This is a genomic window from Humidesulfovibrio idahonensis, assembly GCF_054657715.1.
Genome location: NZ_BAAHYE010000003.1, coordinates 2,017,501 through 2,073,491, shown reverse-complemented (window position 1 = coordinate 2,073,491; position 55,991 = coordinate 2,017,501). Strand labels below are relative to the sequence as shown.

Here is a 55,991-nt window from a genome sequence, read left to right as displayed (position 1 = left end):
GTTGTCCGCCGTGGACGCAACGGGGAGGGTGCGCCCGGTGCTGGCACAGTACCGCTACTTGGTCGCCTTGACCACGTCCGTGGCGGCGTCCTGAAGAATGTACTGCAGCGTGGAGGCCAAAACCTTCTGGGCGGCGTCCACGTAGGTCAGGCCCAGGTTCTCGCGCTCGCCGGAGTAGATCTGCTCGACCACGAACTGGCCGTCCTTCTCCACCTTCACGCGCACGCGCAGCTTGGCCTTGGCCATCATGGCCGTGCCGGTGTTCACGCTCACGGTGTCGAACGAGCCGGAAACCACATAGCCCTTGAGGGCGGAGGTATCGGCCTTTTCGCGGAACTTCACGTCGCAGCCGCGGGCCTTGAGTTCCTCGAACATGGCCCAGCCGACCCACTCGGCCACGTCGTTCTCGGCGTAGAAATTCTTGCCTTCGCCCAGGGAGCCGATGGTGATGGTGTCCGTGCGCTTGTCGGCAAAGGGCAGCAGGGTGATGGTCTGGGTGCAGACCTGGGCGCCAGCCGAGGTGGAGGGCTGGTAGCGCAGCGGCACAACCGAGTTGGCGGAGCAGCCGGCCAAAATGGCCGCAAGGCCCATGACGAGAATGAGTTTTCGAAGCGTGCCGATGGCAGTCATGAGTAGTCCCTCCAGAATGCGGTGCTAGGCGCAGCATGTGTTGCATGCGCAGGGCCGGACGATAGGCCAAAACATCCTGACGCGCAAGCGCGGGACCGCCTGGCGGCAATGTTATAAAAAATCTAGACGAGCCCCGCCATTTGTGCTTGTGTGACGGCAAACCCGCCCGGCGGCGGGCTTTTGTCCGCGTCCGGCACGCGGCCTTTGGCCGCGCCGGGCCATAGCCTGCACAAGGAGCCTTCATGCGCGCCATGCCGCAAGCCCGCCTTTGCGCCACAGCCCCAACAGGCCCCATCCGTCCCGTTCCGGGGCGCGGCCTGCGCCGGGCATTGCGCCGCGTCCTCTGTCTCGCGGCGTTTCTCGCCGCCCTGGCCTGCTCCGCGCAGCCGGGCCTGGCCCAAAAAGCCGCGGCCGAGTCCGAACCCCAGGGCGAGGCGGTGGAGATCTCCGGGCGCGTCGTGGCCGGGCTGGACAAAGTGTTCATAAAGGACGCCGAGGGCTTCTGCCTGGTGCAGGGCATAGACCTCACGCCGTACTCGGGCAGGAACATCCAGGCGAAAGCGCTTGTCATTCGCAAAGACCAGGAGTACCGCACTGTCCGGTTGCTGCATTACCGCATTCAGAGCCCGGACGACGACTCTCCCGGCGCGGATGACACGGTGCGGCAGACCACAGGCCCAGGCAAGAAAAAGAAGTGACCGAACAACCACTAAGCAGGTAGACCACCATGGACACAGCCATTCTGGACGCGGGCGAAACGGAACCTCCGGACTGCGGCTTCAGCGGCCGCGAAAACGGCCAGGACCCCGAAGAGCCCCCCTCACCAGCCAAAGACCTCTCCCCCGCATATTTCGCGGCTCCCGCCGCCGAACACCATCCCCAGCCCCTGCGCCAGTTTCTGCACCGGCATTTTCCCGGCGCGACCAAGCACGACTGGCTCGACTGGCACTGGCAGCTCGCCCACCGCATCACCACCCTTGAGGACGCCGCGCGCCTGCTCGAGCTCTGCGAGACCGAGAAAAGCGCCATCGGCCTGACCAAGGCCTCGCTGCCCCTGGCCGTGACGCCCTATTACGCGCGCCTGCTCGACCCGCGCGACCCGCAGCAGGCCCTGCGGCGCATGGTGCTGCCCTCCTGCTGGGAGGCCGCCCGCGCCCCGGGCGAGGCCGACGACCCCCTGGGCGAGGACCGCCACTCTCCCGTGCCGGGCCTGGTGCACCGCTACCCCAACCGCGTGCTGTTTTTGGCCACGGACTTCTGCTCCACCTACTGCCGCTACTGCACGCGCTCCCGCGGGATGGGCGGCACAGGCCGCCTGGAGGCCCTGCGCCAGCGCTGGGAGCTGGGGCTCGACTACATCCGCCGCACCCCGCAGGTGCAGGACGTGCTGCTCTCCGGCGGCGACCCGCTGACCATGCCCGACGAGGCGCTGGACTGGCTGCTCACGCGGCTTAGAGCCATCGAGCACGTGCAGATCATCCGCATAGGCACCAAGGTGCCCGCGGTGCTGCCCATGCGCATAACCCCGGCGCTGACGAGAATGCTCAAGAAGCACCACCCGTTGTGGATGAGCCTGCACTTCGCCCACCCGCAGGAGCTGACCGAGGAGACGAGGCTCGCCTGCGCCCGTTTGGCCGACGCGGGCATCCCCCTTGGCAGCCAGACCGTGCTGCTCTCCGGCGTCAACGACGACGCGGCCGTCATGGGGCGGCTGTTCCAAGGCCTGCTGGCGTTCCGCGTGCGGCCCTACTACCTCTACCAGTGCGACCCCATCAGCGGCTCGGCCCACTTCCGCACCCCGGCGGCGCGCGGGGTGGAGATTCTGCGCGCCCTGCGCGGGCGGCTCACGGGCTACGCCATGCCCACCTTCGTCATCGACGCCCCCGGCGGCGGCGGCAAGATACCGCTGGCGCCGGACTACACCGTGGGCTATTCCGGGAATGACCTGGTGCTCCAGAACTACGCGGGCGGCCTGTACCGCTATCCGGACCCCTCCGGGGCCGCCGCCGCGAACAAAGCCGCCGCAGGCAAGAGGACAGCATGAACGTCGGACTCGTGTATGACCTGCGCTCCGAATACCTGGCCGAAGGGTACAGCGAGGAGGAGACCGCGGAATTCGACAAGGAGGACACCATCGAGGCCCTGCGCGAGGGCCTGGCCGCCCTCGGCTTCGAGGTGGAGCCCATCGGCTCGGCCAAGAGCCTGGTGGCCGCGCTGGCCGCTGGCAAGCGCTGGGACCTGGTGTTCAACATAGCCGAGGGCCTGCGCGGCCCCGGACGCGAAGCCCTGGTGCCCGCCCTGCTCGACGCCTACGGCATCCCCTACACCTTCTCCGACCCGCTGGTGATGGCCCTGTGCCTGGACAAGGCCGCCTGCAAGCGCGTGGTGCGCGACCTGGGCCTGCCCACGCCGGACTTCGCCCTGGTGCGCGCGGAGAAAGACGTCGCCGACGTGAACCTGCCCTACCCCCTGTTCGCCAAGCCCGTGGCCGAGGGCACCGGCAAGGGCATTTGCGCCGCCTCCCGCGCGGCGGACCGCAAGGAGCTTGCCGCCGTTTGCCGGGTGCTCTTGAAGCGTTTCCATCAGCCGGTGCTGGTGGAGGAATACCTGCCCGGCCGGGAGTTCACCGTGGGCATCGCGGGCACGGGCGAATTGGCGCGGCCCCTGGGCGTCATGGAGGTGTGCCTGGGCGGCGAGGCCGAACCCGGCGCGTATTCCTACAGCAACAAGGCCAACTTCGAGACCCTGGTGCAGTACCTGCCCGTGGACGGGCCGGCCGCGGCCGAGGCCATGGACCTGGCCCTGGCCGTGTGGCGGGGCCTGGGCTGCCGCGACGGCGGCCGGGTGGACATCCGCATGGACGCGGCCGGACGGGCCAGCTTTCTGGAAGTGAACCCGCTGGCGGGCCTCAACCCCGTCATCTCGGACCTGCCCATTTTGTGCAACATGAACGGCGTCTCCTATCAGGACCTTTTGCGCATGATCGTGCAGTCGGCCCTGGAGCGGCTGCCCCTTGATCCCGACAAGGAGAGAAAGGTGCGCCGATGAACGCGGGCGCGCGCGGCGGGAGTGCGCCGGGCGAAGTGTCGGGCGGCGCGGCGGCGGGAGATTCCGAGCCTGACCGTGCCGAGCCTGACCGGACGGAACCGGAGCTGACGGAATCGGACCGAACCGGGCATGACCATGCAACGTCTGACTCGACGGAGCCCGATTCCAAAGCGCCCGTGCGCGCACATCCGGCCAGCGTAAAATCCGGCAGCCCAGCGCCGGACGATTTTGAGCACAGCGGCGCGCCCTTTGCCGGGCTTGATGTCGTCATTCTGCACGACCCCGTGCCGCACGACGCCCCGCCCGACCGCCAGGACACCTTGACCCAGGCCCGCGATGTGGCCCGGGCCTTGAAGCGCCTGGGCTGCGCCACGCGGCTGCTGCCCTTCGGTCCGGACCTGGACGCCATGCGCCGGGAGCTTTCCCGCACGCCGCCGCGCCTGGCCGTGAACCTCGTAGAGAGCATGGCCGGACTGGAACGGCTGGCCTTTGCCGCGCCGGCCCTGCTGGCCGCCCTCGGCATCCCCTGCACCGGCAGCGGCGCCCAGGCCCTGCTCGCCGCCTCGGGCAAGAGCGAGGTCAAGCGCCGCCTGCGCCAGGCCGGGCTGGCCACGCCGGACTGGCTTTCGCAATCCCCGCGGCCCGGCGACCCCGCGCCGGACTTTCCGGCCTCGTCGCTGTTCATCCTGAAGCCCGAGCACACCCACGGGTCCGTGGGCATTGGACCGGACGCTGTGGCCCTCGCGCGCGACGCCGCGCACCTGGCCCGGCTGCTGGCGCAGCGCGCCCAGGCTCTGGGCCAGCCCTGCCTGGCCGAGGCCTTTGTGCCCGGCCGGGAGTTCAGCGTGGCCGTCATTGCCGGGCCAAACGGCCCGCAGGCCCTGCCCCCGGCGGAGATGGGCTTTTTCGGCCCCGGCCCGGCGGCGGCAAATGTTTTGACCTATGCCGCCAAGTGGGAGGGGAGCAGCGCCGCCTACGCGGACACGCGCCGCGCCTTTCCGGCAAAGGAGCCGGAGCTTTTGACCCGGCTCGCCGAGGCGGCTCTCGCGGTCTGGCGCGTGTTCGACCTTGCGGGCTACGCGCGCCTGGACTTCCGCGTGGGGCCGGACGGCGCGCCCCAGATCATCGACGTGAACGCCAACCCCTGCCTGGCCGAGGACGCGGGCCTGGCCGCGGCGGCGCGGCAGGCTGGGCTGGACTTCACGGCCCTGGTGGCGCGCATCGCGCTCGCGGCCCTGGGCTGGCCGGGGCAAAGCGCTGCGCCCGGACGGGGCGCGGCTGCGACAAACGGCGCGCAGGACCATCTCTGGCGCACGCGGGTCAGGCCCGGCGACGCCGAGGCCGTGCGGCGGCTGGTGGAGTCCACGGGCTTCTTCAACGCCGAGGAAATCGTCATCGCCGGGGAACTGGTGCAGGAGCATCTTGCCAAGGGCGACGCAAGTGGGTACTTTTATGTCTTCGCCGAAGATTGCGGACCGCTGCGAGGCGAACCCGCCGAACACGGCCAGGACAATGCGAAGGGCACCCGGAAGGACGGCGACGGACAGCGCGGCCTTTCCGGCTATGCCTGCTTCGGGCCGACTCCCGGCACCGCGGACAGCTTCGACCTGTACTGGATAGCGGTGGCCCCGCATGCGCAGGGGCGCGGCCTGGGGGGAGCGCTTCTTGCCCGGGCCGAGGCGGAGATGGCGGCGCGCGGCGCGCGCGGCATCTATGTCGAAACGTCCTCGCGGGGGCAATACCTGCCCACACGCGGGTTCTACGAGAAGCACGGCTACGTCGCCTGCGCCCGGCTCGAAGAGTTCTATCAGGCGGGCGACGACAAGATCATCTACAACAAGCGCCTCTTCTAGGGGGCAAACGGAGCGAAACATGAGCGAAAAGAAAGCCGAAGAATACCAGCTGGTCCTCTCCCAGAACAGCAAGGGCAAGGAAGAAGTCCTCTTCTCCTCGCCCAAGCTGCTGGATGTGCAGCTCAAGCGCGAGCAGCACGTCCGGTCCATCACCACCGGCTTTGTGGAAATCCGCAAGGTCTAGGACGCGCCACCGGCGGGGTTGCAGGCACTGCAGCCCCGCCGGGTGCGGGTTTTGCATACATTTCTGCATCAGCCGATGCGGAGGCGCTTCATGACCCAGGCAAACCACGCAAGCAGGCCCGGAGCAGCGCCACACCAAAAGGCCGGCTGCGGCGGCTTCACGCTCATCGAAGCCATCACCGTCATCATCATCATCGGCGTGCTTTCCGCCTTGGTGCTCACCCGCAAGGCCGACCTGAGCGGCGAACTTTCCGGTCGGCTGGCCGAAATGCGCTCCCAGCTGCGCTTCGTGCAGCTCTCGGCCATGAAGAGCGGCGCGGCGTACATCGCCATGCAGTTCGACGGCACCAGGTACTGGGCGGAATACAGCAACTCCACCAACATGACCCTGCCGGGCGAAAACGCCACCGTGGTCACCTTGAGCGACAAGTCCATGACCATGACGCCCGCCTTCACCCTGCGCTTCGACAGCCTGGGCATTCCCTACGACGGCACGGGCACCAAGCTGAGCAGCGCCCAGGTCATCACCATCACCGCCGGCGGCGGCACGGGCAACTGCACCGTGACGCCGGAAACCGGCTACGTGCAATAGGAGGCCCCATGCGCGCCCACGTCAAACGCTCCCGCGGCTTCACCCTGGTGGAGGTCATCGTCGTCATCCTCATCGCCGGGTTCCTCGGCGTGGTGGTGGTGAAGCTCATGGGCACGCAGCTGCTGAAGAGCGCCACGCCCCTGACCACGACCCAGGATGCGGCCCGGGCCGAGGGCGTCATGGAGCAGGTGGTCTCCTTCTACACCAACCACGTGAACAGCCACACCAGCGGCAGCCTGGACGCCGTGGTGACGGAGTTCGGCGGCAACAACACGGCCGTGCAGCTCACGCGCAACGCCAACACCTTCGGAACGGACGGCCAGGACTCGCTCACCGTGGTGGTCACCGTGGGCAATGTCGCCCTCACCACCCTGCTGACGCAGGAGCGCACCAACGCGACCGACAGCTCCGCCTCATTTTAGGGCCGGGACCATGCGCACGCAGAAAGGCTTCACCCTCATCGAGCTCATCGCGGTCATCGTGATCATGGGCTTCATCTCCATCTTCGCGGGGAGCATGTTCAACATTGGCGCGCGCGGCGTGCTGGCCTCGCGCCAGGCCGAGGAGAACGGCCAGAAAGGGCAGATAGCCCTCACGCGCATCGCCGCGGAACTGCGCGACGTCAACGGCGGCCCGGGCGCAAGCAATGCGCCGACCGTCACCAGCACCGCCATCTCCTACACTTCCTCCAACGCCCTGCTGACCGGCGCGCGCATTCTGGCCTACGACGCCGCGGGCAAGCGCATCACCCTCTCCGTTGCGGGCACCGTCTACACGCTCATCGACGGCGTAAGCTCGTGCGCCATGAGCGCCAACACCACCTACACGCCGACCTTCACCGTGACCTTCGCCCTGACCGACACGAGCGGCAGCTTCAGCATCACCGTGAAGCCGCGCAACATCATCACCACGCCCATCATCAGCTAGGAGGTCCGCCCATGCCACAACGCACACCTCCGGCGGCCGCCTCCGGCCGGCCCGCAAGCAGGCAGCAGGGCAGCATCGCCGTCTATCTGGCCTTGGCCCTGGTGAGCTTCGGCCTTTTGGCCATGGTCGGCGCCACGCGTTTCGGGGCCTCGGTGACGAGCGTGCTTTCGCCCAACTGCTCAACCGCGGCCCGCTACATGGCCGAGGCAGGCCTGCGCTATGCCAGGGCGCGCCTGCGCGCCTGCACCACAGTGGCCCAGTACAACACCGTCAAGGCCGCGCTCAACGGCGCCACCTTCACCGTGGACGCGGCGCGCGGCCTGAGCTTCACCCTGGGCATAACCGAGGACGCCAACTACACCGCCACCGTCACCTCCACGGGCAAGGGCTGCTCGGTCATCGCCCCGGTCACCAACCAGATCGTCGACAGCGCGGTGAACCTGCCGGTGGTGGCCGCCTCCAACACCGTCGATCCCACCACGGTCAGCGTCACCTTCGCCGGCAATCTGAACGAGTTCAGCATCGCGGCCACCGGCACCAGCGGCTCCATCACCAAAGACACCGCCACCGGCGCCATAACCTTCGGCAACAACATATTGAGCGCGCAATCCGCGGCCTGGTTCACGGGCACCAACCCGCTGTGCACAAACGGCGCCTGCACCCTGGGCAACGGCCTGTGCGCCTATTATCGGGTCCAGTTCAACCCGAACGGCTACGACTATACGAAGAATGCGGCCGACAACAACGGCGACTACGGCGACGGCTTCGTCTGGACCATCATGAACGCGGCCACCAACACGGCCGCCAGCTACGGCGGCGGCGGCGAGAACATGGGCTACAGCGGCGCCACAGTGGTCAACGGCACCACCATGAGCATTCTGCCGCCCAAGCTCGGCACGGAATTCGACGTGACCTACAACTGGAAGAACTGCGGCAAGGTCTGTCCGAACACCGTCGACAACATCGCCTGCGACGCCAGCACCGCCGATCACATGGCCTTTCTGTTCTGGGGGCTCAAGACCTTAAGCTGCATATCCACCCGGGACGACCACATCCACGGAGCGGGCGCGGGCACGGACGAGGAGCCTTACAACAGCTATAATTTCGACGGGTCCATGGACGGCTGGGACGGGTATTACGCCCGCAGCTCCAGCGCGTGGCTGTTCGGAAACCGCACCTCGCCCGGCGCGCAGTATCTGGTGCGCTACGAGCTGGACCGCTCCACCACGCCCAACGCCCAGGGCGACTATGTCTACAGGGAGCGCACCTGGGTGGTGACCAGCGGCGACACGTACTCCGCAACCATCAGCAACTGCGGCGCCACCCACGCCGACACCCCGACCATGTCCCGCACCTTTGCCTTGTCTCCCAGCATGCACGCGCAGCTCTCCAAGATCTACTTCGGCTGGACCATGGGCACCGGCGCCTACGCGGACGTCGTCAAGATCGACAAGTTCGCTCTGAACTTCAAGGCCGCGCCAAGCTCCACCGCGCCCACGGTGCCCACGGGCTACGCCGCGGCCTACACCTTTGACGAAGCGGCCAACGCCACCATCCACGACACCAGCGGCAACGGCAACAATGGAACCATGAGCGGCTCGGCCATGTGGGGTCCGGACGTGCGCACGCCCAAAAGCGCCTCCATGTTCTTCACAACCGCCGGAACATACGGGCTCGTCACCGTCAACGACGCCGCAAGCCTCCGGCTCGGCGGCGCGGGCACCATAGCCGCCTGGATCAATGCCCGCAAAACCGGCAGCAGCAACGCGCCGCTGGTCTCAAAGTCCGGCTCGTACATTCTGCGGTTCAACACCGGCAGAACGCTCTCCCTGGTTCTGACCAACGGAGGGACGACCACAGTGACGACAACGGCAACGCTGCCGAGCAATGCCAAGTGGTATCATGTCGCGGCGACATGGAACGGCGCCAGGGCCATCATCTACATCAACGGAACAGCCGCGCAAACCACCACGACAACGCGCACGGCCGCCAACACAACCAACCCGTTGCTCATCGGCGGCAACGGCACCATCAGTTTCGACGGTCTCATCGACGACTTGTACCTGTACAACCGAGCCCTCACCGCTGCGGAAATCTCCGGGCTGGCCGCGGGAACACACTATTAAGAAAGGAACGTCATGAACCTTCGCCACTTGCTTCCGGCCTTGCTGCTTCCCGCCGTTTTGGGTCTTGCTCCGGCGAGCGCCCTCGCGGCCGATCCCATGCAGGGCGTCATGGCCCAAAAGGCGGAGATGGACCAAGCCCAGCGCGAAAAGCTGCTCCAGGCCGCCAAGAACCTTGAGGGCAACTCGGCTGCGGCCGGGGCCAGCGGCATGGGCGCACAGACCGCATCAAGACCTCCGGGAGCGCAGTTCAGCGCCCCGGCGGAGGCCAAAGCCGCCCAGCCGGCCCAAAAACCCGGCGCGGGTCCCAAGAGCACCACGCCCATCTACGGCGACATCATCATCCACAAGTAGCATGACCCTGCCAGCTCCGGAGAATCTCGGCCTGCCCGTGGGCCATGTGAACATCGGCGACTGCGCCTTCGCGCCCAGGTCCATGGTGCTCACCACCGTGCTCGGCAGCTGCGTCTCGGCCACGTTCTTCCACCCGGGACGCAAGGCGGGCGGCATGTTCCACGCCATGCTGCCCGACAAAAGCCTGCGCCGGGCCAGCTCCACGGCCTCGGACTGCACCTACGCGGACCTGGCCGTGGCCGCCCTGGTGGAACGCTTCCGCGCCGCGGGAATGCCCCCGGCCGAGCTGGAGGTGAAGCTCTTCGGCGGGGCCAACACCCTGCAGCAGTCCTACGGCGGCGACCTGCGCGAAATGCTCGACGTGGGACGCAAGAACGTGGAGGTCGCCCTGGCCACCCTGGCCGGTTTCGGCCTGCGGCCAAAGAAGCAGGACGTGCTGGGCGCCCTGGGCCGCAAGCTGTATTTCTGCACCGGCACGGGCGAGGTCTGGCTCAGCTATCTGGACCAGGAGCTGACCCGCAAGGCCATGGCCGCGCGGGGCGTCGCCGCAACGCTTCTGCCCAAGGTCCCGCAGCCGTGAACGCGCCCGCGCGCCGCACAGCCCCTGGCCTGCCGCCCCATTGTCGGCGTGCGCATGGCCAGCGGACTTTTTCCTTTCCGATGCGGCTCTTCCCGCCTCTGCCCTTGCTGGCCCTGTGTCTGTCGACGCTGTGCCTGCTCAGCGCGGCGCTGCCGCAACCCGCTGCCGCTGCATCGCCAAAAAGCCGCGCTCCGGTGGAGCTGGTGCGCGTTCTGGCCAGCCAGCCCCACGACAGCGCGGCCTTCACCCAGGGATTTTTCCTGCGCCATGGCGTGTATTATGAAAGCACCGGCCTCTACGGCCAGTCGTCCGTGCGCCGCGTGGACCCGGCCACGGGCCGGGTGCTGGCCCGGCGCGACCTGCCGGAGCAGCTCTTCGGCGAAGGGCTGGCCCTGTGCGCCGGGGGCGAAGGCGAGCGGCTCGTGCAGCTCACCTGGCGCGAGGGCGTCATTTTGACCTACGACGCGGACACCCTGCGGTCGTTGGAAAGCCACCCCCTGCGCGGCCAAGGCTGGGGCCTGGCCTGCAACGGCGGCGAGGCAGTGGTCAGCGACGGCACGGCCACCCTGCGTTTTCTCGACGCGCGCACCCTGGCCGAGACGGGCAGGACTTTGCGCGTGCACGACGGAGCGCGCCCGGTGGTGCGCATCAACGAATTGGAATGGGTGAACGGCTGGCTTGTGGCCAGCATCTGGCAGGAGGATCTGCTGGCGGTCATCCGCCCGGTGGACGGCCAGGTGGCGCTGTGGCTCGACCTGGCGCCCCTGCGGCGCGCGCTGGCCAAAAGCGTGAGGGACGCGCAAGACCCCGGCAACCCCGAGACCGCCAACGGCGTGGGCTTCGACCGGGCGGGCGACGGCGGGCGCGGCGCGCTGCTGCTCACGGGCAAGCGTTGGGACCGCGTGTTCACGGTCGCCCTGCCCAAGCTGCTGCGCCGCCCGCCCGAGGCCGCGCCGAAGCGCGTGCGCTAGCCTAGGCCTTGGCCGCCTGGGCCGCAGCCGGAATCTTGCGCCACATCAGGTACGCGCCAAGGGCGATCATGGGCACACACAACAGCTGCCCCATGCTGAAGAAATCAAGCGCCACAAAGCCCAGCTGGGCGTCCGGCTGGCGAAAGAACTCCACAAAGAAGCGGAACGAGCCGTAGCCCAGCAAGAACAGCCCGCCCACGGCCCCGCGCTGGCGCGGCTTTGCGGAATAGGCCCAGATGATGAGGAACAGGAGCAGACCTTCCAGCCCGGCCTCGTAAAGCTGCGAGGGATGGCGCGGCAGCGGCCCGCCCGTGGGGAAGACCATGGCCCAGGGCACGTCCGTCACCCGGCCCCACAGCTCGCCGTTGATGAAGTTGCCGATGCGCCCGGCCAAAAGTCCCGGCGGCACCAGCGGGCCGACCATGTCGCCCACCTCGAGCAGGTTCTTGCCGATGCTGCGGCCGTACAGCCAGCTCACCAGCACCACGCCGATGACCCCGCCGTGGAAGCTCATGCCCCCGCGCCAGATGGACAGCATCTCGATGGGATTGGCCAGATAGTACGGGAGGTCGTAGAACAGCACGTAGCCGATGCGCCCGCCCAGCACCACGCCCACCACCAGCCAGGTGATGAGGTCGTCCACCTGCAGGGCCGTCCAGCCGGAGCCGGGCCGGGCCGCGCGGCGGCGGGCCAGCCACCAGCCCGCGCCAAAGCCCACGGCGTACATGAGCCCGTACCAGCGGGCGGCCAGCGGTCCGATCTGCAAGGCCACGGGGTCGATGACCGGATAGGTGAGCATGCTCTCTCCTGGACGGGGCTCTGGGCCCTGTTTGTTTCCTGTTTAAAATTGCGCTAGGGTTGGTGCCGGGGCCGCATGAAGGCCCGGCGCGCGCCAGAAATCGGTCTTTTTGCCGCCCGCGTCAACCCCCACCGCCCCCAAGGACCGAGGAGCCGCAGTATGGACCAGAAGGGCCACAAGAGCCAGAAAAACGGCGCGGACCAGCCGGGCGCGCAGGACGAGCTGGATATTCTGGAGATGCCGGTGGAGGCCCTGGCCGCCTACTGGCTGTCCATCAAGAAGCTGCTCGACACCAAGCGCGACAAGACCCTGCTGGCGGCGGAGCTGGAGAACACCAGCGAGCGCTTCATCCGCCATCTGCTCGACGCCGCCGTCTCCGGCCTGGACCAGGAGCTCATCCGCAGGCTCTCCCGCGCCAAGGCCCAGGGGCTGCTGGCCGAGTCGCGCCGGCGCTTCGAGATGATCCGCGTGGCCCTGTGCGGCATCGCCCAGGGCGAAAACCCGCGCCTCACCTTCATCCGCCTGTCCGGGCTCATGGGCGGCTCGCCGGTGACGGAGAAGCGCGCCTTCGAGCTGGCCTACGGGCTCATGTCCACCGTGGGCGAAAAGGACGCGGACCTGCCGGTGCTGCTCTGCGTGGACCACAAGCAGAAGGACGACCGCCTGGCCATAAAGATGCTGTTCTACGCCCTCTCCGCCCGCAGAAACGGCAAGCAGACCCTGAACGAGTACCTGCCGCACCTGCGCCCCGGCTATTTCACGGAGGGGCTCTCCCTCGCGGCGGACGGCTTCGACACCGCCTTCATCACCCTGCACCTGGCGGCCCTGCGCGACGCCGCCCTCTCCCAGGCGCGCCGCAAAATGGACATGGCCACGGAGATGTGCCTGGCCATCCGCGCGCAGCTCACCTACGACGACGTGTTCCGCGTGGCCCGCGCCTTCATGGCCTAGCGGCCGCGCCCCGCGCCGCCTGCCGCCTCTCCGGCGACGGGCAGCCGCGTGCTGGCCTTGACCTCGCGCAGGGACAGGCTGGAGCGGATGGACGTGACGCCGGGCAGCTTGCGCAGCACATCGGACACGAAACGGCCGTAGGCCTCCAGATCCTGCGCCACCACCTGCAGAAAATAATCCGCCTCGCCCGTGACGTTGTGGCACGAGAGGACCTCCGGGATGTGCTGCACGGCCGCCTCGAAGTTGCTCGGCGCGTCGTCCGAATGGTTGCCGAAGCACAGCTGCACCAGGGCCAGCACCCCATAGCCCAGGCGGCGGCGGTTCAGGTTGGCTTGGTAGCCGTCGATGACGCCCTCGGCCTCAAGGCGCTTGAGCCTGCGCCAGCAGGGCGTCTCGCTGAGCGAAAGCGCCTCGGCCAATTTGGCGTTGGACATGCGCCCGTCCTGCTGCACCAGGACCAGCAAGGCGCGGTCCGTGTCGTCCAGCCCGCTTGCCGGCCCGCTTGCTGTCGCGTTCGCCGCTGCGCCTGCCGCAACGTTCCGGCAGCCGCCGCCCGCCACACCGCCCGACGTTTTGTCAGAAGCCCTGGCCGAAGCCTTTCCCGAAGCATCCTTTCGCATAACGCCCTCCAAACGGCAGAGTCTTGCTCAACCCTCCGAATTATCGCGAGAAAAAGCAAGGTAATTTCCTTTCAGCCAAGGTATTCTGCCCACAATCCGGTCAACGGGCCACACCGTCCGCCGAAGGCTGACCGCCAGGAGGAAACCATGTTCGAGCCCACGCTGATGTCCCTGTATCTTGCCGCGCTGGTGGCGGTGTTTCTGGCTCCGGGGCCGGACATGGCCCTGATCATGGCCACGGCCGCAAGCCATGGCGCGCGCGCGGGCCTGCGCACGGCCCTGGGCATCGCCGCCGCGCGCTACCTGCACGTGCTGGCCGCCGGATTGGGGCTGGCCGCGCTGCTCGCCGGGCACCCGCCGCTGCTCGCCGCCGTGCGCGGCATTGGCGCGGCCTATCTGCTGTGGCTGGCGTGGAAGATTTTGCGGCCCAGGCCCGCGACGGGAAGCACGGCAGAAGAAACGACAGGCCAAGCCGCCGCCCAGGCGGACGGGACAAAGGCCAAGGCCTTGCTGGCGGACATGCTGTGGGGCTTTTTGACCAATCTGCTGAACCCCAAGGCGCTTTTGTTCTGCGGCCTGCTGCTGCCGCAGTTTGTGGCGCCGGAGCGCGGGCCGCTTTTGCCGCAGTTCTTGTGGCTCGGCGGCATGCTTGTGGCGGTTGGGCTCGTGTTCGACGCGGCCTATTCCCTGCTGGCCAGCGGGCTGGTGCGCCGCCTGCGGCAAGGCGCGGCCACTGGCTCCAGGCTGGAGCGGGCGCGGCGCTGGCTCATGGGCTCGACCTTCGCGGCCCTTGCGGCGCGGCTGGCCCTGGGCTGACTCCCGACGCTGGCGGCGATGGGCTAAACGATCTCCACCCCCACGGGGCAATGGTCGCTGCCCTGCACCTCCGGGGCTATCCACGCGGCCTTCACGCGATCCCTCAGCTCCGCGGAGACGAAGAAGTAGTCGATGCGCCAGCCCACGTTCTTGGTCCGCGCGTTAGCCCGGAAGCTCCACCAGGAATAGTGCCCCGGCCCAGGCTCAAAGAGCCGGAAGGTGTCCACGTAGCCGCGCGCGATGAAGGTGTCGATCCAGGCGCGCTCGATGGGCAGAAAGCCGCTGGTCTTCTCGTTGGCCTTGGCGTTCTTCAGGTCTATCTCGGTGTGCGCGGTGTTGAAGTCGCCGCCGACCACGATGGGCTTGGTCTTGCGCAGCGCCTCGGCCTGAGCCAGAAAGGCGTCGTAAAAACCCAGCTTGTAGGCCAGGCGCTCCTCGTCCTTCTGCCCGTTGGGAAAGTAGATGTTGAAGAGGTGGAAGTCCGGGTACTCCATGTGGATGACCCGGCCCTCGCCCCGGTAGCGCGGATCCTCCAGGCCGAAGGAATGGGCCAGGGGCGGCGTTTTGGCGAAGCAGGCCGTGCCGGAGTAGCCCTTCTTGCCCTTGGACCAGTTCCACAAGCCCACGCGCCCGGCCGGATTGCGCTCGGCATCGGCCAGCTGCTCCGGCTCCACCTTGGTCTCCTGCAGCATCACCACGTCCGCGTCCGAGGCCGCGAGCCAGTCGAGAAAGCCCTTGCCCAGGGCGGCGCGGTAGCCGTTGACGTTCCAGGAAACAATGCGCATGGGCGGCCTCCGGCGGGTGCGGATGAAGGTGGCGGAAAGGGATGGCGGAGCGCCCAGCGCCCCGGCCGAGCCTTCTGTGTACAGGCAGCCGCCCCGGCGAGGCAAGCCCCTGGGCACGCTCGGCAGGGCACGCCGCGAAACGTCGCACGTTGGGAGCCGCGAGCCGGGCGCCGGGCGCAAAAAAACCCGCCGGGGCGGGTTGAAGCGGGCAGGAAAAGCAGCGGTCCCGCCGCTTCCCTACTCACGCATGGCCCACATGGCACGCATGGATAGAGAAGCGGCGGACGGCCTCAAAAGCGCCGGCGGCGAAAAACCGTCAGGCTAGTGCTGGTTCGGGCTGGTCGTCTTGATGACCAGCAGGCCAGCGATGGTGCAGATCAAACCGGCGAAGAAAAAGAAGAAATCCATGGCCCACCCCTTGTGCTAATTTCGCGTGAAGATACGGGACCGCGCGGACAACACGCCGCGCCCCAGACGCGAGAGCTAGCATAATCCCGGCCGGATGGGAAGAGCCCGACGCCACTTTGCGCGCCCGGCAAAACGCCAGGCAAAGCGGCGGACGCAGCGGCAGGCAACAGCGGGGCGGGCATTCGGCGACATGCTTTCGGCGACAAGCTTTCGGGCACGGAACGCGGGGCGGCCCGGCTTGTGTTCCCCGCCCGCATCCCCTACACTTGTGTAATGTCCGCACATACCGCAACACAGCAAGATGCCGAAATTTTGATCCTGGGCGCAGGCCCCGCCGGACTGCTCTGCGCGCTTTTCGCCGCGCGCCGCGGCAAACAGGTGCTCGTCGTGGACCAGAGCCGCGAGGTGGCGCGCAAGCTGCGGGCCTCCGGCGGCGGGCGCTCCAACTGCACCAACCTGAACGCCGCGCCCGCGCACTACCTTTCCAAGAATCCGCGCTTCACCACCCAGGCCCTTGCCCGCTTTACGCCGGAGCGCTTTTTCGAGCTGCTCTCCGACCTGGGCCTGCGCGCCCACGAGGAGGATCAGGGCAAGGTCTTCTGCGACCAGGGGGCCGAGGCCCTGTGCGGCGCGCTGGAAAAGGCCTGCCGCAAGGCCAAGTGCCGCATCCTGCTGGGGCACACGATCACGGCCCTCGCGCCCCCGGCCATGTCCGGCGGCTTGTTCCAGGCAGAGACCGAACACGGCCCGCTGCGCGCCCCGCGCGTGGTGCTGGCCCTGGGCAGCCCGGCCTGGCCCGCCCTGGGCGGCACGGACATCATCGCCCGCCTGGCCGGGCAGCTGAACCTGCCGCATGTACCCGCGCGCCCGGCCCTGACGCCCCTGGAGCTTTCCGGCCCGGAGGCGGGGCTCTGCCGCGAGCTTTCCGGCCTCTCCGTCACCGCGCGCCTGAGCCTGGGACCGGAGAGCGCCTGCGGCGGCGCGGCCTATGCCGACGGCCTGCTCTTCACGCACCAGGGCCTCTCCGGTCCGGCGGCGCTGCAAATCTCCTCCCACTGGCGCCGCGGCGAGGCCATCCGCGTGGACCTTGTCCCGCACGCCGACGTGCCCGCCCTGCTGCGTGAGCCCGGCCGGTCCAAATCCCTGGCGCGCACGGTCATGGGCGAGCTGTTGCCGCGCAGGCTGGCCGAGGCGCGCCTTGCGGCGCTGCCCGCCGGCGTGGCCGACCGCCGCCTGGCCGAGCTTGGCCGCGCGGACCTGGAAGCCATTGCGCGGGTGCTCACGGACTGGCGCATCACCCCCAAGGGCACGGCGGGCATGGCCCGGGCGGAGGCCGCCACGGGCGGGCTCGACACGGACGCGTTCTCTCCCAAAACCATGCAGAGCAAGGCCCTGCCCGGCCTTTTCGCCATCGGCGAGGCCCTGGACATCGCCGGGGAACTGGGCGGCTACAACCTGCACTGGGCCTGGGCCTCGGCCTTTGCGGCGGGGCAGGCGCTGTGATGTTCAACCTGAAGGAACGCTGGCAGGGTCCCTGCGGCTGCCGCGAGGTGCTGACCGTCGGCGCGCCGCTCATGATCAGCATGGGCAGCGCCACGCTCATGCAGTTCACCGACCGCGTGTTTCTGGGCCGCCACAGCGTGACCGAACTGGCCGCGGCCGTGCCCGGAGGCATCGTCAACTTTCTGGCCGTTTCGTTCTTCATGGGCGTGGCCACCTGCGTGGGCGTGCTGGTGGCCCAGTACCACGGGGCCTGCCGGCCCGAGCGCGTGGGCGCGGCCCTGTGGCAGGGCGTGTGGTTCAGCGTGCTCTCCTCCCTGGTGCTGGCGGGCATGGCCGGGCTCTCGGGCCCGCTCTTCGAGCTGGCCGGCCACCCGCAGGCCGTGCGCGGCCTGGAGGCCGACTACTTCCGCATCCTCACCCTGGGCGGCGGCTTCGTGGTGCTCTCCACCGCGCTTTCCGGCTATTTCTCCGGCCTGGGGCGCACCGTGGCCGTCATGATGGTGAACATCATCGGCGCGGTGGCGAACATCCCCCTCGACTACGCGCTGATCTTCGGCCGCTGGGGCGCGCCGGAACTGGGCATAACGGGCGCGGCCATCGCCACGGTCATGGGCGCGGCCATCTCCTGCCTGCTCTTCTGCCTGCTGCTACTGGCCCCGGAGGCCGAGACGCGGCACCATGTGCGCTCGGCCTGGAGGCTGGACACGGAAATGCTGGCGCGGCTTTTGCGCATCGGCCTGCCCGCGGGCGCGCAGTTCTTCCTCGACATCATGGCCCTGACCGGATTTTCGCTGCTGGTGGGGCGCATGGGGCTGGTGGCGCTTTCGGCCACGAACATCGCCTTCTCCATCAACGGGCTCACCTACCTGCCCATCATCGGGCTTTCCATCGCCGTAAGCATTCTGGTGGGCCGCAGCCAGGGCCAGGGCCGGCCCGACTACGCCCGGCGCGCCGCGTACAACTCCCTGTTTCTGGCCATGCTCTGGATGATCGCCATCGGGTGCGTGTTCCTGTTCGCGCCCGGACCGCTGCTCGATTTGTTTCAGTCCGCGTCCAGCGCGGCCGAGGCCGCCCCCCTGGCCGGGCCGGACCCGGCGCCCTTTGCGGAAATCCGGGCCATGGGCGTGGTGCTGCTGCGCTACGTGGCGTTCTACAGCCTGGCCGACGCCGTGTCCGTGATCTTCTTCGGCGCGCTCAAGGGCGCGGGCGACACGCGCTTCGTCATGTTCACCATCCTGGGGGCCGGAGTCTGCGTGCTCATTCTGCCCACGTGGTACCTGGTGCAGACCGGCGTCTGGGGCATCCACGGGCCGTGGATCGCGCTTTCCGCATACATCTGCACCATGGCGCTGAGCCTGGGCCTGCGCTTCCAAAATGGAGCCTGGGTCAAGCGGCGCGTCATCGAGGCGGTGAAGGAGCCGGGCGGGCGGCCCAACGCTGGCACAAAATGTGAATAAAAATCCGGGCCGGCGATTTTGCCTCCCGGCCCTCCACTGTGGCCGTCCACGCCGACCGTTCACGGCGGCCGCTCACGTTGGCCGTTCACGTTGGCCGGCTCGCCAGGCGCCCAAACGCTGGCCCCGGGCAAAGGCGCGCGGTCTGAGCCCGCTGCCTTGCGCGGCACGGCAGGCCAGTGGCGAGGAGGACCGGCGGCGCGCGGCATCCACCGTAACATGCCCCCAGGGCAGCGCAACACGAAGATTCACACCCAGAAGGCTCACAACAAGAAGGGTCTCGCATGAACGACGATTACTTCCGCATCATGGCCGAGGGGCTGCACGGCGAACTTGCGCGCCTGCCCTTTGAGGAAGTCCTGCGCCACTACGAGAACTACCGCGCCAATTTCCTGTGGGACCGGGCCCTGGCCGTGTGCTACCTCAACCGCTTTCTCGCGGCCTTCAACGACGAAGGCGAACAGGCGGCCCGCAAGCCGCTGGAGCATCTGCTCGACAAATGCCTCCAGCTCTCGCCCTTCGACATCGCCGGCATGCGCACCAAGTCCACCATGGAAAACCCGGCCACCCGCGAAAAGGTCGAGGTGCTGGACAAGAACAACTTCGAGCCCGAGACCTATCAGCTCATCGCGGAGCTGGACATCACCCGCGAGGCGGCGGATGTGTCCCAGTTCCTGCGCAGGCTCCTTGAGGCCTACCCAAGCTACGCCCTGGCCGCCGGGCTGCTCCTCTCCGCCGATTTCATCCTGGGCAACGCGCCGGATTGGCTCGACACCTTCCAATGCCCGGCAGAGCTGCGGGACGACTTCAACGGCATGCTCTTCCGCCACCATGCGGCCATGGGCAACGCCGAGGAGGCGGCGCGGCTGTGGAACCTGCTGCCGCCCGCGGCCGGACGCGAGGTGAATCTCAATTTCGCGGCCGAGGTGGCCCGCATGGGCGGCGACCGGAAAACGGCCGTGGCCTGCTACGAGCATTCCCTGGCCATGGACAAGAGCCAGGCCGCGGCGCGCTTCCGCCTGGAGGAGCTCAAGAACCCCAGCGTGAAGCAAAGCGGGCTGGTGCGCGAACGCAAGGTCGCCATCTGCCTGTACTCGTACAACAAGGCCGCGCTGCTCAAGTCCACCCTGGCGAGCCTTGCCGGGTCGAACATCGGGCAGGCCTCGGTCACCGTGCTTTTGAACGGCTGCACCGACGACAGCCTGGCCGTGGCCGAATGGGCGCGGAAGCTGTTTCCGAACAATCCCTTCACCATCATTCCCCTGCACGTGAACATCGGCGCGCCCGCCGCGCGCAACTGGCTCATCAATCTGCCCGGCACCTGGCAGGCGGACTACGTGGCCTTCCTCGACGACGACGTGGACGTGCCGCCGGACTGGCTCGAATGGTACCTCACCGTGGCCGAGCGCGACCCCAAGATCGGGGTGGTGGGCGGCAAGATCGTCTTCCCCGGCCGACCGGCCAAGCTCCAGTACCTGTACCGCTACGTCAGCGTGGCCAAAGAGGATTTGCTGAAGCTCTGCATCGAGGCGCCGAACCACCAGTACGACAACGGCGCATACGACTTCATCCGCGAGACGCGCTCCGTCATGGGCTGCCTGCACCTGCTGCGCACCAAGGCCCTGCGCGACGAGCCCTGCTTCGACCTGCGCTTTTCGCCCTCGCAGGTGGACGACATCGACCACGACCTGTGCCTGTGCCTCGCGGGCTGGAAGGTCATGTACTGCGGGCTCGTCACCTGCGTGCACCACCAGTCGGCCGGGCTGGGGCTCAAGAGCGACCCGCGCGAGATCGCCCGCACCGGCAACGGCATCGGCAACGACATCAAGCTGTTTTACAAGCACTTCGGCCACATGGACGCGCTGCGCGAACTCGACAACCTGAGCCTGCTCCCCTGGGCGCAGGCCTGAGCCGGCGCGCGGAGCCAACCATGCCAGCGCCAAGCTTCCTCGCCGTCGTCGATGCCGTTCCCAGCGTGACGGACCAGCTCGTGGTCTGCCTGGGCAGACCCAGACAGCTGCCGCCGCTGCCGCCGGAGCAGCTGCTGGTGCTGGACAAGATCGACGCCCAGGGGCTTTCGCGCATTGCCGCCCTGGACCCCAGGCGCATGGGCAAGGGCCTGGTGCTGGTCACCACGCGCGGGGAGCACGCGCGCAGCCCCCGCGGCGTGCTGCGCGCCCAAAAGCTGCTGGCTCTTTTGTACGCCAAGTTCGTCGACCTGCCGTGCACCAGCACGCGCATCCCCGACCCCATCGGGCTGCGGCCGGAGGACACCCCGCCGGAATACCTGCACCTGCTGAACCGCTACCGCAACACGCCCCTGCACCTGCGCCACTGCCTGGTGGACAAGCTCGCCGCCGCGCGCGTGGGCCTGCCCTGCCTGCTTCTGCTGCCCGGGCCTTCCCTGCGGCTGCTCAAGGACCGGCTGCCGGAGCTGGCCCGGCGCCATCTCATCGTGACCATTTCGCGGGTGCTGCCTTTTCTGCGCCAGTGCGGCGTGGAGCCCGACGTGCTGGTGCAGCTCGACACCGTGCCCATGCAGGAGCACTTCCACCACCCGGAGGAGCGCTTTCCCGACGCGGTGCTGCTGGCGCTCTCCATGGCTCCGGTGCGCAGCTTCGCGCCACGGTTCCGGCAGGTGTTCTTCATCGACAGCTTCGACCTTTCCCTGCTGCCCAACCCGGCGCGCCTGCGCGAGTCGTGGCTCAGCTCGCTTCTGGCCTGCCTGGGCGCGGTGGAGGCCCTGCACGCCCCGCAGGTGCTGCTCATCGGCGCGGACCTGCGGCTCTCCGGTCAGGGCACCTATTACGCGGACGCCGACGACTTTCCGCCCGCCCCGGCCTTCGACTCCCCGCTGGTCAGCAGCGCCGGGGCCGTCACCCTGGCCGACGCCCAGGGCAGGCGCGTGGACACCACCCTGCCGTTTTTCGCCACCGCGGCCGAGGCCGAGCTCTTCGCCCAGGCCATCCACGCGGCCACGGGCACGGTCTTCCGCAATCTCTCGCCCGTAAGCCTGCTTGATCCGGACGTGTGCGCGCCCATGCGCATGGACGAAGCCCTGGCCGCGCCGGTGCTGGACAAGACCCCGCTGCTGGCCAAGGCCGATGCGGCCGCCGCCCAGGCGGAGGACATCGACCCGCGGGCCGTGCGCGCCCGCTACGCAAGCGATTTGGAAGAGGCCAAGCGCGGCCGCGACATCATGACCTGCCTGCGCTACAGCGCGCCGGAATCCGTGAGCCAGCATCCGTGCCACCGCTATGTTGCGGCCAACGTGCCCTGGTTCCGCCCCGCCGGCGCGGAGGACCTCACGCGGCTCGCGGCGAACCTGGCCGAGGAGCTGTGCGCGGCCACGCGCTTTGCCCGCAACGTGGCCGCCCTGCACTGCCAGGCCGCCAAGGGCGCGGCCATTCCCGTGCTGTGCACGGCCGAGGAGGAAGCGGAGGTCCGGGCGCGGCTCGCGGCCTTGCCGCCCGCCCACGGGCAGGACTGGACCTGGCGCTTCATGGGCGTGCGCGCCCTGGGCACCGGCAGGCCGGAGCCCTCGTCCGGCTGCGTGGAGCAGGCCGCCCTGTGCGACTGGATGCATTTTCAGGATGTGCTGGTGCTGGCCCCGGGCTGCGCGCGGGAGTTCGGCTACGCCCTGGACCTGATGCGGGACGACAACGTGCTGGATCTTGAGGAACTGCTCGCCTACGCGCCGCCGCGCTAGTCTGAACTAAGCCACGCCGCGCTTGCGCAGCTCGGCAAGCACGCCGCCCCCCGGATCAAGGGCGGCCAAGGTGCCGAGGAAGCCTTCAACCTTGCCCTGCGCCTGGGCCTGACCCAAAGCCAGAACAATCTCCTCCAGCCCGGCCTCGCGCCGATAGGTCTTGAGCCCGGCCATGCCGAGCTGCAAGCCCGTGCGCCAATCCCCGGGGCGATGCAGCGCCAGGGTGGACAGCTGCCCCAGGCGGGTGAAGTCGTGCCCGCGCAGCGAGGCCGTCTGCGCCGCCAGACGCCGGGTGGTCTCGATGTCCTCCGGGTCCAGGCGCTGCGCCAGGTAGAGGCATTCCACGGCCGCGCGCGGCAGGCGCGTGGCGGGGTCGAAGGGAAAGCCGGCCGAGCCGAAACGTTCCGCGGCGGTAAGCACCTTGGCCCACAGCAGACAGAGCTTCGCCGGACTTTCCGGCTGCGGCGCCGGTTTTTGGCCTGTCGCGGCCTCGTGCCGGCGCCAAAATTGCCGCGCCAGGCTCCAGTCGTCCAAGAAGAGCGCGGCCATGGAGCCCGCCAGATTCACCTCCAGCTGGTCCGCGTGGGCTCCTTCGGCCAGGATTTGACGCGCCAGGGCCAGGGCGGCTTCCCCGGAGCACCCGGCGGAGGCGTTCTCGACCAGCAGCGTCAGCCGGGCGGCGAGAACCTCCGGCGCTTGCGGCAGCCTTGCCAGGTTCTGCCCAAGCCCCTGCGCCGTGGCCGCGAACATTCCGGCCCGCTGCAAATGCGTCAGACTGAGCCAGTAGGCGGTCTCGGCCTGCGCTCCGCGCGCCGCGGCGTGGGTAAGCCCGGAGGCGAAGTCCAGCATGGCCGCGCAACGGTGCGCCACCAGATGCTCGCGCTGCACGCGCTCCCAGGCGGCGCGGCCCAGGCTCTCGGCCTCGTCGGGTCGGGCCAGGTAGTGGTCCAGCAAGGACTCCAGCTCCAGCACATGCCCGTAGGTCTCGATCTCGCGCCCGCGCGCGAACAGCGCGTCCTGGTCCGGCCCCACGTCCTGGCTGAGCACGAGGCACCCGCAGGAGGCGGCCTCCACCAGCCGGAAGTTGACCTCGGAAAGCAGGGCCTCGTTGGGGGCCAAGCGGGTTGCGCAGTAAAAATCCAGCATCTCCGGAAAGGTCAGGTCCTGGGCGATGGCCGCGCCATAACGCTCCGTCAAGAACTGCACCAGCCAGCCGCGCACCGGGCGGCTTTCGGTCACGCGGCCCACAAAGCCCAGGTCGCGGCCGCGCTCGGCAAAGGGCCGCCAGGGGCGGTCGGCCCCGAACATGGCCATACGGCCCAGGGCCTGCCCCGGCGGGCGCGGCTGCTTTTCCAGTATGCCCATGTGCGGGGTCAGCACGCCGTCGAACAGGCGGCAGTAAAAGCGCTGCCAGTGCCAGTTGAGGTGCGTGTCCAGCGACCAGAATATTTTCGGGCAGGAGAAGCGGGCCAGGCCGCCCAGAATGACGCGCGGTCCCAGGCTTTCCTCCTGGAAGATGAGCTCCGGCGTGAAGGACCGCTCGGCCAGGGCGGCTTCGAGGTCGAACAGGGTCTCGCTGGGCCACAGGTTGAGTACCTCGTGCCCCATGTCCCGCAGCGCGGATCCTATCCGTATGGAGATTGCGCAAATTCTCATGTCCGCTCCACGCGCCGCTTGCTCTCCGTGGCCAATAGTCCGGCATGACTGGCCCGGCATGACGATGCCGACGGTTCGCCATCGCGCAGACCTTGCGGGCCGGCGTCACGCAAGCCCGGCATCCGGCAATCCGCATCGGTGCCGTTGTCCGGCTTCGCCATCCGCAAACGGGCATTCCCTGCCGCCGCCACGGGACGGCGCCCAGCCTCTTTGCCAACACGGGCGATGGCGCCGGGCACAGTTCATACACCACGTTTCAGGGCTGTTGTCCACGCGCGCCGCCAGCACAAGCGGCAGCGGCCAGCGGCGAGGGCAGCCCCAGCCGACAAGACTCCGAGCGGCGGCGCGACGCCATACTCCTGCCGGCCACCCCCTGTGCAGGCCCTTGCGCAGAGGCGGGCACCCGGCCTATATGACATCCGGCCGCGCCGCCCGCTGTTTTCCTCTCGGCGCGGAGCAGGCCGCAACCCCGGCACGCGGCCTGTGCCCAGGCGCGTGGCCGCCTTCGCAGCACAAGGAGACGCATGGACCAACGCCTTGAAAGCCTACTTGATCTCTTCCGCGCCCAAGGCGCTGTCGCCGTGGCCTATTCCGGCGGGGTGGACAGCTCCCTGACCCTGTGGGCCGCGGCCAAGGCCCTGGGCCCGCGCGCCCTGGGCGTCACCGTGCGCTCGGAATTCATCTGCGCCCTGGAGCGGCAGCGGGCGGAGCGCATCGCGGGGGTACTGGCGCGGCTGGCGGGCGCACGGGTGGTCACGCGCGACGTGGCCGTGCTGCCCAACGCCCGGCTGCGCGCCAATCCGCCGGACCGCTGCTATTTGTGCAAGCAGGTGGTGCTTGAGGAAGTGCGCAAGGCGGCGCTGGAATTTCTTGGCCCCGAGGCCCGCCTGGCCGAGGGCACCAACGCGGACGACGATCCTGCCCGGCCGGGACGCCGCGCCGTGGCCGAGGCCCGCGCCCTTTCGCCCCTGGCCGCCTGCGGCATCGACAAGGCCGGCGTGCGCGAGTTGGCGCGGTCCATAGGCCTGCCCAACGCCGACGATCCCTCCAACTCCTGCCTGGCCACGCGGGTGCCCACGGACGCGGAGCTGACCTACGCGCGGCTCAAGGCCATCGAGGGCATGGAGCGCGCCGCCCTGGACCTGGGGCTTGAGGACCTGCGGGCGCGGCTGGTGCCGGGCACCGGCGGTGACGGCGTGCGGCTTCTGGTGCGCCCGGCGCAGCTCATGTTCGCCCAGGGCCAGTTGCCGCGGCTCAAGGAGCGCGCGAATTTTATCGGCTTTGCTCACTTTTCGCTGGGAGAACGCACGTGAACGTCGATAGTCTGCTGGAAGAGTTCCGTCAGGGCCGGCTTGCGGCCTCTGAACTGAAGCGACAGCTTCTGGGTCAAAGCGTCACCGAAACCGGGTTCGCCCGGCTGGACCACGAGCGCCTGCTGCGCAAGGGCCAGGCCGAGGTGGTGTTCTGCCAGGGCAAGACCCCGGAGCACGTGGCGGCGATCTTCCGCGAGCTGGCCGGGCGCACGGGCCGCGTGCTGGGCACCCGCGCCGGGGCCGAGCACTACGAGGCCGTGCGCGGCATGGAGGGCGTGGCCTACGACGCCCTCTCGCGCGTGCTGAGCGTGGAGACCCGGCCCGTGGCTCCCGTGGGCAAGGTGGTGGTGGTGAGCGCGGGCACGGCGGACTTGCCCGTGGCCGAGGAGGCCGCGCGCACGGCCGAGCACCTGGGCAGCGTGGTGCTGCGGCGCTACGACTGCGGCGTGGCGGGCATCCACCGCTTCCTGTCCGTGCTGGACGATTTTCTGGACGCCCAGGCCGTGGTGGCCGTGGCGGGCATGGACGGGGCGCTGCCCTCGGTGGTGGCCGGAGCCGTGGCCGCCCCGGTCATCGCCGTGCCCACCAGCGTGGGCTATGGCGCAAGCTTCGGCGGTTTGGCCGCCCTTTTGACCATGCTCAACTCCTGCGCCCCGGGCATCTCCGTGGTGAACATCGACAACGGCTTCGGCGCGGGCTACATGGCCCATGTCATCAACGCCCAGTGCGAAGCCGCACGAAAAGGATAAGCCTCTGTGAAAACTCTGTATCTTGAATGCTCCCTCGGCGTCTCCGGCGACATGCTCCTGGCGGCCCTAAGCGACCTGGCCCCGGAGGGCGGGCGCGTGCTCACCGAGGCCGTGGCCTCCCTCGGCCTGCCAGGCGTCTCCGTGCGCATCGGCGAACAGATGGTCCAGGGCATCCGCACCCGGCTGGTGGAGGTGCTGGAGGAGAAGCCCCAGCCCCTGCGCCACTTGAAGGACCTCACGGACATCATCATGGCCGCGCCCCTGCCCGAGCGCGTGAAGGAGCAAGGCCTGGCCGCGCTCCTCAAGCTGGCCGAGGCCGAATCCAAAGTGCATGGCGAGTCGCTGGAGCACATCCATTTCCATGAGGTGGGCGCGGTGGACACCATCGTCGACGCCCTGGGCTCCATCCTGCTGGCCCACGCCACCGGCGCGGACACCATCGTGGCCTCGCCCGTGAACCTGGGCTCCGGCTTCGTCACCTTCTCCCACGGGCGCTTCCCGGTGCCCGCCCCGGCCTCGGCCGAGCTGGCGCGCGGCATGCGCACCTTCGCCACCGACTCCGGCATGGAGCTGGCCACGCCCACGGGTCTGGCCGTGGTCAAGACCCTGGCCGAAACGTACGGTCCGCTGCCCCTGGGCAGCATCAAGGCCGTGGGCTACGGTTCGGGCACCTATTCCACCGGCGCCTACCCCACGTTTTTGCGCGCGTATCTCATCGACTGCAGCCAGCGGCGCGTGCGGCCAAGCCGCGACCACGACGACGACTCCGGCTCCATCGGGCCCTCGCGCGGGCGCGGCGACCTGTTCGGCCCGCACGGGCACCCGCACTACGGGCCCAACGCGCACACGTCCAGCGGCCGCCACTTCGCCAAGGACGAGGACGACGGACAGCAAGGCCATGACCACGACTGAGCAACCGGACATCGGGCTCGTGGTGGCGCGCTACCGCGAGGACGTTTCCTGGCTATGCGGGCTCGGCCTGCCCTGCGTGGTCTACAACAAGGGGCCACAGCTCGACCCGGCCCAGCTGCCGCCCGGCGCGCGCACGGCCGCCTTGCCGAACATCGGCCGCGAGGCGCACACCTTCCTCACGCACATCATCGGCCATTACGGCCGCCTGCCGCGCCACACGGCGTTTCTGCAGGGCGATCCCTTCGCCCACCTGCTGCCGCCGCAGGAGCCCAAGCCCACCCCGGCCGACCTGGGCCTGCGCCTGCGCGAGCTGGCCGCCAAGGACCAGCCCTTTGCCGGGCTGGTCTGGTTCCGCCTGCGCTGCGACGGCCTGGGCCGCCCGCACGATCTGGCCGACCCGGCGAAGGAGGGCCGCTGGAAGGGCTGGGGCAAAGACATCCCCGTGGCGCAGACCTTCGAGGCCCTGTTCGCGGCCCCGGCCCCGCGCGAATTCATCGCCCGCGCGCCCACGGGCAACATGCTGGTGCGCGCCGACCGCATTCTGGCGCGGCCCCTGGAGTTCTATCAGCGGGCGCTGGAGCTTGTGCTGGCCGACGCCGAAGACGAGCGGAACACCGGCCACGCCTTTGAACGCCTGTGGCAGGCCATCTTCTCCGGAGCCGCGCCCAGACCCGCCGCCCCTGACCGCTGACCGAAGCGCTGGCCCGGAGCGCTCACCGGGAGCGCACAGCGCATCGTCGGGCAAAGCCGCTGAGACGCTCGCCTGAACCTGGGCCCTGGGCAGGATCAGCGAGAAGGCGCCAAGGGCCGCACTCCGCGCCTTGGGCGCTTTGAACCGGAGCGCAGGCCCTGCTTGTATTTGACGGCCCCTGAGCCCCCGTGCTACCTGTCCTGATTACCCTGCCACACGGCAGGAAACACAGCCAACCGACGGATATGATGCGCGAAACGCCGCTCAAACTGCTTGGAGTCCCACCCGCGGGACACCCGGAGGCCGCATGCTCGGCCGCCTGAAGCCCTTTATGGGCCCGGCCCTGGCCCTGGCGCTTTTGGCCGCGGCCATTTGGGCGCTCAACGCCCAGCTCGCCGGGTATGATCTTGACGAGATCATGAACACCCTGCTGCGCGAGACGGACCGCGACATCCTCCTCGCCTTCGGCCTCACCGCGGTGAACTTCATCGTGCTGGCGGGCTACGACATTCTGGCCCTGGCCTACATCAAGCATCCCCTGGCGCCCTACCGGCCCGTGCTGGCCTCGTTCGCGGGCAACGCCTTCAGCAACACCATCGGCCTCTCCACCCTGGCGGGCAGCTCCGTGCGCTACAGGCTGTACTCCTCCTGGGGGCTCACCCCGGGAGAGATCGCCAAGATCGTGGTCTTCACCACCCTCACCCTGTGGCTGGGCCTGTTCTCCATCGGCGGCATCATCTTCACGGTCAAACCCCTGCCCCTGCCGGACTGGGTGACCCTGCCCTTCCACACCACCAGGCCCCTTGGGCTCATCCTGCTCATTGCGCCCGTGGCCTACCTGTACGCCGCCGCCCGCAAGGAGACGCCCTGGCGCATAGGCAAAATGACGCTTCTGCTGCCGCAGTTCCGCAGCGCGCTCTTGCAGGTGGGCGTGGCCTCCCTGGACTGGGCCCTGGCCGCGGCCGTGCTGTACGCGCTGCTGCCGCCCTGGGCCAACGTGAACTTTCCGCTGGTGCTGGGCGCGTTCCTCCTGGGGCAGATAGCCGGCCTGGTGAGCCAGGTGCCCGGCGGGCTCGGCGTGTTCGAATCCTGCCTGCTCTTCCTGCTCACCCCGCGCATTCCCGCTCCTGCGCTCTTTGCCGCGCTGGTGGCCTACCGCGTGGTCTATTACCTCATTCCCCTGGCCATCGCCTCGGCCATACTGGCCGTGCGCGAGACCCTGGCCGCGCGGGAGCACGCCAGAAACGTGCTGGTGTTCCTCATCCAGTGGTTTCCCGTGGTGGTGCCGCGCGTGCTGGCCGCCTTCACCTTCCTGGCGGGCATGGTGCTGCTGTTCTCCGGCGCCACGCCCTCGGTGCATTCGCGCCTGCGCTGGCTGGAGGACTTTTTGCCCCTGGGCGTGCTCGAGTTCTCGCACTTCGTGGGCAGCCTGGCCGGCCTGGGCCTGCTCATTCTGGCGCGCGGCCTGCACAAAAGGCTCGACGCCGCCTACTTCGTCACCGCCTGCGTGCTGTTCGCGGGCATCATCGCCAGCCTGCTCAAGGGCCTGGACTACGAGGAGGCGCTGCTCCTCACGGTGCTGCTTTTGGCCCTTCTGCCCTGCCACAAGTTTTTCTACCGCAAGGCCTCGCTCTTGTCCGAGGGCTTCACCAGGGGCTGGATCATCGCCATCATGGTGGCCCTGGGCAGCTCCGTGCTGCTGGGCTACATGGCATACGGCGACAACGCCCTGGACGGCGAACTCTGGTGGATCTTCACCTTCGAGGACGAGGCCAGCCGCTTTCTGCGGGCCACGGTGGGCACCCTTGTCGTGGTGCTGTTCATCGCCGCGCTCCGGCTCATGCGCTCGGCCACGCCGCGCTACGTGCCCCCCTGCGAGGGCGACATGGAGATTGTGCGCGACCTGGTGGCCAAGGCGCCGGAAACCCCGGCCTACCTGGCCCTGCTGCGCGACAAGAGCTTCCTGGTCAGCAAGGCCAACGACGGCTTCCTCATGTACGGCATCTGCGGCCGCAGCTGGGTCTCCATGGGCGATCCGGTGGGCCCGCCCGCGGCCCGGGCCGAGCTGGCCTGGCGCTTCCGCGAGATGGTGGACCTCTACGCCGGGTGGACCGTGTTCTACCAGGCGGGCAAGGAGAACCTGCCCCTGTACCTGGACCTCGGCCTCTCGCTCATCAAGATCGGCGAGGAGGCGCGCGTGCCCCTGCCGGAATTCTCCCTGGCGGGACAGGCGCGCAAGGGCCTGCGCTACACCCGCAACATGGTGGAGAAGGAAGGCGCGGTGTTCGAGATCGCGCCAACCGAGGCCGTGCCCGCGCTGCTGCCGGAGCTTCGGCGCGTTTCCGACGCCTGGCTTTTGGCCAAGCACGCGCGGGAAAAGAAGTTCTCCCTGGGCTTCTTCAGCGAGGACTACCTGCTGCAAACGCCCATGGTCCTGGTGCGCAAAGAGGGCCGCATCGTGGCCTTTGCCAACATTTGGGAAGGCGGCAGCATGAACGGCGTGCGCCAGGAGCTCTCCGTCGACCTCATGCGCTACGCGCCCGACGCCCCGCCGAGCGTCATGGAATACCTGTACATCATGCTCATGCTCTGGGGACGCGAACAGGGCTACCAGTGGTTCAACCTGGGCATGGCGCCGTTCTCCGGCCTGGAGAAGCACGCCCTGGCCCCGGCCTGGACCCGGCTCGGCTCGCTGCTTTACAGCTATGGCGGGCAGCTGTACAACTTCCAGGGTTTGCGGCGCTTCAAGGACAAATTCGACCCCGTCTGGGAGTCAAAATATCTGGCCAGCCCCGGCGGCACGGTTCCGCCGCGCGTTCTGGCCAACATCGCCAGCCTGGTTTCAGGCGGCGTGCGGGGAGTCATAGCCAAATGAAACGGTCCATCCAAGCCCTCAGCCTCGCCTTGCTGCTTCTGGCCCTGTGCCTGACGACCCCGGCCTGCGCCAAGACGGAGAAGGCCCCGGAGAAGCTCACGTTCGGCGTGTTCGGCGAGGTGCTCATCTACCGCAACACCACCGAGCCCGGCCGCGCCGTGCTGCTGCTTTCAGAGGGCGCCTGGGACGCGCGCATGGACAAGGCCGCGCGCACCATCGCCGACATGGACGCCACGGTTGTGGGCATAGACACCGCCCGGCTGCTGAACCCTCTGCGGGCCAAGGCCGACGGCTGCTTCTACCAGGCCTGGGAGTTCGAGGGCCTCAGCAAGATCGTGCAGAAGACCCTGGGCTTCAAGGGCTACCACCAGCCCGTGCTGGCCGGTTTCGGCGAGGGCGCGGCCGTGGCCTACGCCACCTTTGCCCAGGCCCCCAAGGAAACCTTCGCCGGGGCCGTCACCCTCGGCTTTTCGCCCCGGCTTGGCATCGGCAAGCCCTTTTGCGCGGCCAACGGCCTCAAGTTCGACGCGGCCCAAGGCTCCGAAGGCGGCGTGATCTTCCAGCCCGTGGCCAAGCCCCAGGGCAAGCTGGTGCTGTTGCAGGGCAAGAACGACCAGCGCTTCAGCCTGGCCGAGGCCGGTTCCTTCGCCAGCCAGGTGCCCGGCGCCAGCGTGCACGCCCTGGACGGCGCGGACCAGAACGTCGTTGATCCCAAGATCTGGCGCGCCGCCTTCCACGAGGCCCTGAACGCCGTGGCCCCGGCCAGCGCCGCGCCCAAGCCCGCGGCCAACGCCCAGGGCGTGGACGACCTGCCCCTGGTGGAGGTTCCGGCCGCGCACCCCGGCAAGACCATCGCCGTCATCGTGACGGGCGACGGCGGCTGGGCGGGCATCGACCAGCAGATCGGCGAGATCATGGCCCAGCATGGCGTCTCGGTCATCGGGCTCAATTCGCTCAAGTATTTCTGGACCGCGCGCACGCCCGAGGAAATGGCCCACGACCTGGAGCGCACCCTGACCCACTACGCGGCCAAGTGGAACGCGGACCGGTACATCGTGGTGGGCTACTCCATCGGCGCGGACATCATGCCCTTCATGTGCGGCCGCATGAGCGAGGCCGCCAAGTCGCGCCTGGCCGTGGTGGCCATGCTCGGCCCCGGCACCCATGCGGACTTCGAGTTCCACCTCTCCAACTGGCTGACCACCGAAAACGTGCCCGAGGGCGCGCCCATGGTGCCGGAGATGGCCAAACTCTCCAAGGTGCCGGTGCTGATGGTTTGCGGCAGCGAGGAGGAAGGCACCCTGTGCCAGAACTACCAGGCGCCCAACGCCAAGAGCCTTGTGCTCCCTGGCGGGCACCACTTCAACAAGGAATACAACCACATCGCCTTCTCCATCCTGCGCGAGGGCGGCATCGCCGTGCAGGATTAGAGCAGACCACAGGAGCAATGCCGTGAGCGCCCCGCAGAAACCGCGTCTGGCCTACATCGATAATGTGCGCATCTTCCTCTCCATGCTGGTGGTGGCGCACCACGCGGGCCAGCCCTATGGCAGCGACGGCTGGTGGCTGTTCCAGTCGCCCCTGCGCTCCAACTGGATCTTTTTGTTCTTCGGCGTCAACGAGGCCTTCTTCATGGGCCTGTTCTTCCTCATGGCCGGCTACTTCCATCCCGGCAGCCTCGACCGCAAAGGCCCGCTGCGCTTCGCCCTCGACAGGCTGTGGCGCTTCGGCGTGCCCATCGTGGTCATGGTGCTGGGCATCACCCCGGTGTTCATCTACTTCCACGAGGTGCTCTTCAAACACCTGCCGGAGTGCGGCTACTGGAGCTTCTACACCGGGGCCTATCTGGGCATCCTCGACCGGCCCCTGGGCTGGCCCGGCGATCCCGGCATCCACCTCGAATTCGTGCACCTCTGGTTCATCCAGAACCTGTTCATCTACGGCTGCCTGTACGCCCTGTACCGCGCCTTCATGGGCAACCGCGACACCAAGCCCGCTGTCACGCCCACGGAGCCCATCGCTCCCGCCACGGCGCACATGGCGCTCATCGGCCTGGTGCTCTGGCTCTTCGTCACAACGTTTCTCATCCGCATCTGGAAGAGCGTGGACGACTGGAAGGTGCTGCTGGCCATTTGGGAGATCGAGTTCGCCCACGTGCCGCAGTATGTCACCATGTTCACCCTGGGCATAGTTGCCGCGCGCCGCAACTGGTTCCAGCGCTTTCCCGCCCGCGTCGGCTGGATCTGGCTGGGCGTCGGCCTGGCCTGCGTGGCCATGTGGATGTCGCGGGGGCTCGGGGTCAACATCCCCATCTGGATCGGCGGATTGAGCATTGCCGCGGCCAACCGCGCCCTGTGGGAGAGCGTGCTCTGCGTGGCCTTCTGCGCCGGCCTGCTCACCCTCACGCGGGAGCGCTTCCCCAGCCAGTCGAAGTTCGCCAAGGCCCTGTCCGACAGCTCCTTCGCGGTCTACATCTTCCACGTGCCCGTGGTGACGCTCATCCAGTACGCCCTGGCGGACTCCGGCCTGGGCGCCATGCCCCAGTTCCTGATCGTCTCGGTGCTGGGCATCGTCATCACCTTCCCGCTGGCGCACTTTGTGCTGCGCCGGCTGCCCCTGCTGGGCAAGGCCCTGTAGCCCGCAGCAACGCGGCCGATCCGTTCAGCCGACGTCTCACGATCAAGTCCGGCGACAAAAACGTAGCTCCACCTGCGTTTTTGTCGCCGTTTTCTGTAGAAGCAGAGACGATTGCGGACGCAACCTGTTGGAATCACTGTTCTCACTTCCTGGCCCTGTTCTTGCTGCCTCCCCGTCAAACCAGGGGAGGCCCATGAACACGCCGAACAAGCCGGAGATTTTGAGCACGTCGGTCCGCTTGAGCACGCCGGAAGCCGTGGCCACGCGCTACGGCGCCATTGCCAGCGCTGGCTACGTGGAGCACTTCGCCGACGGCGGCGTCATGTCCTGCACGCCCGCGGCCGAGACCCTTCTTGAAACGCCCTACGGCCCCCTTATTCCACAATTCACCACCGACGACCTGCGCCGCCGCACCGTGCAGGCCGTGTCCTTCCATCCCACGGGCGCGCTGCGCGCCCTGCCCCTGGAGCGGCCCACGGTCATCAACACACCCGCCGGCCCGCTCAAGGTGGAGCTCGCGACCTTTCACCCCGACGGCTCGCTGTGCCGCGCCTTTCCCTTGAACGGCAAGCTCTCCGGCTACTGGACCCAGGACGACGAGGGCCGCCTGGCCGAGCCGGTGCGCTTCGCCACCCCCCTGGGCATGCTCGAAAAGCGCATCATCTGCCTGTATTTCGATCCCGCCGGGAACCTGCTGAGCCTGACCCTGTGGCCCGGCGACACCTTGAGCGTGCCCACGCCCCTGGGACCCCTCACCGCGCGGGTGGGCGTGGCCTTCCGCCAGGATGGCGGCCTGCGGTCGCTGGAGCCGGCCAAGCCGCAGCCCGTGCAGACCCCGGCCGGGCGCATTCAGGCTTATGACCTGGACGCCGTGGGCATCAGCGGCGACCGGAACTCCCTGGCCTTCTGGCCCGACGGATCCGTGAAGCGCGTGAGCACCAACCTTTCGCGGGTCGTCGCCAGAAGCGCGGACGGCCGCACCCAGACCTTCAGCCCGGAATTGCGCGACAGCCTCTGCGGCGACGGAGACCACGAGATCGTGCCCATGCAGCTTGAGTTCGACGCCGAAGCCACGCGCATACGCAACCGGCCCACCCAAGCCTGGACCGTGCTGCCGCGCACCACCTGGGCGTTGAACGCCGAGCCCTTTGTGGCGCAGTTCGCCACGCCCTTTGGCCGCATGAGCTGCTCCTGCTAGGCGCGGAAGTGAAAACGCACGACCGGCGCGAGAGCGGCGGCGGTGCGCAAGGCGACGGTTCAGCCGTGAGGCGTGTCCAACTTGGCAAACATGGAAGGACGCATGCGGCGCGGGGTGCGGCAAGACGGCTGCGCGCCCTTTCGGCATAGGCGCAAAACGATGCATGGGTGAGAAAAGCGGTCTGAAGGCAGGCCCGGACGCTGCGCTAGCTGCCCGACAGCAGCCAGTCCAAGGCCTCGGACTCGTCGGTGAACAAGCGGAAGCTCCGTCCCCGGCTTTGCATCAGGCTTTCGAAGAAGCGCCCTGCCACCAAATGCTCAGGCAGATCGACAACAGCGGTGCGCACCGCTTCCGGCTCCTCGGGAAAGGCGAGGCTCGCGTATTCGAAAGCAGCAGGAATGCCGAGCCGCTGTCCTATGCCCCTGATATCGACCAGATACCGAGTATGCCCGGACCCGCGCGACAGAACATGCAGGCGTGCGTGCATGTCAACGGCATCCGGCAGGTGCTGCGGAAAATCGCCAGAAAGCGTCACGCGCAAATAGCCCTCGGCCTCGCGGATCTCGACGCTGATCGTTTTCGCCATATCCCCCACTTCGAGCGGCAGCTTGGAACGGGCCGCGAAGACGCACCACGATACGTGCAGAAGTTATCGCACCAGCCGACCTGGCGCAAGGCGCATAAAGCCGCGGGGCCAGGAGCAGGGCCGCGGTCTGGCGGAACAGGCATCGTCGCGCAGGACGGAAGCTTGGTCGTTGCCTAGGAATTCTCGGAGAGCAGCCACACCAGGGCTTCATCCTCATCCTGGAACAGGCGGAAGATGCGCCCCCGACTCTGGGCCAGGTTCTCGAAGAACCGCGCTCCCACAAAGTGCTCCGGAAGCTCGATGACGGCGGTGCGGCTGTGGTCCGGCTTGTCCGGGTAGGCCAGGGTGATGTACTCGAAGATGGCCGGGATGCTCATGCGGTTGCTGGCAGCGCGCACATCGATAAGGAAACGGGAATGGCTTGAAGTGGAGGCCACTGCGGAAAACCGGGCGTACGTGTCGATGGCCTCGGGAATCCGCAGTGGGAATTCTCCGGACACATTGATGCGCAGAAACCCATCGCCCTCGCAGGTCTCAAGCTCAAGCCCCACCATGCCCTCCCTGTGCATACAAATTAATCGATATGCGTTGTGTGCATCAGCTCTTGCAGCATGCGATACAACAAGGCGAGTGAAGCACTACCCTGGGTTGCAATTCAGTGCAAGTTAATCGCCTACATCTATGGCGAGGTATTGTTTGCCGATACACAATCGTGGTTCATCGTGGTGCGGCAGCAGACAGGAGGCTCGTGGAGAACAACACACAAGGCTTTGCAGGGTGCGGCAGCATCCGCCAATATCGACAGCCGGTTTGCCGGAAGAAAGCAAGAAGAGGCGACGTCGCTGCAATGGACGGCGTCGGCCCTCACGAGCACCTGCGAGTCAATCAATGATCAGAATGGGCAACAGTTGGGCAGCAGCATGGACCAGCGGCAGTGGCAGGTTGGGGCAATGCGAGGAAGAGCGATCGGGTCAGTGCAGCCGGCTGGCCCCGACCCGATCTGGAGGCCCAAAAAAAGAGGGGTCGCCCCCCTCTCTAATTGATGCCGAAGCATCGCGTCTTCTTAGAAGTCGTAGCGGAGAGTAAGCATGCCGCCAACCTTGTCCAGGTTCTCGCGAATACCGTGGGTACCGGTCAGACCCAGCTGGAAGCTGTTGTTGATGCTGTAGTTGAAGCCGAGGTCAAAATCAGTGCCCCACATGTCGGTATTGCTGCCAGACTTGATGAAGTCCTGCATGTAGGTCACGCCGACGTAAGGCTTGAAGGCGCCCATGTCGTACATGCCGCGCACGCCCAGGTTGCCCTGCCACGTGTCCACGCCGGTGTAGCCCGGCAGGCCGCCTTGCCTGGCCTTGCGGTAGTTGTGCTTGGGGTCGCGCTCGATGCAGACGGCGAGGGGTCAGCGGAGATAAATCTCGTGGTACAGGCCACCCAGGCGCTCGCGCAGTTGCACGCGCAGTCGTCATAGGGCGTGATGAACGCGCACAGGCAGATGTGGTTTTGCATGGCCGCAAGCCGGGCCACTTCCGCGGCGCGGCGGATGTTCTCGTGCCGGTCCTCGGCGCTGTAGCCCCGGTCGGCGCAGAGCCCCGCCCGCATCTGATCTCCGTCCAGGACGAGGCAGCTGCGCCCGGCGGCGGCAAGACGCTCCGCAACCGCGAGGCTGAGGGTCGTTTTGCCGGACCCGGAAAGACCGATGAGCCAGTAGATTCCGATGCCTGACCGATTCAAAGCGCGCTCCTGGGGAAAGGCCTGCAAGAAAGATCGCAAGGGTGTCGGCAATGGCCCGTCATTGCTCCGGCCGCCGGCATCGCAACAGCCCTGCTCCGCCACGGCTTCAATCCGCGGCTCCATGCCGCTTCATGAACCGAAACACGCCGGTGGTCAAGAAACGCCGGAGGTTGGCGCTGGAGGAAGAGAACCAGCACGTGAGGCGGCGGTGCAGACCGCGGAGGAGAAAATATGGCCTGGAGGCCCGCAGCCAATTCATGCACCCGACCCGACAACCTGGCGGAGCGGCGCGCCGTCCCTGGCGGCGGAGCGAAAGCCGACTGCCGCGCCAGGGCTGGCTCAGGCCCAGGTTGCGGCCGCGCCGCGGCAGCCTACGAAACCGGGCGCGCTTCGGCTCCCTTGCGGCTCAGCTTCTTCAGTTTCGAGCTCAGCGCCTGCTGCGAGATTCCGAGCAGGCTGGCCGCGACGGTCTGGTTGCCCCCGGACACCTGCAAGGCCGTCCGCACAAGAAGAGACGAGACTTTTTGAATGGCCACCTTCAACTGCGGCAGGTTGTCCGCGCTGAATTCCAAATTGTCGAGGGCGCTGGCCGGACGCTGCTCCTCGCGCCGGCAGTCCTCGCCGCCCTCCTGGACGATGTAGTTCCGGAACGACGCCGACGACAGCATGTGCGTGGTGTGGTTCATGAGTGCGTCCGAGACCATGCCGCGCAGTTCGCGGACATTGCCCGGAAACGGATAGGTCTTCAGCAGGTTGATCAGCTCCGGGTGGTACGAGGGCCGCTTGCGCGAAAGCTCCTTGGCGTCCGTGTCGAGAAAATGGTCGAGCAGCCAGGCGATGTCCGCCGGGCGCTCCCGCAGCGGCGGAATGTGTATCTGGTGGGTGACGAGCCGATAGTACAAGTCGTCGCGGAAAAGCCCCTTGCGCCGCAGCTCGACAAGATTCTTGAGCGTCGAGGCCACGATGCGCACATTGGCCTTCTTCATCGAGTCCGAGCCGACGGGGAAGTATTCCTTCTCCTGCAGCAGGCGCAAAAGCTTGACCTGCGACAGCGCGGGCAGGTCGCCTATCTCGTCCAGAAACAGCGTGCCGCCCGCCGCCTTCTCCACCAGGCCGGGCCGCGTGCTGTCCGCGCCGGTGAAGGCTCCGCGCACATGCCCGAAAAGCGTGTCGGCGAACACGGGATCGTCGAAGGCCGCGATGTTGACCCCAACGAACTCGCCCTTGCGTCCGCTGAGCTGATGGATGGCCCTGGCCACAAGCTCCTTTCCCGTGCCGGTCTCCCCGGTTATCAGGATGGGCTTGGTGCTTGGCGCCACGGCCTCGCAGTACTTGAAGATGCCGAGCATCTTCGCGTCCTGGGTGACGATGTCGGCGAAGACCTCGGGACGGCGCACCCCGCCCTCCAAGAGCGATTTGCTCAGAAGAGCGTTTTCGCGCTCCAGCTCGCGCATCTCCAGGGCCTTGCGCACCCGGTTCTGCAGGTGGTCCTTGTCCACCGGCTTGAGGATGTAGTCGTTGGCCCCGTGGCGTATGCAGTCCACCACGGACTCGATGTCGTTCACCGCGGTGATGATGAGTATGGGCACCTCCGGGTGGCCGCGGCGAATCTCCTCAAGAAGCTCCGCGCCGCTCACGTAGGGCATGATGAGGTCCAAAAGGATGAGCTCGGCCTCGTGCTGGGCCAGAAACGGCATGACCTTGCGGCTGTCGTCCATGGCCACGATGTTGGTGTAGCCGGATGAGACGAGGGCGATCTCGAACCCGTCCAGGGCGGCGCGTTCGTCGTCCACAATGAGAATGGGGCGCGCGGGGAAAGCACTTCGGTTCATGAACGACTCCTCATGGGTTGGGAGGGGAAACCGGCTCCGGCACATGGAACGTCAGCTTCACGCGGGTTCCCTTGCCTGGCTCGGAAAAGAACTCCATTTCACCGCCGTGCTCCTTCATGATGCCGGCGGAGACCGACAAGCCCAGCCCGGTTCCGCCATGCTCGCGCTTGGTGGTGAAGAACGGGTCGCAGATGTTCGGCAGCTGTTCCGGGGCAATGCCCTGTCCCTGGTCCTCTATCTCGAAGTTGACGAGGCCCTCGCCCGCGTATGTCCGCATGTGGATGCCCTGCCGCCGGTTCTGCAAGGCCTGGTAGGCGTTCTGGATCAGGTTGACGAGGATCTGCTCGATGCGCCGCCGGTCGCCGCGGAATGCGGGCAGGTTGTCGCCCATGGCCACGGTCAGCTTGTTGGTCGCCTTGTTCAAGGGGGTGGCCAGCAGTTCCAGCGCGGAGCTCAAGGCCTGGTTGATGTCCACATGGCCGCCCATGTCCAGGGGGCTTTGGCGCGCGTAGTCCTTGAGGTTGCAGATGATCGTGGAGACCCGCTCCGCTCCCTGGTGGATGCCGTTCAGCAGCTTGGGAATGCTTGCCCGCGCGAAGGGAAAGGGCATTCCGGCGAGCCACAGCTCGCGCCTCTCGCTCTCCCGGTCGAGAATGGGCAGCAGGTCCTTCCACACGGACTCCAGCATGCCGATGTTCAACCGTATGAAGCTGGAGGGGTTGTTGATCTCGTGCGCAACGCCGGAGACAAGAATGCCCAGCGAAGCCATCTTGTCCGCCTGGCGTATGGATTCGAAGCTGCGCTCCAGCTCCGCGGTGCGCAGGCGAACCTGCGTCTCCAGATTCTCGTTGAGCTCCTTGAGCCGCTCCTCGCTTTGCCGCAGCTTGGCCACGGCCATCTTGCGCTCGCTGATGTCGTCGATCAGCCAGATGGTGCCCTGGTCCACGCAATGGGGGTTCACCGCGCTGATGGACAGGATGCACCAGTGCATTTTGTCCGGGGCAAGAATGACGGGCAGCTCGATGCAGAACTTGCCGCCGTTGCTCTGGGCCTTCTGCACTTCCTCCATGATGTCTGGCCGTATTCCCGTCTTGTTCAAAAACCAGGCAAGGGCGACGCCCCCGTCCGATTCCCTTTCCGGGCGCATGCCGCACAGCCACAAGAAGCGGTTGTTGCTCCAAACGAGCTGGCTCTCCTTCACGTAGGCGATGCCGATGGAGGCGTTCTCCAGAATGAGCCGCTGCTGGCTGCCGGTTTCGGCCAAGGCCGCGCTGACGGCCTCTCGTCTTTGGACTTCCTCGTTCAGCTCCTGGATGTGCTTGTCCAGTTCGTCCTCGGCCAGCAGGCGGCTTTCCTGAATGAACGAGAACCACCAGACCCAGATGCCGGTGATGAGCATGGAGAAGATGAAGATCGTGGTGAATTCTTCCGCCAGGCGCGAAACGCCGAGGCCTGTGCGAGAGAAATAGGCGTAGCAGAGGGCGAAGATGAGCGCCTGGGCGCACAGGATGTTGAAAAAGTGCACGCAGAATATCTTGGCCCGCCGGCTGAGGTAGGGGACGGTGAAGATCCCGTTCCCGTCCCCGGCGATGCGGCTGCGCCAGCTTCTGCCCTTTGAGGACTTTTTGCAGAACCCGTTGCAGATGTTGTCCAGCGAGCAGCACAGCGAGCAGACGTGCTCGTCGTAGGCCGGGCAGAACACCATGTCGCTGGCCTCATACGCCTTGCCGCAGGTGGTGCAGGTGATGAGCGCGTCGGAGCCCACGGGGGGAATCTTGCGCGCCAGGTAGTACTTGCCCTTTGTGACCAGGGCGATGCCAACCGCCGTCGGCACGGACACGCCCAGGGCGATGAGCGGGGCAAAGGCCTCCGGTGCGGGGCCGAACACGCCCAGGTAGCACAGAAAGGCCGCGCCCGAGGAGAACAGCATGGCCCCGAAGCCCACGGGATTGACGTTGTAGAGGTTGGCCCGCTTGTATTCGATGTGCGGCGGGCTGATGCCCAGGGGCTTCAGGATGGCCAGATCGGCGAAGATGGCCCCCACCCAGGCGACGGCGAACATGGCGTAGACCATGAGCACGGAGTGCAGGATGTAGAACACGCCGAACTGCATGAGCAAAACGGAGATGGTGACGTTGAAGACGAGCCACAGCGCCCGCCCCGGGTGGCTGTGCGAAATGCGGGAGAAGAAGTTCGACCAGGCCAGGGACCCCGCGTAGGCGTTGGTCACGTTGATCTTCACCTGACAGACCACCACGAACACGGTGGTCACCGCCAGGGCCAGGCCGCTGGAGCTAAACATGCTGGCGAAGCCGTTGAGGTAGAGGTTGAAGGGATCCAGGGCGTCCTTCAAGGCGCCCCCGGCCCCGCGGACGAACAGCACGGCCAGGAAAGACCCGCACAACAGCTTCACCGCGCCGAGGACGATCCAGCCGGGGCCCGCGGCGGCCATGGAAAGCCACCACGACACGCGGTTGGCCGGGGTCTTGTTCGGCAAAAATCGCAGATAGTCGACCTGCTCGCCTATCTGCGGCACGAGGGAGAACAGCACGGAAAGCGCGCCGCCGAAAAGCAGGGGATCAAAGGCCCCCGCCCTGCCGTCGTGCCCCGCATAGGCGGTCCAAGAGCCCAGGGCGCTGGAGTCGGTGCTCAAGATATAGGTGAAGAGCAGCACGGAGAGGATGATCCAGATGGGCTGGGTGTACAGTTGCAGCTTGTTGATGAAGGTGATGCCGTAAAACACCAGGGGAATGATGACGACGGAGCTGACCAGGTAGCCCATGGACAGCGGAATGCCCAGCCCCACCTCCAGGGCCTTGGCCATTATGGCCGCCTCGATGGCGAAGTAGATGATGGTATAGGAAGCGTAGACCAGGGAGGTCACCGTGGAGCCGAAATAGCCGAACCCCGCGCCCCGGGTGAGGAGGTCTATGTCGACGTTGTAGCGGGAGGCGTAATAGGCGATGGGCAGCCCGGTGGCCATGATGATGACCGACACGCAGAGGATGGCCAGGCTGGAGTTGATGAACCCGTTGTTGAGGACGAGCAGCGCGCCGATGGCCTCCAGCGCCAGAAAGGTGATGCCGCCCAGGGCCGTGTTGGCGAGCAGCCAGCAGGGCCAGTGCCGAAAAGATTTGGCCGCGCTGCGCAGCGAGTAGTCTTCAATGGCCTCGTTGGTGACAAACGCGTTGTAGTTCCGTCTTCTCTTCAGAACCTTTATGGAAAGGTTCATCGCGTCCGAAAGCTGGTTTTTCATATCCATCGAGCGCCTACGCGGGCTGTCTCGCCCCTGCTTCGTGGACCCGTCTCCAGGGCTGATGCACGTGCTCTTCCGCAAAGCTGTTCAGCAAGAAGCTTCATGGCGCATGGACCGGGGGCTCTTTCCCTGGGATTCTTGTCCTTGCGAAAAACGCCGGCAAAACCGGGCCATCGTCAGTCGGCCCAGACCGCCGGGAGGCGAGGCGAGCCCGCTTCCCCTGCGCGGGCCGGACGGGACGGAAACAACGCTTCGGCAATATGCACATTCCACTACTAACCCTCTGTCACGATAAGTAATTTTTTAGTATCACAGGCGCAATTTGTAAACACCCGGACGTGCCGGACGCTTCCGAAATCCGCACAATTCCAAGCGGGTCCGACAGCCCCACCCGGCACGCCCGGCTGACACGCCCGGCCAACATAAGGCACGGCTTCGCTGCGCCCCGGCGCAGAGCCCGGCGCAGCGCCCGGTCAGCGCCCGGTCAGCGCCCGGTTAGCGCATGGTCAGCGGATGGCGGTCGCCAGGTACTTCTTGCGGCACGCGGGCGAGCAAAAGTCGAGCTCGGCTCCCGTGTCGGACGAATACTCGCGCGAGCCCCCGCCGCCCAAGGTCGGGTTTTCGACCACGAAGCGGCTCCCGCACTGGTCGCACACCTTGATGTACACCTCGATCAGGCAGCGCAGGCACTGGTCCGAGCAGATGGGCACCTCCTTGCAGCCTTTCTCGGGCACGGCGACCGGGCGGCCGCAGATGTGGCAGGGCTTGTCCGCGGGCGGGTTCAGCAATTCCGCCCCGCAGGCCGGGCAAAACCGCTGCGGCGGGTTCCCGATGGGCTTGCCGCACTGCGGGCAAGTGATGCGCAGCTGCGTGCCGCAATAGGGGCAGGTGCGGTTCGCCGAGATTTCTCCCTGCTCGATGTACGGAGACTGGTCCTGCTCCTCGTGGGAGCACTGGGGATTGGGGCAATAGGCGTAATGCGGATTGTTCATGTTTACCTCACGGCAGAGAGTTGAACGGTCACATGCAGCCCGACGCGGCGCTGCTGGCTGGTCTCAGCGAATGGCGTGCCAAACCGAGCCGCACGGACATCATGCTGCAATCACACAATATATTCTCGCAAATGCTCGGTCCTGCGCGGAACAAGTCCCACAACTGTTTTTGTGGCTTGGCGCGGAAAGGCGCAGGCAGGCCGCTTCCCGCAGGCGCGGGGGAAAACAGCGACAACAAAGCTTGTGGGACTTTCCCCGTGCGCAAAGAGGGGGCGGAGAACCGGGGCATCACGTCGGTTCTCCGCCCTTATGGCCGCTGCGAGGGAAAGCGCGGCTCTTTCAGGATGTCACAGTGACGGCACAAGGCTCTTGAGGTTGTCCTCCGGGGTGCCAGCCTTGTCGATGGGAACCGGGGAGATGTTGCGGAACAGGGCCCCGGCGAAGAGGAACAGCCAGGTTATGGCGATAAACGGCCAGGTCAGCCCCGGCATGCCGATGGGGGAAAGCAGCACGGAGAAGGCTCCGGTGGCGATGGCTCCCAGAACCATGCAGCCCAGGGCGTAGAAGAACGTGCGCACGTTGAGGTAGAAGAAGATGCCGCCCATGGCGATGCCGCACAGGACGGAGTTGAAGCCGTAAAGGCCCAGGCGCACAGGCGCCTCGGGCGACTGCATGACCAGGGCGGCCAGCAGCCCGACCAGGGAGCCGATGACGGCGAACAGGGCCGAGATGCGCGAGTTCACAAAGATGGCCACCACGAAGATGATCCCCGTGACCACGTTGTCTTGGAACATGACCTCGCCGACGCCCTTGCACGCGCCCTCCCAGAAGGTGGCGCCGGTCACGGTGCCCAGGTCCGTCAGCCCGGCCAGGCTGGGCAGGGCCGGAACGATGAGCGCGCCGGGCTGGAACAGGGCGAACTTGTACACGCAGAACATGAGGATCCAGGTCGCCAGCACAAAGGGCGCGGTCAGCGCCGGCACGCCCCATCTGCCCAAGAAGTTCAGCAGCGCCGACATGATGATGGTGGTGAAGGCGCCGTTCAAAACGACATAGGCCAGCATGTTCGGCTCAAAGGTGAAGAAGAACGGCAGGGCGATGCCCGCCAGCGTTCCGTTGAAGCCGAACAGGCCGGACCGCACGAGGGCCTTGTCCACCCCGAGCAGCTGCGCCGTCAGCGTGGCGGCCATGGTGCCCAGCACCGCGCACACGCCGAGCGTTATGGAGTTGTAGAAGATTCCGGCAAAGAACAGCAGGCCGGTGATGGGGTTGTTTTGAAACATGACCTGCCCGCAACCACGACACACGGAATCGAGGAACTCGATCACCGGATTTTGAAGAATTGCATTCTTGCTCATGTCGTTCCCTCTGGGGTTTGTGTGTTGTAAACCGCTACGAGACCGGCGCCTTCAGCTCGGCCTTCAACTGGTCCTTTTCCTTGGCCTTGGTGATTCCCTTGAGCATGTTGCTCTCCCAGTGGTCGGCATTGCGGTAGTGCGTCAGCGAGACGATGCGCGTCGTGTTTGGGGAATCGCAAAACGGGCACGGGCCGTGCGTATCGTTCTTGCTCGCAATGATCTCGAAGTCTTCGCGACAGTTTTCGCAGTGGAACTCGTAGATAGGCATATGGGCGCTCCTGGTTATCCGTTTGCTCTGGGGTAGCCATAACCATGCCACCCGGCGCGAAATCTCCAATCACCCGAAATAACAAACATACTGCACACAACTGGCCTGTTCTCGCCTGGCAGGCCCCACAACTCTTGTTGTGCCGAAGGGGCCTGCGGCCCGGTTTGGTTGTGGCGCCCCCGCCGCGCCCGGACATTCGCGGCCGCCGCGGGAACGGCCGCAGCCCCTCCGGAGAAGAAACAGAACGGCCCATTCAGGCGTGAATGAACCGTTCGTTGTTGAAGCGCTATTGCATCAATCCGCCGCGTTACAGGCTGGAATAAGGGCCCTTGCCAGCCGCGGACTATGACGACTCCTGGGCCGCCTGTTCCGCGAATATCCGCCGCCGCACATGGCTGAGGTCAAGGGACATCAGGCAGGACACGACGAAGGCGAAGGTGAGGAATCCTGCAAAGATATATAATGTTGTGGTGTAGCTTCCCGTCGCCTCCAGCACTCTGGTGACGATGGAAGGCCCCACCATGCCGGCTATGCCCCAGGCGGTGAGCTCATAGCCGTGGATGGTGCCGAGCTGCTTGGTGCCGAACATGTCGCCCAAGAAGGCCGGAAGCGTGGAGAAGCCGCCGCCGTAGCAGGTCAGGATGAGGAAGATGAGGCCCTGGAAGACGATGTGGTTTGTGGTGTGGGCCAGGGCAGTAAAGGCGCAGAGTCCAATAACGAAGAAGGCCATGAAGGTACGCGTGCGCCCCAGGTAGTCGGAGAGGCTGGCCCAGCCGATTCTGCCGCCGCCGTTGAACAGGCCCATGAGTCCGACCATGGTGGCCGCCTGCATCGGCGTGAGCCCGATGACCTCTTGGGCCATGGGCGAGGCCACGGAGATGAGGGCGATGCCGCAGGTGATGTTGATGAACAGCATGATCCACATGAGGTAGAAGCGGCGGGTGCGGATGGCCTCCGCCACGGTGAGCTGGGCCAGGTCGCGGCGAATGGTCTTTTGTCCGGCTGCGGCCTGCCCCTCGGCCGAGTAGCCGGGCGGCAGCCAGCCGGCGGGCGGCGGGGCTATGTACAGCGAGGATCCGTAGATGAGGCAGAAGTAGACGCTGCCCAGGACAAAGTACACTTTCCAGATGTCCATGAGCTGGAACAGCTTGGCCATGATGGGGCCGAAGACCATGGCCGCGAAGCCGAAGCCCATGATCGCCATGCCCGTGGCCAGGCCGCGCCTGTCCGGAAACCACTTCACCAGGGTCGACACCGGAGTGATGTACCCCACGCCCAGGCCTATGCCGCCGATGACGCCATAGCTGAGCAGGAACAAGGGCAGCGACCCGATCTTGACGGCGAGCCCGGAGCCCATGATGCCCGCGGTGTAGAAGATCGCGGCGAGACGGCCGGATTTCCGCGGGCCCATCTTTTCAACCGTGCGGCCCAGAAATGCGGCCGAAAAGCCGAGAAAGAGGATGGCGAGGCTGAAGGCCAGGGTGATGTCGCTCTTTTGCCAGCCATGGAGCTGGTTGAGCGGCAAGGTCATCACGCTGTATGCGTAGACGGAGCCAATCGATATGTGGATGCCCACGGCCGATGCGGCAATGAGCCAACGGTTTTTTTGTTTTTCCATGTTGGGCCCTCCTCTGTGGCCGTGTTGCGGGCTGCTGCCCCACGCGGGGTGCGGCCGGAGCCCAGGCCTGATTGCTTGGAGCAAAAAAGGCGGCCGTTGCCGGCCGCCTTTGCGAACCTACTTGTGCGTGACAGGGGCTAGAGACCGAAGCGGCCGCCGGTTGTGGGATAACCGTAGATCGAGCCGTCCTTGATCTTGATGTCCTTTTCCCAGGGCAGGTGGTACTCGCCCTTGGCGAAGTCCTTGACCCAGGTGTAGGGGCATTCCTTCACGCCGCCCGGCTTGGCCACGTAGCCGCGGGTGCCGACGTTGAAGATGTTGTTCTCAAGACCCCAGTCGGTGCGGGCCTGGTCGGCCATCTTGGGGAACACCTCGGCGGTGACGATTTCCCAGGGATTGCGATGCCCCTGGACCAGGGTCGTGCCGTCGAAGTTGCAGACCTGGCCTTCGCCGAAGTAGTAGAAGACGCCGTCGTAGCCGGCCAAGTTGACCGCCGCGGTGTACATCAGGTTGTGCCAGGCGTTGGAGCGGTTGGTCAGAATCCACTGCTCGTTGACCTGGGTGCTGTAGCCGGAGATGCGGATGTACACGTTGCAGCCCTTGTAGGCGGCTTCGCGGGCCTGCTCGGGGAACATGCCGTCGTGGCAGATGCACACCGACAGCTTGCTGCCGCCGGGGCCGTCGCACACGGGCTGGCCAAGGTCGCCGGGCATCCAGGGCTCAATGGGCACCCAGGGGTTCAGCTTGCGGTACTTCAGGGCAAGCTCGCCCTTGTTGTTGAAGATGACGGCCGTGTTGTACGGCATCTGGTTCTTGTTGGGGTTGCGCTCCATGAGGGAGAACACGCCCCAAATGTCGTTTTCCTTGCAGGTCTGGGCGTAACGCTGGAACAGAGGCTCCTCGACGTCCATCAGGAACTCGTCGGTGACCCACTTCTTGGTGTTCAGGCCCTGGCTGCTGTATTCCGGCCACACGATGAGATCCATGCCCGGATAACCAGCCTTGGTGGCTGCAGTGGCCGAACAGATGCGGTCGACACTGGCCTCGATTTCCTTTCTGGAGTTGATGATGGGGACGGGATACTGAACGAGTCCCATCAACATGCCTTCATGCGGCCGGCTCATGCTTCCGATGCTACCCATTGCGATACCTCCAATCGGTTTTGCGGTTAAATCCTGTTCGGTACTTGCCTGTGTGACTGGCCAGTCATCTTGGAACAGGGCTTAGCCACAAGCGTGCCACGGAGGGGCGCTCGCAACATTCTGATATTGCAAAACTATTTTGAGCGTGCCACAAGGCGCTTCACAAGCGCGGTTGTGGGCTTGCGGGGGCGGAGGCCGTGTGGATCGAGGCGGGCGGCAGTTGCGCGGGGGAAACAAGCGCGGTTGTGGATTCGGAAAAACCGAGACCACTTGAGGCGGCAGGGGGCGGCGGATGGTGAGCGAGGCGCGTGGAGCGCGCGGCTTTTGAGCGAGGAAGCGGCAGGCGGACTCGGGAACGCGGGGGGCTAATCCGCAGATCTGCCCCCCAAAAAAGCAGCGGCCCGCAGAAGTGTTCTGCAGGCCGCTATTTTCCGTTTTGGTACCGGGAGGGGGAATCGAACCCCCAAGGCGTTGCCACCGGTGGATTTTGAGTCCACTGCGTCTACCAATTCCGCCATCCCGGCACGTGAGCGGATTTCATAGGAGATGCCACTTCCCGTGTCAAGCCGCGCGGGACCCGGCGGCGGACAAAACCTGGCGGCGCGGCTTGCCAGGTGGGGGCTGCCGTGCTAGCCCTGGCCTCCCCGCAATGTGCCGCAAGGCGAAGAAAAAAGGATCGCGCCCATGGTCGTGCCCACCGGCTCACTCGTCAATGCCGCCGCCATCATCGCCGGAAGCCTGGCCGGAATGGCCCTGCACGGACGCTTTCCCGAGCGCTTCCGCCGCATCGTGTTCCAGGGCCTGGGGCTGTGCGTGCTGCTCATCGGCCTGCAAATGGCGCTCACTGTGAAAAATCCGCTGCTGCTCATCTTCTCCATATTGCTGGGCGGACTTTTGGGCGAACTGCTGCGCCTGGACACGGCCTTCGAGCGCCTGGGCGAACGCGCCAAGACGTGCCTGCGTTCCGGCAACCCGGACTTCACCGAGGGACTCATCACCGCCTCGCTCATTTTCTGCATCGGGGCCATGGCCATTGTGGGCAGCTTCGACGAAGGCATACGCGGCGACGCCACCGTGCTCTACACCAAGAGCATCCTCGACGGCTTCGCCTCCGTGGCGCTGGCCTCCACCTTCGGGTCCGGCGTGCTGTTCTCCTTTGTTCCGGTGCTGCTCTACCAGGGCGGGCTGACCATTTTCGCGGGCATGTTCCAGCAGCACTTCACGCCCATGGTCATCAGCCAGCTCACGGCCACCGGCGGGCTGCTCATCCTGGGCATAGGGCTCACACTGCTCGACATCAAGCGCGTGAATCTTTCGAACCTGCTGCCCTCGCTGGTGCTGGCGGTCGTGCTGGCGCTCGTCTTCGGCTAGCGGCGGCTACGCATCAGAAAGCAAAGCACTTGACCAAGGCCCCCATGGGCACGTACTACTTTTGTTGCACGCTCAAGCATTCCCGGCAGGCACACGCCTGCGCAGCACGCCTCCCGGCTGTGCCGTCATTTGACATTCGCGTGCGGCAAACCGGGATATGACCACGGAAGGAGACGACCCGCATGGATGTGGAATTGGCCAAGCCCTTCGTCAAGGCCGCCATGGATGTCATCGGCACCATGGCGTTCATTACTCCCCGTGCGGGGAAGCCTTTTGTCAAAAAGAACACCATCGCCACCGGCGACGTCACCGGGCTTGTGGGCCTCACGGGCGACGGCAAGCGCGGCAGCGTCTCCATCTCCTTCCAAAAATCCTGCGCCGTGGCCATGGTCAAGAACATGCTTGGCGACGACATTCAGGACATCATCCAGGACGTGAAGGACGCGGTGGGTGAAATAACCAACATGATTTCCGGGCAGGCCCGCGCCGGTCTGGCCGAAAAAGGCCTGGTGCTCCAGGGGTCCACGCCCACCGTAATCATGGGCGACAACCACAGCATCACGCACATCGCCAAGTCTCCCATCATGGCCATTCCCTTTGAGACCGATCAGGGGAATTTCACCATCGAGTTCTGCTTCGAGTAAGCAGCCCGCCCCCCACAAGCGCTGAAGAGGACTGTAGAATGGCCACGTTGGATGGGTTCCGCACCAAGGATTTCCTCGATCAGATCACCATCCTGAACGACATCGCCGGGAGCAAGGATCCAGCCCTGCTGCCCGCGCTGATAGATCTGTTCGAGCGTCCCACCGGCGATACCGGCGTGGACTACATGGTCGTGGGGGCGCTCAACGCGGTGCTCGGCACCAGCGAGTCCGCCGTGGACCTGGGCCTGACCAGCAGCCACGAATCCTTCCGCACCCTGTGCATCCGCACCGCCGGAGAATACGCCTTCGCCAGCGCGGCCGAGCCGCTTGCGCGCATGGCGGCGGAGGAGACCGACCCCGACCTCCTGGTGGAGATCCTGGCCTCGCTGGCCAAAATCCGCCCCGTCGGCGGCGCCGCGGTGTTCCGCAATTTCCTGAACCACCCAGATCCCATGCTCGCGGCCATGGCCATGGAGATGGCCGGCGTTTACGCCGACCCCCTGGCGCTGCCCGCTCTCATGGACACCGTGCAGGCAGCCGGCGCCGACGACCGCTTCGAGACCTGCGACATCACCACATGGAAGGCCATCGACGCCCTGGCGGCCATCGCCACGCCGGAGAGCCTCGCCTTTCTCGTGGGCTGCGTGCACCACAAAAACCCCACGGCCCGGCGCATCATCACCGACGCCCTGGTGCGCCTGGGCGAAGCCGCCCTGCCCTACCTTGAGCCCGTGTACACAAGCGGCGGCACCGACGACCGCATCCTGGCCTGCAACATCGCCGGGTTCATCGGCCAGCGCAAAGGGGCCGACGCATTGGTCCGCGCCTTCGATTCCGGCCATTTCACCGATCCCAACGTGCGCTACGCGGCCTTCGAGGCCCTGGGGCGCATCGGCACCCTGAAGGGCCTGGTGTGCCTGGTGGACGGCCTGGAGGAGAACGACGAGCTCATCCTCATGGCCGTGGTCACCGGGCTGGAGCGCCACGCCGCGCCCGGCGTGCTCAAGACCATTGCCGAGCGTATTTCCTCGGGCACGGACAACAGCCCGCGCATCGCCAAGGCCATCATCGCCTCGCGCGCGCTGCGGCTTTTCCAGGATCTGTACAAGGACGAGCTGGTGGCCTCGGTGCTCATGGGCGCCCTGCGCCAATCGCAGGACCAGACCGTGCTGGACGCCTTTGCCCACCGCCTGGAGCAGATGGGCACGGAGCGCTCCCGCGCCGACGCGGCCAGCCTGCCCAGGGCCAAGACCGCCACGCGCAAGGCCCTTGCCGCAGACGACTCCAAGTCCATGCTGGCCCTGTACCGCAGCATCCTGACGGACATGGGCTTTGAGCCCCTCTTGGCCGCAAACGGCCAGGAGGCATACGCCTTCATCGAAAGCGGCGAATTCGTGGATGTGGTCGTGACGGACATGAACATGCCCATCATGGACGGCGTGGAACTGGTGGGCAAACTGCGCGGCTCCCTCGGCTACGAGGACGTGCCCATCCTCATGGTCACCACGGAGTCCGAAAATTCCCAGCGCGACGTGGCCGCCAAGGCCGGCGTCACCGACTTCATCACCAAGCCCTTCAAGCCCGCGGCCATCAAGGCCACCCTGCTCAAGCTGCTCGAATCCCGGCCAGCCGCCTCCCTCGCCTAGGCTTCGTCCGTGCTTCTGGCGTCAAAAAACGCCAGGGCCTCGCGCGCGGCGGCCGTGCTGTACAAAAGCCCCACATGGCTCATGGGCGGCAGCGCCTGCTCGGTCCAGCCCGCGTTGCGCTCCCGCTCGTCCAAAAGCGCGCCGGAAAGCGGCAGCACCATGCCGTCCGTGGGCGTAAACAGGCTGAGGCCCGGAGCCGGGCAAACCGGCAGCGCCCGCAGCAGCCGCAGCGTGGAGCCGTTTGGCGCAAGACTGCGGGCCAGGCTGCCCACGCCGAGCATGCCCGCAAGGGTGCTGCCCTGGTGCGGCGAGCCCAAAGTCACCACGCCCGCCACGCGGCAGCCGCCGGCGGCAACGCGCGCATCGGCGCAGGCGGCGCGGATGACAAGCCCGCCCAGGCTGTGGCCCAGCAGCAGCACGCGCCTGTCCGGCGCATCGTGCCCGGCCTCGAGCAGAAGCCGCGCCAAGCCGTCGGCTATGTCCTCGAAAGTTAGCCCGAAGCTCGGATACCCGTAGCAGCGCAGGTTGAGGAACCCGGCCTGCCGCAGCCGCCGGCGCATGACGAACCAGGCCGCGGGGTTGTGGTACAGGCCGTGGACCAGGATCACGGCCGGTTTGCCGCCCTGCGCCGGACCGGAGCAGGAGAAGCCGAACAGCCGCCCCAGGGGCAGCGCCAGCACGGTGAGCCACAGGGTCCAGATGGAGTTCAGAAAGGCGCGGGCGAGCCCGAGGGCCAGCTTGCCGCCAAGCAAGGCGCGCTGGCGCTGGGATTCGCCGCTGCGGCGGTTTTCGACGTAGGCGAGGACGCCCGTGAGCGCGGGCACAAAGAGGATGACGGCGGCAAGCGCGGCCACGGCAACGGTCGAATCGCCCACAAATGCTCCTCCCTGCGGCGGCGCAACTTGCCTGCCCCCCCGCACATTGTGTAGCATGGGGAAAACAGCCTGTCATCACGGGAGATATATGGAACTGCCAGAGGCCTTGGCCAGCGTCAGCGTGGACGAATTCTTCCATCTCGACATCCGCGTGGGCACGGTGCTGCGCGCGGAGCCCTTCCCCGAGGCGAGGAAGCCCGCCTACAGGCTGTGGATCGACTTCGGCGCCCTCGGCGTGCGCCAGTCCAGCGCGCAGATAACCCAGCTGTACCAGCCCCAGGACCTTGTGGGCCGCCAGGTGGTGGCCGTGGTGAACTTTCCTCCGCGCAAGGTCGCGGGGTTCCGCTCCGAAGTGCTGGTTCTCGGCGCCGCCACAGACGCCGGCCACATCACCCTGCTCGCCCCGGACGCCAACGCGCCCGACGGCGCGCGCATCCATTGAGAGGTCCCATGTCCCTCGCCCCCATGCCCTTTGCCCGCGCGCCCAAAACCTCGCACTTCAAAGGCCCCATCCTCTGCCTCGACATCGGCTCCGGCACCCAGGACGTGCTGCTGTACTTTCCGGACCGGGAGATCGAAAATTGCTTCAAGCTGGTGCTGCCCGCTCCGGCCAAGGTGCTGGCCGGGCGCATCCGCGCTGCCACGGAGGCCGGACGAGCCGTGCATCTGCACGGCTGCAACATGGGCGGCGGGTTCCACTCGGCCATGAAGGCGCATTTGGCGGCTGGGCTCGGCTTCTCGTGCACGCGCGCGGCGGCCTTTTCCGTGGCCGACGATCTGGACGCCCTGGCCGCCAGCGGGGTCGCCATCCGCGAGGACTGCCCGGACGGTGCGCAGCCGCTTTTGGCCGTGGACTACGACCCGAAGTTCTGGGAGCGCGCCCTGGACGCCCTCGACCTGCCGCGTCCGGCCCTGGTCACGGCCTGCGCCCAGGACCACGGCTTCCACCCCGGGCAAAGCAACCGCCGCGGCCGCTTCGTCCTGTGGGAAAAGCTGCTGCACGAGGCGGACGGCCGACCGGAGAGCCTGCTGTACAAGGAGGTTCCGGCCTGCTTCACGCGGCTCATCGACCTGCAGAAGTCCATCGGCGGGGGGCCAGTGGCCGATACGGGCGCGGCCGCGGTGCTGGGCGCGCTGTTCGAGCCCTCCGTGCGGCGCCGCGCGGCCGCCAAGGGTGTCACCCTGGTCAACGTGGGCAACAGCCACACTGTGGCCTTTTTGGTGTATCAGGGCCGCGTCTGGGGGGTCTACGAGCACCATACGGGCCTCATCGAAGGTCCGCGTCTGTGGGAGCAGTTGGAGCGCTTCCGGCAAGGCGCGCTGGCCTTTGAGGAGATCTTCGACGACCGGGGGCACGGGGCCATGCATCTGCCCTTGCCGGCCGGGGCCGGGGGCTTTGCCGAGACCCTGGTCATAGGGCCGCGCAGAGGCATGCTCGAAGGCTACGCTGTGGAATTCCCCGCGCCCGGCGGCGACATGATGCTTACCGGGAGCTTGGGGCTTGTGGAGGGGCTGCGCCTGAACGGCGCGATTTAGCGGAAGCTGCGGTTGAAGAGTTCGGCAATGGCCTGGGACCCGGACTCCGTCAGGGAGCGGGTGCCGGTGCCGGTGAAGCGCTGACGGGTGATGCAGGGCATTCTGACCGGAGACCAGTTCGAGGTCTCCCAACGGAACCAGCCCAGGCGCTGCTGGTCGAACACGAAAAGCGGCTTGTTGCAGAGTTTGGCGAACTCCGCGCCCCAGCCCGTGCCGCCGCGCACGGTCATGTCTGGCAGAATCTCACCCACCACGAAGACCTCCTGTCCGGAGGCCACCTGCCAGCAGATGCTCTGCAGCAGGCTCTGGAAACTTTCCTGATCGCTGTGGCTGGGATAGTCGCGCCGCATGAGGCGCGTCACGTAGTGCACGCTCACGTCGCGCAGGGCCAGATCATCGGCCGAGAGCTCGCGCAGGCCGCGCTGGCGCGCAGGTTCGTGCCCCGCGAAGGTGAACGTCACCTCAGCCACCCCGTGCGCCTCCGCGGCAATGCCGAAGGCTTCCTCGGAACCGCGCGCCCCGCCACTGAACAGCGTTCTCTGAGACACTTCCATTACTTGCTCTCCTGATACAGCCGCATCGTTCGCCTATACTTACGCCGATTCGAGGCGCTTGGGAAGGCGCAAGGAAAAGGTGGTGCCATCGCCCTCCGCGGACGTGTAGCTGACGCCGCCGCCCAGGTAGCGCTCGGAGAGCAGAAGCATGCTGTAGGTGCCAAGGCCGCGGGTCTCGCCCTTGGTGCTGAAGCGGTGGTGGAAGATGTTCTCCTGCACGTGCAGTGGCATGGCCGCCCGGTTGTGCACGTGGAACTGCACGCTGTCGAATTCCTCGTGACAGGACAGCCGGACCACATCGCCGGGTTCGCCGGCCTCCAGAGCGTTTTTCAGCATATTGCCGAGCACTCGCTGGGCCAGGCGGCTGTCCGTCACCAGATCCACGGGCGGGCAGGTGGCGTCGATCGCAATGGTCTGGCCTTGGGCGATGGGCGAGGATTCGTACAGACCCTTGATCTGCGCAAGCACCTCTCGGGCGCTGACCGGGGAGAACTCGGGCTTGAGCTCGTTTGTCTCGGCCGCAAGCAGTTCGCGTTGGGCGATGATCTCGTCCACAAGGGTCTGGCTTGCGGAGTAGAGCACGTCGAGCTCCGACTCATGCCCGCCGCCGCCATTGGTCCGCAATACATCCACAAGGCCGTTGATGCCGCCGGCCAGGTTCAGCACGTCGTGGAAGAAGATATGCTCCATGCTGCGGCGCCGCGTTTCGTGTGAAATATCGGTGATGGCGAAGATGATGTACTGCTGGCCGTCAAAAACCAGGGGGGTGGCGTTGACATGCAGGTCGAGCCCTTCCAGCACGTTCTGCTCGCGGCGCAGCAGCTTGCATTCGCCCTCGGCAATGGCGCCGTTGATGGCGGACAGGATGGCGCGGACCGTGCCGCAATTGCGGCAATGCCGCGAAGTGCCGCAGCCGCCGGCACTGGCCGTGGCATTGACGCAGCCGAACGCCTCGCCCGGGCGCTCGCCCAGGACCTGTTCGACATCGGACTGTCCGAGGAAGTCGATGGCGGCCTTGTTGGCGAACACCACCTGCCGGTAGCAATTGAGCGCCATGATCATGGTCGGCAGGGTGTCGAAAAAGGCTCGGCAATGGGTGCCGACGAAGGTTTGGTATTGCGCAAGCACCACGTCGAGGGGGGCGCGCTCCGCCGGAGCAAAGGCGGTGGTCAGAGAATGGGGCATGGGGGTCAGACCTCTCTGGAAAACTTGTGTGTACCTAAAGCTCGCCGAGCAGACCGTCAACGGATGCACACTACGTAATCTAAGTCCGGCATGGTGGCATTGCGCTTTCACGCTGGCAAACGAGAAAAGGCCCGCTCTCATTTGAGAGCGGGCCTTTTGAAATTAAGTCTTGGCGGCGACCTACTTTCCCACGATTAGAACCGCAGTATCATCGGCGATGGCGGGCTTAACTTCCGAGTTCGGAATGGGATCGGGTGTACCCCCGCCTCCACGGCCACCAAGACAAATATATAAGTTAGATAGGGGAGAGAGGAGCTTTTTGAAATCAAAAGCCGCACGACTTATTAGTACTGGTTAGCTAAATGTGTCACCACACTTACACGCCCAGCCTATCAACCCGGTGGTCTACCGGGAGTCTTCAGCAGCCGAAGCTGAGGGAGAACTAATCTTGAGGCAGATTTCCCGCTTAGATGCTTTCAGCGGTTATTCCTTCCGAACTTAGCTACCCTGCAATGCCACTGGCGTGACAACAGGAACACCATAGGTTCGTCCACCCCGGTCCTCTCGTACTAGGGGCAGGCCCTCTTCAATTCTCCAACGCCCACGGAAGATAGGGACCAAACTGTCTCACGACGTTTTAAACCCAGCTCGCGTACCACTTTAAACGGCGAACAGCCGTACCCTTGGGACCTGCTTCAGCCCCAGGATGTGATGAGCCGACATCGAGGTGCCAAACCGCATCGTCGATGTGAACTCTTGGATGCGATCAGCCTGTTATCCCCGGCGTACCTTTTATCCTATGAGCGATGGCCCTTCCATGCGGGACCACCGGATCACTAAAACCGACTTTCGTCCCTGCTCGAGATGTCTCTCTCACAGTCAAGCTCCCTTATGCTTTTGCACTCAACGCCTGGTTTCCGATCAGGCTGAGGGAACCTTTGCAAGCCTCCGTTACTGTTTTGGAGGCGACCGCCCCAGTCAAACTACCCACCAGACACTGTCTTCCAACCGGATAACGGTGTGGAATTAGAATCTTAAACAAGCAAGGGTGGTATTTCAA

49 protein-coding genes, 1 tRNA gene, 2 rRNA genes and 2 pseudogenes (1 of these 54 running past the window's edge) are annotated in these 55,991 nt (G+C 66.5%); 31 read left to right on the top strand and 23 right to left on the bottom strand.

Annotated features, from left to right (window positions below; genetic code table 11):
• Window positions 1-54: 54 nt before the first annotated feature.
• Window positions 55-630: a YajG family lipoprotein gene (locus ACYQ4W_RS15630; protein WP_459858487.1), complete on the bottom strand. Its 576-nt coding sequence runs from the start codon at window positions 628-630 to the stop codon at window positions 55-57.
• Between the two features lie 242 nt (window positions 631-872).
• On the opposite strand from ACYQ4W_RS15630, the gene ACYQ4W_RS15625 reads away from it, so the two are divergent.
• From ACYQ4W_RS15625 to ACYQ4W_RS15570, 12 genes are all read left to right on the top strand, one after another.
• Window positions 873-1,328 (top strand): hypothetical protein, encoded by a 456-nt coding sequence (locus tag ACYQ4W_RS15625; RefSeq protein ID WP_459858485.1) that lies wholly within the window; start codon window positions 873-875, stop codon window positions 1,326-1,328.
• 29 nt (window positions 1,329-1,357) lie between these two features.
• Window positions 1,358-2,674, top strand: coding sequence for a KamA family radical SAM protein (locus ACYQ4W_RS15620; RefSeq protein WP_459858483.1), 1,317 nt, complete (start codon window positions 1,358-1,360; stop codon window positions 2,672-2,674).
• Complete coding sequence (locus tag ACYQ4W_RS15615; RefSeq protein ID WP_459858481.1) at window positions 2,671-3,678, top strand: D-alanine--D-alanine ligase family protein; 1,008 nt, start codon at window positions 2,671-2,673, stop codon at window positions 3,676-3,678. Before ACYQ4W_RS15620 ends, ACYQ4W_RS15615 begins: the two co-directional genes overlap by 4 nt.
• Before the next feature lie 176 nt (window positions 3,679-3,854).
• Window positions 3,855-5,531, top strand: coding sequence for a GNAT family N-acetyltransferase (locus tag ACYQ4W_RS15610; RefSeq protein WP_459858478.1), 1,677 nt, complete (start codon window positions 3,855-3,857; stop codon window positions 5,529-5,531).
• 19 nt (window positions 5,532-5,550) lie between these two features.
• Complete coding sequence (locus tag ACYQ4W_RS15605; RefSeq protein ID WP_459858475.1) at window positions 5,551-5,715, top strand: hypothetical protein; 165 nt, start codon at window positions 5,551-5,553, stop codon at window positions 5,713-5,715.
• Between the two features lie 90 nt (window positions 5,716-5,805).
• A complete protein-coding gene (locus tag ACYQ4W_RS15600; RefSeq protein ID WP_459858473.1) occupies window positions 5,806-6,306 on the top strand; it encodes a prepilin-type N-terminal cleavage/methylation domain-containing protein in 501 nt (166 codons plus the stop codon).
• An 8-nt stretch (window positions 6,307-6,314) separates the two neighbouring features.
• Window positions 6,315-6,728 carry a type II secretion system protein gene (locus ACYQ4W_RS15595; RefSeq protein ID WP_459858471.1) on the top strand — a complete coding sequence of 138 codons (414 nt, stop codon included), beginning with the start codon at window positions 6,315-6,317 and terminating at the stop codon, window positions 6,726-6,728.
• 10 nt (window positions 6,729-6,738) lie between these two features.
• Window positions 6,739-7,233: a PulJ/GspJ family protein gene (locus ACYQ4W_RS15590; protein ID WP_459858468.1), complete on the top strand. Its 495-nt coding sequence runs from the start codon at window positions 6,739-6,741 to the stop codon at window positions 7,231-7,233.
• 11 nt (window positions 7,234-7,244) lie between these two features.
• The gene (locus ACYQ4W_RS15585) at window positions 7,245-9,359 is read left to right on the top strand and encodes a LamG domain-containing protein (RefSeq protein WP_459858466.1); all 2,115 of its coding nucleotides are present in this window, start codon (window positions 7,245-7,247) and stop codon (window positions 9,357-9,359) included.
• 12 nt (window positions 9,360-9,371) lie between these two features.
• Window positions 9,372-9,710 carry a hypothetical protein gene (locus ACYQ4W_RS15580; RefSeq protein ID WP_459858463.1) on the top strand — a complete coding sequence of 113 codons (339 nt, stop codon included), beginning with the start codon at window positions 9,372-9,374 and terminating at the stop codon, window positions 9,708-9,710.
• A 1-nt stretch (window position 9,711) separates the two neighbouring features.
• Window positions 9,712-10,290, top strand: a complete 579-nt coding sequence (locus ACYQ4W_RS15575; RefSeq protein ID WP_459858460.1) for a chemotaxis protein CheD — start codon at window positions 9,712-9,714, stop codon at window positions 10,288-10,290.
• Window positions 10,291-10,370: 80 nt separating this feature from the next.
• Window positions 10,371-11,261: a glutaminyl-peptide cyclotransferase gene (locus ACYQ4W_RS15570; RefSeq protein ID WP_459858458.1), complete on the top strand. Its 891-nt coding sequence runs from the start codon at window positions 10,371-10,373 to the stop codon at window positions 11,259-11,261.
• Between the two features lies 1 nt (window position 11,262).
• Here the strand turns inward: ACYQ4W_RS15570 and lgt are convergent, their stop codons facing one another.
• On the bottom strand, window positions 11,263-12,060 hold the full coding sequence (gene lgt, locus ACYQ4W_RS15565; protein ID WP_459858455.1) for a prolipoprotein diacylglyceryl transferase: 798 nt from the start codon (window positions 12,058-12,060) through the stop codon (window positions 11,263-11,265).
• A 159-nt stretch (window positions 12,061-12,219) separates the two neighbouring features.
• On the opposite strand from lgt, the gene ACYQ4W_RS15560 reads away from it, so the two are divergent.
• Window positions 12,220-13,011, top strand: coding sequence for a hypothetical protein (locus tag ACYQ4W_RS15560; RefSeq protein ID WP_459858453.1), 792 nt, complete (start codon window positions 12,220-12,222; stop codon window positions 13,009-13,011).
• Here ACYQ4W_RS15560 and ACYQ4W_RS15555 read toward each other — a convergent pair.
• A complete protein-coding gene (locus ACYQ4W_RS15555; protein WP_459858450.1) occupies window positions 13,008-13,631 on the bottom strand; it encodes an Lrp/AsnC family transcriptional regulator in 624 nt (207 codons plus the stop codon). The genes ACYQ4W_RS15560 and ACYQ4W_RS15555 overlap by 4 nt on opposite strands.
• A gap of 147 nt (window positions 13,632-13,778) precedes the next feature.
• Here ACYQ4W_RS15555 and ACYQ4W_RS15550 point away from each other — a divergent pair, with 147 nt between their 5' ends.
• Complete coding sequence (locus ACYQ4W_RS15550; RefSeq protein ID WP_459858447.1) at window positions 13,779-14,447, top strand: LysE family translocator; 669 nt, start codon at window positions 13,779-13,781, stop codon at window positions 14,445-14,447.
• 23 nt (window positions 14,448-14,470) lie between these two features.
• On the opposite strand, the gene ACYQ4W_RS15545 is transcribed toward ACYQ4W_RS15550, so the two are convergent.
• Complete coding sequence (locus ACYQ4W_RS15545; protein ID WP_459858444.1) at window positions 14,471-15,232, bottom strand: exodeoxyribonuclease III; 762 nt, start codon at window positions 15,230-15,232, stop codon at window positions 14,471-14,473.
• Between the two features lie 720 nt (window positions 15,233-15,952).
• On the opposite strand from ACYQ4W_RS15545, the gene ACYQ4W_RS15540 reads away from it, so the two are divergent.
• The 4 genes from ACYQ4W_RS15540 (at window position 15,953) to ACYQ4W_RS15525 (ending at window position 22,306) form a co-directional block, all read left to right on the top strand.
• The gene (locus ACYQ4W_RS15540; protein ID WP_459858442.1) at window positions 15,953-17,143 is read left to right on the top strand and encodes a BaiN/RdsA family NAD(P)/FAD-dependent oxidoreductase; all 1,191 of its coding nucleotides are present in this window, start codon (window positions 15,953-15,955) and stop codon (window positions 17,141-17,143) included.
• Window positions 17,143-18,600 (top strand): MATE family efflux transporter, encoded by a 1,458-nt coding sequence (locus tag ACYQ4W_RS15535; RefSeq protein WP_459858440.1) that lies wholly within the window; start codon window positions 17,143-17,145, stop codon window positions 18,598-18,600. The genes ACYQ4W_RS15540 and ACYQ4W_RS15535 overlap by 1 nt, the downstream gene beginning before the upstream one ends.
• A gap of 281 nt (window positions 18,601-18,881) precedes the next feature.
• Window positions 18,882-20,507 (top strand): glycosyltransferase family 2 protein, encoded by a 1,626-nt coding sequence (locus ACYQ4W_RS15530; RefSeq protein WP_459858438.1) that lies wholly within the window; start codon window positions 18,882-18,884, stop codon window positions 20,505-20,507.
• Window positions 20,508-20,527: 20 nt separating this feature from the next.
• Window positions 20,528-22,306 (top strand): motility associated factor glycosyltransferase family protein, encoded by a 1,779-nt coding sequence (locus ACYQ4W_RS15525; protein ID WP_459858436.1) that lies wholly within the window; start codon window positions 20,528-20,530, stop codon window positions 22,304-22,306.
• 6 nt (window positions 22,307-22,312) lie between these two features.
• On the opposite strand, the gene ACYQ4W_RS15520 is transcribed toward ACYQ4W_RS15525, so the two are convergent.
• Entirely contained in the window at window positions 22,313-23,962 is a 1,650-nt protein-coding gene (locus ACYQ4W_RS15520; RefSeq protein WP_459858434.1) for a glycosyltransferase family protein, read from the bottom strand.
• Between the two features lie 524 nt (window positions 23,963-24,486).
• On the opposite strand from ACYQ4W_RS15520, the gene larE reads away from it, so the two are divergent.
• The 8 genes from larE to ACYQ4W_RS15480 all read left to right on the top strand — a co-directional run bounded on the left by larE (window position 24,487) and on the right by ACYQ4W_RS15480 (window position 34,337).
• Complete coding sequence (larE, locus tag ACYQ4W_RS15515; protein ID WP_459858431.1) at window positions 24,487-25,275, top strand: ATP-dependent sacrificial sulfur transferase LarE; 789 nt, start codon at window positions 24,487-24,489, stop codon at window positions 25,273-25,275.
• Window positions 25,272-26,024, top strand: a complete 753-nt coding sequence (gene larB / locus ACYQ4W_RS15510) for a nickel pincer cofactor biosynthesis protein LarB (protein ID WP_459858429.1) — start codon at window positions 25,272-25,274, stop codon at window positions 26,022-26,024. The genes larE and larB overlap by 4 nt, the downstream gene beginning before the upstream one ends.
• Window positions 26,025-26,030: 6 nt before the next feature.
• The gene (gene larC / locus ACYQ4W_RS15505; RefSeq protein WP_459858426.1) at window positions 26,031-26,936 is read left to right on the top strand and encodes a nickel pincer cofactor biosynthesis protein LarC; all 906 of its coding nucleotides are present in this window, start codon (window positions 26,031-26,033) and stop codon (window positions 26,934-26,936) included.
• On the top strand, window positions 26,923-27,627 hold the full coding sequence (locus ACYQ4W_RS15500) for a DUF3431 domain-containing protein (protein ID WP_459858424.1): 705 nt from the start codon (window positions 26,923-26,925) through the stop codon (window positions 27,625-27,627). The genes larC and ACYQ4W_RS15500 overlap by 14 nt, the downstream gene beginning before the upstream one ends.
• 307 nt (window positions 27,628-27,934) lie before the next feature.
• Complete coding sequence (gene mprF / locus ACYQ4W_RS15495) at window positions 27,935-30,502, top strand: bifunctional lysylphosphatidylglycerol flippase/synthetase MprF (RefSeq protein ID WP_459858421.1); 2,568 nt, start codon at window positions 27,935-27,937, stop codon at window positions 30,500-30,502.
• A complete protein-coding gene (locus ACYQ4W_RS15490) occupies window positions 30,499-31,932 on the top strand; it encodes a virulence factor family protein (protein WP_459858419.1) in 1,434 nt (477 codons plus the stop codon). Before mprF ends, ACYQ4W_RS15490 begins: the two co-directional genes overlap by 4 nt.
• Window positions 31,933-31,954: 22 nt before the next feature.
• The gene (locus ACYQ4W_RS15485) at window positions 31,955-33,139 is read left to right on the top strand and encodes an acyltransferase family protein (protein WP_459858417.1); all 1,185 of its coding nucleotides are present in this window, start codon (window positions 31,955-31,957) and stop codon (window positions 33,137-33,139) included.
• A gap of 193 nt (window positions 33,140-33,332) precedes the next feature.
• The gene (locus ACYQ4W_RS15480; RefSeq protein WP_459858414.1) at window positions 33,333-34,337 is read left to right on the top strand and encodes a hypothetical protein; all 1,005 of its coding nucleotides are present in this window, start codon (window positions 33,333-33,335) and stop codon (window positions 34,335-34,337) included.
• Window positions 34,338-34,542: 205 nt separating this feature from the next.
• On the opposite strand, the gene ACYQ4W_RS15475 is transcribed toward ACYQ4W_RS15480, so the two are convergent.
• The 13 genes and pseudogenes from ACYQ4W_RS15475 to ACYQ4W_RS15415 form a co-directional block, all read right to left on the bottom strand.
• Entirely contained in the window at window positions 34,543-34,923 is a 381-nt protein-coding gene (locus ACYQ4W_RS15475) for a SpoIIAA family protein (protein WP_459858412.1), read from the bottom strand.
• A gap of 173 nt (window positions 34,924-35,096) precedes the next feature.
• Entirely contained in the window at window positions 35,097-35,492 is a 396-nt protein-coding gene (locus ACYQ4W_RS15470; RefSeq protein WP_459858410.1) for a hypothetical protein, read from the bottom strand.
• 494 nt (window positions 35,493-35,986) lie between these two features.
• Window positions 35,987-36,241: a hypothetical protein gene (locus tag ACYQ4W_RS15465; RefSeq protein WP_459858407.1), complete on the bottom strand. Its 255-nt coding sequence runs from the start codon at window positions 36,239-36,241 to the stop codon at window positions 35,987-35,989.
• Window positions 36,242-36,244: 3 nt separating this feature from the next.
• Window positions 36,245-36,310 (bottom strand): annotated as a pseudogene (locus ACYQ4W_RS15460) (hypothetical protein); the annotation flags it as partial.
• Between the two features lie 80 nt (window positions 36,311-36,390).
• Window positions 36,391-36,777: pseudogene (locus tag ACYQ4W_RS15455) on the bottom strand (adenylyl-sulfate kinase); the annotation flags it as partial.
• 248 nt (window positions 36,778-37,025) lie between these two features.
• The gene (locus ACYQ4W_RS15450; RefSeq protein WP_459858404.1) at window positions 37,026-38,486 is read right to left on the bottom strand and encodes a sigma-54-dependent transcriptional regulator; all 1,461 of its coding nucleotides are present in this window, start codon (window positions 38,484-38,486) and stop codon (window positions 37,026-37,028) included.
• Between the two features lie 10 nt (window positions 38,487-38,496).
• Window positions 38,497-41,742, bottom strand: a complete 3,246-nt coding sequence (locus ACYQ4W_RS15445; protein ID WP_459858401.1) for an ATP-binding protein — start codon at window positions 41,740-41,742, stop codon at window positions 38,497-38,499.
• A 506-nt stretch (window positions 41,743-42,248) separates the two neighbouring features.
• Window positions 42,249-42,734 carry a double zinc ribbon domain-containing protein gene (locus ACYQ4W_RS15440; protein WP_459858399.1) on the bottom strand — a complete coding sequence of 162 codons (486 nt, stop codon included), beginning with the start codon at window positions 42,732-42,734 and terminating at the stop codon, window positions 42,249-42,251.
• Between the two features lie 347 nt (window positions 42,735-43,081).
• A complete protein-coding gene (locus ACYQ4W_RS15435) occupies window positions 43,082-44,092 on the bottom strand; it encodes an urea transporter (RefSeq protein WP_459858396.1) in 1,011 nt (336 codons plus the stop codon).
• A 34-nt stretch (window positions 44,093-44,126) separates the two neighbouring features.
• The gene (locus ACYQ4W_RS15430; RefSeq protein ID WP_459858394.1) at window positions 44,127-44,360 is read right to left on the bottom strand and encodes an FmdB family zinc ribbon protein; all 234 of its coding nucleotides are present in this window, start codon (window positions 44,358-44,360) and stop codon (window positions 44,127-44,129) included.
• Window positions 44,361-44,703: 343 nt separating this feature from the next.
• On the bottom strand, window positions 44,704-45,978 hold the full coding sequence (locus ACYQ4W_RS15425) for an L-lactate MFS transporter (protein ID WP_459858391.1): 1,275 nt from the start codon (window positions 45,976-45,978) through the stop codon (window positions 44,704-44,706).
• A gap of 137 nt (window positions 45,979-46,115) precedes the next feature.
• Window positions 46,116-47,120 (bottom strand): formamidase, encoded by a 1,005-nt coding sequence (locus tag ACYQ4W_RS15420; RefSeq protein WP_459858389.1) that lies wholly within the window; start codon window positions 47,118-47,120, stop codon window positions 46,116-46,118.
• A 437-nt stretch (window positions 47,121-47,557) separates the two neighbouring features.
• Window positions 47,558-47,644, bottom strand: a tRNA-Leu gene (locus ACYQ4W_RS15415).
• Window positions 47,645-47,804: 160 nt separating this feature from the next.
• Between ACYQ4W_RS15415 and ACYQ4W_RS15410 the strand changes: the two genes are divergently transcribed.
• From ACYQ4W_RS15410 to ACYQ4W_RS15400, 3 genes are all read left to right on the top strand, one after another.
• Window positions 47,805-48,491 carry a DUF554 domain-containing protein gene (locus ACYQ4W_RS15410; RefSeq protein WP_459858387.1) on the top strand — a complete coding sequence of 229 codons (687 nt, stop codon included), beginning with the start codon at window positions 47,805-47,807 and terminating at the stop codon, window positions 48,489-48,491.
• Between the two features lie 182 nt (window positions 48,492-48,673).
• Window positions 48,674-49,135 (top strand): chemotaxis protein CheX, encoded by a 462-nt coding sequence (locus tag ACYQ4W_RS15405; RefSeq protein ID WP_459858385.1) that lies wholly within the window; start codon window positions 48,674-48,676, stop codon window positions 49,133-49,135.
• A gap of 38 nt (window positions 49,136-49,173) precedes the next feature.
• On the top strand, window positions 49,174-50,781 hold the full coding sequence (locus ACYQ4W_RS15400) for a HEAT repeat domain-containing protein (protein ID WP_459858383.1): 1,608 nt from the start codon (window positions 49,174-49,176) through the stop codon (window positions 50,779-50,781).
• On the opposite strand, the gene ACYQ4W_RS15395 is transcribed toward ACYQ4W_RS15400, so the two are convergent.
• A complete protein-coding gene (locus ACYQ4W_RS15395; protein ID WP_459858381.1) occupies window positions 50,778-51,656 on the bottom strand; it encodes an esterase/lipase family protein in 879 nt (292 codons plus the stop codon). The two genes, ACYQ4W_RS15400 and ACYQ4W_RS15395, sit on opposite strands and share 4 nt — an antisense overlap.
• 88 nt (window positions 51,657-51,744) lie before the next feature.
• Here ACYQ4W_RS15395 and ACYQ4W_RS15390 point away from each other — a divergent pair, with 88 nt between their 5' ends.
• Both ACYQ4W_RS15390 and ACYQ4W_RS15385 read left to right on the top strand, forming a co-directional pair.
• The gene (locus ACYQ4W_RS15390) at window positions 51,745-52,098 is read left to right on the top strand and encodes a tRNA-binding protein (protein ID WP_459858379.1); all 354 of its coding nucleotides are present in this window, start codon (window positions 51,745-51,747) and stop codon (window positions 52,096-52,098) included.
• Window positions 52,099-52,106: 8 nt separating this feature from the next.
• On the top strand, window positions 52,107-53,192 hold the full coding sequence (locus ACYQ4W_RS15385; protein ID WP_459858377.1) for a DUF1786 domain-containing protein: 1,086 nt from the start codon (window positions 52,107-52,109) through the stop codon (window positions 53,190-53,192).
• Here the strand turns inward: ACYQ4W_RS15385 and ACYQ4W_RS15380 are convergent.
• The 4 genes from ACYQ4W_RS15380 to ACYQ4W_RS15365 all read right to left on the bottom strand — a co-directional run.
• On the bottom strand, window positions 53,189-53,746 hold the full coding sequence (locus tag ACYQ4W_RS15380; protein ID WP_459858375.1) for a hypothetical protein: 558 nt from the start codon (window positions 53,744-53,746) through the stop codon (window positions 53,189-53,191). The genes ACYQ4W_RS15385 and ACYQ4W_RS15380 overlap by 4 nt on opposite strands.
• A 39-nt stretch (window positions 53,747-53,785) precedes the next feature.
• Window positions 53,786-54,931, bottom strand: a complete 1,146-nt coding sequence (locus tag ACYQ4W_RS15375) for an ATP-binding protein (protein ID WP_459858372.1) — start codon at window positions 54,929-54,931, stop codon at window positions 53,786-53,788.
• Window positions 54,932-55,098: 167 nt separating this feature from the next.
• Window positions 55,099-55,213: ribosomal RNA gene (gene rrf / locus ACYQ4W_RS15370) — 5S ribosomal RNA — on the bottom strand.
• Between the two features lie 41 nt (window positions 55,214-55,254).
• Window positions 55,255-55,991 (bottom strand): 23S ribosomal RNA (locus ACYQ4W_RS15365); it runs 2,203 nt beyond the window's last position.

Excerpts from the sequence above, each read along its gene's own strand:
- ACYQ4W_RS15470 (WP_459858410.1), bottom strand. The coding sequence starts at position 35,492 with ATGCACAGGGAGGGCATGGTGGGGCTTGAGCTTGAGACCTGCGAGGGC.
- ACYQ4W_RS15575 (WP_459858460.1), top strand. The coding sequence starts at position 9,712 with ATGACCCTGCCAGCTCCGGAGAATCTCGGCCTGCCCGTGGGCCATGTG.
- ACYQ4W_RS15520 (WP_459858434.1), bottom strand. The coding sequence starts at position 23,962 with ATGAGAATTTGCGCAATCTCCATACGGATAGGATCCGCGCTGCGGGAC.
- ACYQ4W_RS15380 (WP_459858375.1), bottom strand. The coding sequence starts at position 53,746 with ATGGAAGTGTCTCAGAGAACGCTGTTCAGTGGCGGGGCGCGCGGTTCC.
- ACYQ4W_RS15580 (WP_459858463.1), top strand. The coding sequence starts at position 9,372 with ATGAACCTTCGCCACTTGCTTCCGGCCTTGCTGCTTCCCGCCGTTTTG.
- ACYQ4W_RS15590 (WP_459858468.1), top strand. The coding sequence starts at position 6,739 with ATGCGCACGCAGAAAGGCTTCACCCTCATCGAGCTCATCGCGGTCATC.
- ACYQ4W_RS15400 (WP_459858383.1), top strand. The coding sequence starts at position 49,174 with ATGGCCACGTTGGATGGGTTCCGCACCAAGGATTTCCTCGATCAGATC.
- ACYQ4W_RS15530 (WP_459858438.1), top strand. The coding sequence starts at position 18,882 with ATGAACGACGATTACTTCCGCATCATGGCCGAGGGGCTGCACGGCGAA.
- ACYQ4W_RS15405 (WP_459858385.1), top strand. The coding sequence starts at position 48,674 with ATGGATGTGGAATTGGCCAAGCCCTTCGTCAAGGCCGCCATGGATGTC.
- ACYQ4W_RS15600 (WP_459858473.1), top strand. The coding sequence starts at position 5,806 with ATGACCCAGGCAAACCACGCAAGCAGGCCCGGAGCAGCGCCACACCAA.
- ACYQ4W_RS15545 (WP_459858444.1), bottom strand. The coding sequence starts at position 15,232 with ATGCGCATTGTTTCCTGGAACGTCAACGGCTACCGCGCCGCCCTGGGC.
- ACYQ4W_RS15490 (WP_459858419.1), top strand. The coding sequence starts at position 30,499 with ATGAAACGGTCCATCCAAGCCCTCAGCCTCGCCTTGCTGCTTCTGGCC.
- ACYQ4W_RS15425 (WP_459858391.1), bottom strand. The coding sequence starts at position 45,978 with ATGGAAAAACAAAAAAACCGTTGGCTCATTGCCGCATCGGCCGTGGGC.
- ACYQ4W_RS15585 (WP_459858466.1), top strand. The coding sequence starts at position 7,245 with ATGCCACAACGCACACCTCCGGCGGCCGCCTCCGGCCGGCCCGCAAGC.
- ACYQ4W_RS15595 (WP_459858471.1), top strand. The coding sequence starts at position 6,315 with ATGCGCGCCCACGTCAAACGCTCCCGCGGCTTCACCCTGGTGGAGGTC.
- ACYQ4W_RS15570 (WP_459858458.1), top strand. The coding sequence starts at position 10,371 with ATGCGGCTCTTCCCGCCTCTGCCCTTGCTGGCCCTGTGTCTGTCGACG.
- ACYQ4W_RS15410 (WP_459858387.1), top strand. The coding sequence starts at position 47,805 with ATGGTCGTGCCCACCGGCTCACTCGTCAATGCCGCCGCCATCATCGCC.
- ACYQ4W_RS15625 (WP_459858485.1), top strand. The coding sequence starts at position 873 with ATGCGCGCCATGCCGCAAGCCCGCCTTTGCGCCACAGCCCCAACAGGC.
- ACYQ4W_RS15475 (WP_459858412.1), bottom strand. The coding sequence starts at position 34,923 with ATGGCGAAAACGATCAGCGTCGAGATCCGCGAGGCCGAGGGCTATTTG.
- ACYQ4W_RS15445 (WP_459858401.1), bottom strand. The coding sequence starts at position 41,742 with ATGAAAAACCAGCTTTCGGACGCGATGAACCTTTCCATAAAGGTTCTG.
- ACYQ4W_RS15605 (WP_459858475.1), top strand. The coding sequence starts at position 5,551 with ATGAGCGAAAAGAAAGCCGAAGAATACCAGCTGGTCCTCTCCCAGAAC.
- lgt (WP_459858455.1), bottom strand. The coding sequence starts at position 12,060 with ATGCTCACCTATCCGGTCATCGACCCCGTGGCCTTGCAGATCGGACCG.
- ACYQ4W_RS15390 (WP_459858379.1), top strand. The coding sequence starts at position 51,745 with ATGGAACTGCCAGAGGCCTTGGCCAGCGTCAGCGTGGACGAATTCTTC.
- ACYQ4W_RS15630 (WP_459858487.1), bottom strand. The coding sequence starts at position 630 with ATGACTGCCATCGGCACGCTTCGAAAACTCATTCTCGTCATGGGCCTT.
- ACYQ4W_RS15615 (WP_459858481.1), top strand. The coding sequence starts at position 2,671 with ATGAACGTCGGACTCGTGTATGACCTGCGCTCCGAATACCTGGCCGAA.
- larE (WP_459858431.1), top strand. The coding sequence starts at position 24,487 with ATGGACCAACGCCTTGAAAGCCTACTTGATCTCTTCCGCGCCCAAGGC.
- ACYQ4W_RS15440 (WP_459858399.1), bottom strand. The coding sequence starts at position 42,734 with ATGAACAATCCGCATTACGCCTATTGCCCCAATCCCCAGTGCTCCCAC.
- ACYQ4W_RS15550 (WP_459858447.1), top strand. The coding sequence starts at position 13,779 with ATGTTCGAGCCCACGCTGATGTCCCTGTATCTTGCCGCGCTGGTGGCG.
- ACYQ4W_RS15525 (WP_459858436.1), top strand. The coding sequence starts at position 20,528 with ATGCCAGCGCCAAGCTTCCTCGCCGTCGTCGATGCCGTTCCCAGCGTG.
- ACYQ4W_RS15535 (WP_459858440.1), top strand. The coding sequence starts at position 17,143 with ATGTTCAACCTGAAGGAACGCTGGCAGGGTCCCTGCGGCTGCCGCGAG.
- ACYQ4W_RS15375 (WP_459858372.1), bottom strand. The coding sequence starts at position 54,931 with ATGCCCCATTCTCTGACCACCGCCTTTGCTCCGGCGGAGCGCGCCCCC.
- ACYQ4W_RS15555 (WP_459858450.1), bottom strand. The coding sequence starts at position 13,631 with ATGCGAAAGGATGCTTCGGGAAAGGCTTCGGCCAGGGCTTCTGACAAA.
- ACYQ4W_RS15435 (WP_459858396.1), bottom strand. The coding sequence starts at position 44,092 with ATGAGCAAGAATGCAATTCTTCAAAATCCGGTGATCGAGTTCCTCGAT.
- ACYQ4W_RS15620 (WP_459858483.1), top strand. The coding sequence starts at position 1,358 with ATGGACACAGCCATTCTGGACGCGGGCGAAACGGAACCTCCGGACTGC.
- ACYQ4W_RS15450 (WP_459858404.1), bottom strand. The coding sequence starts at position 38,486 with ATGAACCGAAGTGCTTTCCCCGCGCGCCCCATTCTCATTGTGGACGAC.
- ACYQ4W_RS15420 (WP_459858389.1), bottom strand. The coding sequence starts at position 47,120 with ATGGGTAGCATCGGAAGCATGAGCCGGCCGCATGAAGGCATGTTGATG.
- ACYQ4W_RS15480 (WP_459858414.1), top strand. The coding sequence starts at position 33,333 with ATGAACACGCCGAACAAGCCGGAGATTTTGAGCACGTCGGTCCGCTTG.
- ACYQ4W_RS15385 (WP_459858377.1), top strand. The coding sequence starts at position 52,107 with ATGTCCCTCGCCCCCATGCCCTTTGCCCGCGCGCCCAAAACCTCGCAC.
- ACYQ4W_RS15500 (WP_459858424.1), top strand. The coding sequence starts at position 26,923 with ATGACCACGACTGAGCAACCGGACATCGGGCTCGTGGTGGCGCGCTAC.
- mprF (WP_459858421.1), top strand. The coding sequence starts at position 27,935 with ATGCTCGGCCGCCTGAAGCCCTTTATGGGCCCGGCCCTGGCCCTGGCG.
- ACYQ4W_RS15430 (WP_459858394.1), bottom strand. The coding sequence starts at position 44,360 with ATGCCTATCTACGAGTTCCACTGCGAAAACTGTCGCGAAGACTTCGAG.
- ACYQ4W_RS15560 (WP_459858453.1), top strand. The coding sequence starts at position 12,220 with ATGGACCAGAAGGGCCACAAGAGCCAGAAAAACGGCGCGGACCAGCCG.